The following is a 54758-nucleotide window of genomic DNA, read 5'->3' on the forward strand; positions in this document are numbered from 1 at the left end:
AACGAAGTCGCTGACGGTGCAGTACGACCGAGTGATGTACTTGCTGGAGGACACGCCGGCCAACCGGAAGCTGATCGACCGGCAGATCGAGGTGTGGGAGTACCCGGATGGACGGATCGAACTCCGGGCTGACGACCGTGTGTTGGACTGCAGACAGTACGACCGACTGTCTGAAATCGATCAAGGTGCCGTCGTCGAACACAAGCGCTTGAGTCACGTGCTGCAGATCGCGCAAGCGCTTCAGGCGCAACGCGATAACAGTCGAATCGGCAAGGCCCCATCTCGAACGCATCGTGGCGACTCGACGCGAACCAACCGAAACGAAGCCGAACCGGGTAAGAAGAAGCAACGCAAGATCACGCAGGCCGACGTCGAGCATGTGATCGTCGATCTGGCGCAACGTCGGCAAACCGCAAAGCCAGCAGACAAACCAGGCCGTCGGTCTGCAAAAGCTGAGGAAGCGAAGGTAAGCGCCCTGCCCGTTCAGGCGCCGACCTTCGACTCTGCGTAACGGTTAAAGCGAAGAAAGAAACGCAGCAAAACCAACCTCAAAACCGGACATTTCTATTTAGCTGGCGCCACGACATCTTGAAATGGCTACGACATGTGTGTAGGTCCCAAGTTCAGATGCCGCGTTTCCGCTAAAGGTTGATCGCCTGCACCCTTGGGAGCGCCGGCGATGAACGCGACTGGGACGATCACCATGACGATGCGCGAGCCGGATCGATATTGACGACCCGACAGGTCCACCGACTGGTCGCCCGGCTTCGGGAACATGGCGCGGCATGTTTGGTATCGGGACACCGAGCGAAGCCCGGCAATAAGTGAGCAATACCAACGGGATCGAGTCGAGCGCTTCCCATGGATCCGGCGCTTCTTCGTGAGAAGATGATGACCGACCGCCAGAACGAGTCGCTCCGTGAACAGCTGCTCCGATTCGATATTGCCCCGCGACGCGGGATGAAATGCGATGCCGGGATCAAACCGGCGCGCCCCGACCGAGATGCGCGCACACCGCGACGCGTGCACTCGAACGCACCCTGCGAAGATCCACGCCCGCCCACTCCTGCCGCGACACCCCGCCCGGCAACTACCACTACTGCCAGTACCTCCGCCGTCCGTGCCCCCTTACTCTTGTCGGCATCGCTGGCGCGCCGTCCGAGGCCGCGCCGCTTCGACCGGAGACACGACAGATGCCATTTGACTGGACGCAGGAACAGCATGCGACGCTCGCGCGCTTTCGCGACATCGGCACGGAGATCGCCGCGGCGGAACGCGACGCTCGCGCGCCTGCCGGATTCGATGCAGCCGGCTGGACCCGGCTCGGCCAGGAAGGGCTGTGGGACATGATCGTGCCGGAGACCTACGGCGGCGACGGTCACGGTTGGTGGCACTTTTCCGCGGCGCTGGAGGGGCTTGCATCGACGATCCGCCGCCCGGCGCTGCTGCTGTCGGTGATCGCGCAGGCCGGCATGGTGCGCGCGCTCGAACGCTACGGCACGGCAACCCAGCAGGACCGCTATTTCGGCGCGATCCTGCGCGGCGAACTGAGCGCGACGGCGATCGCCGAACCGGGCACCGGCACCGACGTGCGCAGCATTGCGACGAAGCTGGTCGAGCACGGCGACGGCTACCGGCTGACCGGCAGCAAATTCAACATCGCGCACGCGCCGCTCGCGCGCTTCATCCTCGTCGTCACGCGTGTCGAAACGCTCGGCCGGCGCAATACGGCGCTCGTGATCGTCGACCGCGACCAGCCGGGCATGACCGTCGCGGCGCCCGACCGCAAGCTCGGCCTCGACGACCTGCCCACCGGCGCGCTGCATTTCGACGACTGCCCGATCGCGCGTGGCCAGCTGCTGGGCGAACCGGGCGCCGGGCTCGGCAACCTGATCGACATCATTTCGCTCGGCCGCCTCTACTACGGCCTCGTCGCCGCGCAGGTGACGGCGCCGTACCTGCGCGACGCAATCGCCTATTGCCGCGACCGGCGCAGCTTCGACAGCACGATCGACGCGCACCAGTACGTGCAGCGTCGCCTGGTCGACCTGCAGATCGGCATCGAGCGCGGCACGTGGCTCGCGCGCGGCGCGCTCGCGCAGTTGCTGACGGATCACCCCCAAGCGCTGATGTCCTGCTCGATCGCGAAGCTGGTCGGCGCGCAGGATCTCGTCGACGGCGCGCTTGGCCTCGTGCGGCTGTACGGCAGCCTCGGCTACCAGGCCGGGCCGGTGGCCGCATTCGCGTCGGACGCGCTGGGTTTCATGAGCGTCGGCGGAACCGAGGAAATGCATCGCAAGAACATCTTCAACCAGATGATGCGCGCCGGCTGAACGCCCGCCATCGACATGCGTACGACGCACCCTACAGGAATCCAAGCATGACAACGACCCACCGACGCCCTTCCCGCCTGCGCCGCTCCTGGCTGTTCCTCGCCGGCGCCGATCACGATGCGCTCGTCGACGGCGCCGCGAGCGGCGCGGACGTATTGATCCAGGAACTCGAGACCTTTACGCCGCCGGACCGGCGTCCGGCCGCGCGCGAACTCAGCGAGCGCGTGCTCGCGGGCTGGCGCGATGCCGGCATCCTCGCGTCCGTGCGCGTGAACCCGCTCGACGCGGGCGGCATCGACGACCTGCGCGCGGCGATGCGCGGCCGGCCGGACATCGTGATGATGTCGTACGTCGCGACGCCCGAGCAGGTCGTCGCGCTCGACGAAGCCGTCACGCGCTTCGAGCGCGAATACGATATCGCGCCCGGCTCGACGGAACTGGTGCCGAACATCGAGTCGACGCTCGGGCTCGTGAACACGATGGCGATCGCGCGTTCGAGCCCGCGCGTGTCGGCCGTGCTCGTCGCGACCGAGGACATGGTGGCCGACATGGGGGCCGAGCGCACCCGCGCGGGCCGCGAGCTCGACTATGTGCGCTCGCGCTTTCGCGTCGAATGCGCGGCCGTCGGCATCACCGCGATCGACTGCCCGTACAGCTATGCCGACAACGAAGGCGCGGAGCTCGACATGCGCGTGTCGCGCGGCCTCGGATACCAGGCCAAGGCGATCGTCAACGCGCAGTTCGTGCCGGTCGTCAATCGCGTGCTGACGCCGACGGCCGATGAAGTCGCCCTCGCCCGTCGCGTGATCGACGCGTTCGACACCGCCCGGCGCGCGTCCGGCGGCCGCCGCGTGGCCGCGGCCGTCGTCGACGGTTTCCTCGCGGAAGTCCCCGACTATCTCGCCGCGCACCGGCTGATCGCCCGCGCGACGCAATTCGGCATTGCCTGAGCCCGCCATGGATACGATCGCCACGCGCCTGAAGGCGCTGAAAACCCTCGCGCATGCGGCGCCGCACGTTCCGGCCGAGAACTGGCCCGACACGCCGCAAGCGCAATTCGAACGCTGGCTCGACGAGGCCGTTGCCGCAGGCGCCGTCGAACCGCAGGTGATGACGCTGTCGACGGTCCGCCCGGACGGGCGGCCCGACGCACGCTCCGTCGTACTGCTGAACGTCGACGCACGCGGCTGGCATTTCGCGGCGAGCACGCGCAGCCCCAAGGGGCGCCAGATCGAAAACCGGCCGTTCGCCGCGCTGACGTTCTATTGGCCGGTGATCGCGAGCCAGGTCCGCCTGAGCGGCCCGGTCGAGCGGCTGCCGGCCGCCGAAGGCCGCGCCGATTTCGCGGGCCGCCCGGAGCGGTCGCGCGCGAGCATCCTGGCCGGCCGGCAAAGCGAACGGCTCGACGATCCCGCCGACCTGACGCGCGCGATCGACGCGCAACTCGCGCGGCTGGCCGCCGACCCCGCACTCGTGTCGGAGGACTGGCACCTGTACACGCTCGCACCGGACGAAGCCGAATTCTGGCGTGCCGACAGCGCACGCCGTTTTGCGCGGCAGGCGTACCGTCGTGACGGTCAGTGCTGGGAACGGTGTGCGCTATGGCCTTGAAATCCGCCGCACTCCCGTCGCGACCGGGCGGCACCCTGCATGACGGCATGAATGACCGGATGCACGAAGACACGCGCCTCACGCACGCGGGCCGCGACAGCGCGGCCTGGCACGGCTTCGTCAATCCGCCCGTCTACCATGCGTCGACCGTGCTCAGCCCGACGGTGTCCGATCTGCTGAACCGCACGCAGCCGTATATCTACGGCCGCCGCGGCACGCCGACGACCGACGCGCTCGAGCGCGCGGTGACGAGCCTCGAAGGCGGTGCCGGTGCGGTGCTGTGTCCGTCGGGCTTGTCAGCGTGCACGCTGGCGCTGCTGTCGTGCCTGAAGCCCGGCGATCACCTGTTGATGACCGCATCGGTCTACGGCCCGGTACGCCATGCGTGCGAAGGCGTGCTTGCGCGGCTCGGCGTCGAGACGACCTGGTACGACGGCAGCACGCCCGTCGCCGCCGCATTCCGTGCGAATACGCGCGCGCTGTATGTCGAAGTGCCGGGCTCCTATACGTTCGACATGCACGATATCCCGGCGCTCGTCCGGCTCGCGCACGCACACGGCGCGCTGGTCGTCGCGGACAACAGCTGGGCCACGCCGCTCTTCTTTCAACCGCATGCGTTCGGCATCGACCTGTCGATCCAGGCCGGCACCAAGTACCTGGTCGGGCATTCCGATGCGATGCTCGGCACCGTGTCGGCCACCGAACGCGCGTGGCCCGCGTTGAAGCAGCTGCACGGCGATCTCGGACTGTGCGCGGGCCCCGACGACGTCTATCTCGCACTGCGCGGGTTGCGCACGCTCGGCGTGCGGCTGCGGCAACACCAGCGCAACGCACTGGCGGTCGCGAGCTGGCTCGCGACGCGCCCCGAAGTGCAGCGCGTGCTGTATCCGGCCCTCCCCGGCGACGACGGACATGCGCTGTGGCGCCGCGATTTCCGCGGCGCATCGGGGCTGTTCTCGGTCGTGCTGCAGCCGGCGCCGGCGCACGCGGTCGAAGCGTTTCTCGACCACCTCGCGCTGTTCGGGCTCGGTTATTCGTGGGGCGGCTACGAGAGTCTCGCGCTGCCGTTCGAGCTGGACGCGCACGGCCTTGCCGCGCGCTGGCCGGCCGGCAGCCGCGGCGTGCGCGTGCATGTCGGGCTCGAGGACCCGGACGACCTGATCGCCGATCTCGCGGCCGGTCTCGATCGTTATGCGGCGTGCGCGCGGCAGGCCGCCGCCTGCGAGGATGCCGCGCGATGCTGACCGTCTGGGGCCGCCGCACGTCGTTCAACGTGCAGAAGGTGTTGTGGCTCATCGGCGAGCTGGGCGTGCCGTACCGGCACATCGCGGCAGGCGGTGAACACGGTTCGCTGCAGACGCCCGCGTTCGCGGCGCTGAATCCGACCTGCCGGATTCCGGTGATCGACTGGGATGGCGACGTCGTGTGGGAGTCGCACACGATCCTGCGCTATCTCGCCGCGCGGGTGCCGAACAATCCGTTCTGGTGCCGCGACGCGTTCGCCCGTTCGCGCGCGGAGCGCTGGATGGACTGGTCGCAGACCGCGCTCGAACCCGACGTGATGACCGGGCTGTTCTGGGCGCTCGTGCGAACGCCGCCGGAGCGGCGCGACGATGTGCTCGTGCGCGACAAGGCCGCACGCAGCGCGACGCATTTCCAGCTGCTCGACCGGTTGTTGTCGACCCAGCCCTTCCTGGGCGGTGCGACGCCGGGCCTGGCCGACATTCCGGCCGGCGCGACGCTGTTCCGCTATTTCTCGCTCGACGTCGAGCGGCCGCCGTTGCCGCACGTCGAGGCCTGGTATGCCCGCCTGAGCCGACGCCCCGCCTATCGCGAACAGGTCATGGTGTCGTTCGACGCGTTGCGCGGTCAGCCGGGCTGACTCTGCGCGTGACGACTCACACGGCCTCGCGGTTTCACGAACTCACGACCCTCTCGACACGACATGACGCACTCCGCCCTTCGTCCGATCCTGATCGTCCTGCACCGCGAACAGTCGAGCCCCGGCCGGATCGGCCGGCTGCTTGCCGCCCGCGGCCATCCGCTCGACATTCGACGCCCGCCGCTCGGCGATCCGCTGCCGGCGACGCTGGCCGACCATGCGGGCGCCGTGGTGTTCGGCGGCCCGATGAGCGCCAACGACGGCGATCGCTGGATTCAGGATGAAATCGACTGGATCGGCGTGCCGCTGCGCGAGGCGGCACCCTTTCTCGGTGTCTGCCTGGGGGCGCAGATGATGATCCGCCACCTGGGCGGCCGCGTGATCGCGCATCGCGACGGGCGCGCGGAAATCGGCTATTGGCCGATCGCCGCGACGCCCGCCGGCCGGCGCCTCGGGTCGTGGCCGTCGCACGTCTACCAGTGGCATCGCGAGGGCTTCGAACGCGTCGCCGGGCTCGAGATCCTCGCGACCGGCGAGCACTTCGAGAACCAGGCCGTGCGCTACGGACCGCGCGCATACGGCGTGCAGTTTCATCCGGAAGTGAGCTATCCGATGATGCGGCGCTGGAGTACGGCCGCCGCGCACAAGCTGTCGGCGCCCGGTGCGCAGGATCTCGCGACGCAGGCACGCGAAGGCCGGCGGCACGACCGCGCGACGGCCGCGTGGCTCAGCGCGTTTCTCGACCGCTGGCTCGACGATGCGCCCGCATCAGGTCGGCACGGTCACGTCGGAGATGCTGATCAGCCCCCACTCGACCGCTCGCAGCACGGCTTCGTGCCGACGTGACACGTTGAACTTGCGGCGGATGTTCATGAAGTGGAAATTGATGCACGACTCGGTCACGTTCAGGATGTGGCCGATTTCCCACGACGTCTTGCCGGCCGCGTGCCAGCGCAGGCATTCGACTTCCCGCCGGCTCAGCCGCGGCACGCTGTCGGGCGGTGCATGGCAGCGCGTGCCGGCGATCGCTTCGCACGCGACGTCGCGCAGCAGCGTCAGCGCCGCGAGATGGCGGTCGCAGTGCTCGCGCGTGGCGGCGAGCTCGTCGGTGCTCGCACACAACAGCATGCCGACCTCCCCCTTCGCGCCGCGCACCGGCAGCACGACGCCGCTGCGCATGCCGTACGCGGCCGCCGCTTCGTAACACGGGCGCTGCTCCGGCAGCGCGAACAATGCGTCGTCCCAGACGAGCGGCAGTGCCGAACGGAAGCAATGCCGCAGCATCGGGTCGACGCGGTCGAACTGGCGCTGCCGGTACAGCGCCGTCCAGCCGGGCACGCCGCTGCTCCATTTGCGCGCGAGATCGAACGACGCGCCGGTAAACGGCAACACGATCAGCACGACCTTGTCGAACCCCATTCCGGCGGCCGCGTCGGTCATTCTCTGCCATGACGCGTCCGTGTCGCCGGGTACCAACCATTTCAGACAATCCAGTCCATTCATACAAGCCACCCCGTTCGTTTAGTTGGAATCTGCAGCCAGGCGGACTTGCGCAACCGGTTCGAGACGTTGCGCGCGAACGGGCCGCGCTAGACCGCCTCGGCCAGACGTCGCCGGCCTGCCTGCCTCGCGTCGTCGAGCGACGCCGTCACGTCGAACGGAATGCCGAACGCCTTTTCGATGCCGGATGCGTTCGCGATGGCCGCTTCACGCTCGGCCGGGTCCGGTTCGATCGTGATGAGCGCACGGCAGACCGCGGCGAGCGCGGCTCGGTTCTGCTTGAGCCACATGCCGCGTTCCTTGCGGTCGTCGTGCGCTTCATCCGGGCGGGCCGGCGGAAAGATCATGACAAACGGCTCGCCGTGCCGCATCAGCGCGTGCATGTCGTCGAGCCAGCGCTGTGCGTAGCCGGCGGATGCGATCGCGTCGTTGCGCACGACGACGAACGGAAATTCCGCGACGTCGAACACGGCGAGCATCGCCAGGTCGGGGGGCATGGCACCAGCTTGGTGGGTGGGCATCGGGTCAACCTCCATCGAATTGAACAGCATGGGTCGGAACGGGCCGCGCGGCGCCCGCTTCATCGTTTCGCGGCGGCGCCGGGGCCGAACGGCGGACGGGCGAGCCAGACCACCGCGATCACGGCGAGATACACGCAGCCGAGCGCGAACGAAACGTCGTTGAACGAGATCTGGTACGCCTGCGCATCGACGAGGTTGCCCAGCAGCGTCGCCGCGCGCTGCGGATCGCCGCCGCCGAGCCGCGCGACTTCGGCGCGTACGGCGGGATCGAACGCGCTCACGTGCTCGCTGAGCTGCGCGTGGTGCAGGATCGCGCGCCGGTCCCACAGGAACGACGTGATCGACACCGCGAAGCTCGCGCCGAGCGTGCGCAGGAACGTCGACAGGCCGGAGCCGGCGGCGATCTCGTCCGGCTTCAGGTCGGACAGCAGGATGCTGTTGATCGGCATGATGAACAGTGCGAGGCCGAGGCCCTGCAGCAGCTGGATCAGCGCGATGTGCGTGAAGTCGATGTCGGGCACGAAACCCGCGCGCAGGAACGACGACGTGCCGAGGATCGCGAACGCGCAGCACACGAGCACGCGCATGTTGAAGCGCGGCGCGTACTTGCCCATGAACGGCGTCATCAGCACCGGGATCACACCCATCGGCGCGACGGCGAGCCCGGCCCAGAACGCGGTATAGCCGAGCGTGCGCTGCAGCCACTGCGGCACGATCACGTTGACCGCGAAGAACGCCGAATACGCGAGCACGAGCGTCAGCGTGCCGGCCGCGAAGTTGCGATGCGCGAAGAGCCGCAGGTTCACGATCGGGTTCGGCTCGTTGAGCTCCCAGATCAGGAACAGCGCGATGCCGAACGCGGCGACCACCGACATCACGACGATGAACGTCGAGTTGAACCAGTCGGCTTCGTTGCCCTTGTCGAGCACGATCTGCAGCGCGCCGACGCCGACGATCAGCGCGGCGAGGCCCACATAGTCGACGCGCGCGGCAACGGTCGCCTCGACGCGAGCGCGCATCTGCGCGAACACGCACATCGCGGCGAACACGCCGATCGGCAGGTTGATCAGGAACGCCCAGCGCCACGAGTAATGCTCGGTGACCCAGCCGCCGAACACGGGCCCCGCGATCGGCGCGACGACCGTGACCATCGCGATCATCGACAGCGCGAAACCGCGCCGCTGCGGCGGGTAGATCGACAGCATCAGCGCCTGCGTGGTCGGGATCATCGGCCCGGCCACCAGGCCCTGCAGCGCGCGGAACGCAACGAGCTGCGGCAGGTTTTGCGCGAGGCCGCACAGGAGCGACGCGAACGTGAACGCGAGCGTCGCCCACACGAACAGCCGCACCTGCCCGACGCGCTTGACGAGAAACCCGGTCAGCGGCAGCGCGATCGCATTGCTGACCGAGAACGTCGTGACGACCCACGCGCTCTGCGTCGTGCTCACGCCGAAGTTGCCGGCGATCGTCGGCAGCGACACGTTGGCGACGGTGCCGTCCAGCACCTGCATGAACACCGCGAGCGCGAGGCCGAAGGTCGTGAGCCCGACGCTCGACGGTCGAAAACCGCTGTCGGCGGCCGCCATCGGGCCGCTCATCGCACCGTCTCCGCGCGCGCTGCCGACGGCAGGTTCGCATGGATGACGTCGGCGATCAGGCTGTCGGCGCGAGCCAGCTCGTCGCGGTACACGTCGGTGCGGAAGACCGGCGCGCGCTGCTCGCGACGCGACAGCATCGCGCCGCTGCGGTCGTGCTGGTCGACGCGTGCGTGCATCGACAGGCCGATGCGCAGCGGATGCGCGTCGAGCTGGGCCGGCTCCGTCAGCTCGATGCGCACCGGCAGCCGCTGCACGATCTTGATCCAGTTGCCGGTCGCGTTCTGCGCCGGCAGCAGCGAAAACGCGCTGCCGGTGCCGACGCCCAGGCTTTGCACGCGGCCGGTATAACGCACCGCGTCGCCGTACAGGTCGGCGGTCAGTTCGACCGGCTGCCCGATGCGCATGTGTTCGAGCTGCTTCTCGGTGAAGTTCGCATCGACCCACAGCTCGCGCAGCGGCACCACCGCCAGCAGCGGTACGCCGGGCGACACGCGCTGCCCGACCTGCACCGTGCGCTTCGCGACATAACCGGTGACGGGCGTGACGACGTCGGTGCGTGCATGCGCGAGGTACGCGGCGCGCAGCCGTTCGGCCGCGGCCTGCACGTCGGGGTGCGATGCGACCGCGGTGTCGTCGATCAGCGCCTTGCTCGTCTGGTGCTGCTCGCTCAACGTGGCGAGCGCGCTTTGCGCGGCCGCGTACGCGCTTTGCGCGGAGGTCAGCGTGTCGCGTGCATGCGCGAGTTCCTCGCGTGAAATCGCGCCGGAGCGGCCGAGATCCTCGCGGCGGCTGTAGTCGGCCTTCGCCTTGTCGAGCGCGGTGCGTCGCGAGTCGAGTTCGGCGCGTGCGCCGTCGATGCTGTTCGCCAGCCCGCGTTCGTTGCTGTACAGGCCGCGCACCTTGCGCACCGTCGCCGCGAGATCGGCCTGCGCGGTCGCGAGCGCGATCTGCGCGTCGCTCGGGTCGAGGCGTACGAGCGGCGTGCCGGCGCGGACGAGGTTGCCGTCGTCCGCGTCGATCGACACGACGGTGCCCGCCACCTGCGGCGTCAGCTCGACGACGTTGCCTTGCGCGTATGCGTTGTCGGTGGATTCGTACCAGCGTCCGACGATCACGTACCAGATGCCCCAGCCGAGGATGCCGAGCGCGAACACGGCGACGAGCGCGCGCACCAGATGCTTGCGCCGTGCCGGCGGTGCGGGCGGCGTCGCGGGTGCGGCACCGCCGGGTGCCGGTGGCGTGCGGGCGTCCGGCCCGCCCGGCGCGCGGGGGGCGCCGGTGTGGTCGGCCGCCGGCTGCTGGCGGGCGCTGGCGGAATCGGCGGCGGCCGGCCGCGCGGGAGTCTGCAGGGAGTTGTCGCTGCTCATGGTTCGATATCAAGGACGTTGGGAAGGAGTGGCGGCGAGCGCGACGTCGTCCGGCTCGGCGCGAAAGCCGCCGCCGAGCGCGGCGACGAGCTGCAGCGACTGGTCCGCGCGCTGCGCGCGCAGCGCGGCGACCTCGCGGCTCGCGACCAGCAGTTGCTGGCGCACGACGAGCGCGTCGAGGTAGCTGCCGACGCCGGCCCGATAGCGCGCGTCCGCGAGCCGCCACGCATCGGTGGCGGAGTCGAACGCACGCTGCTGCGCATCGGTCTGCACGGCGAGCGAATCCAGCCGGTGCAGATCGTCGGCCACCTCGCCGATCGCACCGATCAGCGTCTTGTTGTAACCGGCGACCGCGAGGTCGTATTGCGCGTCCCGCCTGCGCAGCACGCCGCGCCGCTCGCCGCCGTCGAAGATCGGCAGGCTCACGGCCGGGCTGGCGTTATAGGTGCGCGACGCGGCCTGGAACAGCGATGCGCCCCCGCGCGTCGCGAGCCCGATCAGCGCGGTGAGACTGACGTTGGGCAGGAAATCCGCACGGGCGGCCGCGACGTTGCGGCTGGCCGCCTCGACCCGCCAGCGCGCGGCGACGAGGTCGGCGCGCCGGCCGAGCAGCGCGGCCGGAAGGTCGGCCGGCACCGCGAGCGCGGCCGTCGGCAGCGGCGCGGGCCGCACGAGCGCGAGGCCGCGGTCGGGGCCGGCGCCGAGCAGGATCGCGAGCGCGATGCGCGCACTGTCGATCGCCTGGGCCGTGCGTGCCTGCTCGCGCGTCGCGGCCGCGACTTCGCTTTCCGCCTGGCGCTGTTGCGCGACGTTGTCGATGCCTTTCGTGACGCGCTGGCGCGTGAGCGTGAGCGCTTCGTCGGCGCGCGCGTATTCGGCCCGCGCGACGTCCTGCTGATCGAACGCATACGCGAGATTCACGTAGGCACGCGCAACGTTGACCGACAGCAGCACGCGTGCGGCCTGCGCATCGATTTGCGCGGCGCGCGCTTCGCCGAGCGCGGCTTCCCACGCGGCACGGCGCCCGCCCCACAGATCGAGATCCCAGCTCAGGCCGAGATTGACCTCGCGCGTGTGGCTGAAGAAGCCGCCGCCCTCGCCCGACGAAAACTGGGTACCGGACAGCCGCTCGGCCTTTGCGCTCGCGCGGCCGTCGAGATGCGGCAGCCGCGCGGCCCGCGCTTCGATCACCAGCGCCTGCGCTTCGCGTGCGCGCGCATCGGCGGTCGCGAGATCGGGGTTGCCGGCGAGCGCCTCGTCGATCAGCGCGCTCAGTTGCGCATCGTTCAGCGCACGCCACCAGTCGGCGGCCGGCCAGTCGGCGGCGGGCACATGCGCGAGGCTGCGCGATGCGGCGAGCGTATCGGCGCCGCGCAGCGTGCCTGCGGGTGCGAGCCCGTCGCGGCTCGCGCACGCGCCGAGCACGACGAGCGCGGCGGCGGCGGCGATTCGCGACATGACGCGCAGTGCGCCGGCATCGCGTGTCCAGGGAGCAAGTGCTGCATGCATCGCATTCCTCTGCTTCGTATCGGTTTGAACACGACACGCATTGTTGGACGCCCCCGGGCAAAGCTGATAATGTCGTTTAGACAAAAAATAATGAATTCCGGCCATGCCCATCCGAGACACTTCTCCACCGCGCACCCTGCAGCGCGCCGATTCCGATCCGAGCGAACGCGAGGACGGCCCGTCACTGATCGCCGTCTGGGGGGAGGACGACGGCAGCAACACGTACCGGCTCGGCACCCGCGAGGTCGACTGGCACAGCCATCTGCGCGGCCAGGTGTTCTGCGTGGAAAGCGGTTTCGCGCACGTGCGCACGCCGCACGGTTCATGGCTGTTGCCGCCGCATCGCGCGGGCTGGATTCCGCCCGGCGAGCAGCACAAGGTCAGCATCAGCGGCGCGTTGAGCGGCTGGAGCGTCGTGATCGCACCGGCCGCAAGCCGGCGGATGCCGGGGCAGCCATGCGTGATCGCGATCACCGAGTTGATGCGCGCGCTCGTGCGGCGCGCGGTGTCGTGGGCGGACCAGGACAGGCTCGACGTCGAGCAGGCACGCATCAGCGTCGTGCTGCTCGACGAGATGCGCCGTGCGCCGCACGAGCCGCTGCACCTGCCGATGCCGCGCGACCGGCGGCTGCTGCGCATCGCCAACGCGATCCTCGGGCAGCCGCACGACAGCCGCACGCTCGAAGCGTGGGCCGAATGGGCCGGGCTGTCCGCCCGCACGCTGAGCCGGCTGTTCGTCGCCGAAACCGGCACGAGCTTCGCGCAATGGCGCCAGCAGGCGCGCCTCACGCATGCGCTCGAACGTCTCGCGAGCGGCGACAGCGTCGCCAACATCGCCGACGCGCTGGGCTATGCGACGCCGAGCAACTTCATCGCGATGTTCCGCCGCGCGTTCGGCGATTCGCCCGCGCATTACTTCGCGAAGCGCAGGCAGCCGTAGCGCGATACGGCCCTGCCCCTATCACCCCTGCCAGTACAGCACCCGCATCGACGTCGCTATAGTCGCCGTGCGACCGGCCGGTCGGTCGCTCAATGTGACTTGTGGAGGGTGTCGATGTCGAATGCCGTTTGGTCGGACCACACGCCGATCGTCTCCGAGCAGCAGCTCGCCGATCATCTGGCCGCCGGCTGCAAGCCGGCCGTGCAGTTCCGGATCGGGACCGAGCACGAGAAGTTCGTCGTCGCGCGTGCGACGCACGCAGCCGCGCCTTACGACGGGCCGTCGGGCATCGCCGCGGTGCTCGCGGGGCTGCAAGGCGACGGCGCGCCGATCGTCGATGCCGGGCGGATCGTCGGCGTGATCCAGCGCGACGGCGCCGCGATCTCGCTCGAGCCGGCCGGCCAGCTCGAACTGTCGGGGGCGCCGCTCGAAACGCTGCACGATACGCATGCCGAGCTGCATGCGCATCTCGCCGCGGTGCGCGGCGCGTGCGAACCGCTCGGCCTGCGCTGCGCGCCGCTGGGGTTTCACCCTCACCTTGCGCGCGCGGCACTGCCGTGGATGCCGAAGCAGCGTTACGGGATCATGCAGCGCTACATGCCGCGCGTCGGGACGCGCGGGCTCGACATGATGCAGCGCACCTGCACCGTGCAGGTCAACCTCGATTTCGCATCGGAAAGCGACATGGCGCGCAAGATGCGCGTGTCGCTGGCGTTGCAGCCCGTTGCGACCGCGCTGTTTGCGAACTCGCCGTTCGCCGAAGGCAGGCCGACCGGCCTGCTGTCGACGCGCGCGCACACGTGGCTCGACACCGACGAGGATCGCTGCGGGGCACCTGCGCTGTTCCTGTCGCGCAGCTTCGGTTTCGAGCGCTACGTGAGCTGGCTGCTCGACAACGTGCCGATGTATTTCGTGCGGCGCGGCGACCGCTACGCGGACGCGACCGGATGGACGTTCCGCGATTTCATGCGACGCCGCATTCCGCATCTCGAGGGCGAGACGCCGACCCTCGGCGACTTCGCCGACCACCTGACGACGGTCTTCACCGAAGTGCGGCTCAAGCGCTACCTCGAGATGCGCGGCGCCGATGCGGGTTCGCCCGCCATGATGGTCGCGCTGTCGGCATTCTGGACCGGCCTGCTGTACGATCCGACCGCGCTGTCGGAGGCCGAGACGCTGGCCGCCGCGATCGACCGCGGCACGCTGCTGACCCTGCGGCGCGACGTACCGCGTTTCGGGCTCGGCGCGTCGGTCGACGGCCGGCCGTTGCGCGCGTTTGCCGCCGATGCACTCGCGATCGCGCATCGCGGCCTGCGCGCGCGGGCGCGCAGGGATGCGGCCGGCCGCGACGAATCCGTGTATCTCGCGCCGCTCGACGAGATCGTCGCGGGTGCGCCGACCCAGGCCGAGCACTGGCTTGCCCGCTATCGCGACGCGTGGGCCGGCGACGCGACGCGGATCTACGACGAAGCCGAAATCTGACCGCGTCGCGCGGGGCCGCTCATGCGCAGCACGCGAGGAGCGGCTCGTGCGCGAACTCGACGTCCGGCGCCGGCGCATGGCCGCGCCGGCGCGCACGAACCGCGTGCGCGAGCGTCTCGAGGAGCTGCGTGGTATCGGCGAACGAGAGGCACGCGTCGGTGATGCTCTGCCCGTAGCGCAGCGGCACGCCGGGCACGAGATCCTGGCGCCCTTCGATCAGGTTCGACTCGACCAGCACGCCGACGATGCGCGTATCGCCGGCCGCGACCTGCGCGGCGACGGCCGTGCCGACGCTCAACTGATTGCGGAACTGGCGGCGGCTGTTGCCGTGGCTGACGTCGATCATCACGCGCGGCGCGCAGCGCGCGGCCGCCATGCGTTCGCATGCGGCATTCACCGCGGCTGCATCGAAATTCGGCTCGCGCCCGCCGCGCAGCACGACGTGCGTATGCGGATTGCCGGGCGAGGCCGCCGCGCATAGCCGGCCGCCCGTGTCGACCGACAGGAAGCGATGCGCGCGCGCGGCCGCGCACATCGCATCGACGGCCACCTGGACATTGCCGTCGGTGCCGTTCTTGAAACCGATCGGGATCGGCAGCGACGACGCCAGCTCGCGATGCACCTGCGATTCCACGGTGCGGGCGCCGATCGCCCCCCATGCGACCAGGTCGGCCAGGTAGCGCGGCGACAGCGGATCGAGAAACTCGGTCGCCGCCGGCATCTCCGCGCCGTTGATGTCGCACAGCAGCGCGCGGGCCGTATGCAGCCCCGTGTCGATCCGTTCGCTGCCGTCCAGCAGCGGGTCGTTGATGAGCCCCTTCCAGCCGACCGTCGTGCGCGGCTTCTCGAAGTACACGCGCATCACGATTTCCAGCTCGTCCGCGAAGCGCGCGCGTTGCAGCGCGAGCCGTGCCGCATAGTCGCGCGCCGCGGCCGGGTCGTGCACCGAGCACGGGCCGGCGATGACCACGAGACGGTCGTCCGCGCCGTTCAACACGTCGACGATCGCGTGGCGAGCCAGATGAACCGTGCGCGACGCGCGCAACGCAGGCTGCAGCGCGCCGGCCAGATCCGCGGGGGACGGCAGGTGCAGCTCGGCGTCACGGTTCGTCGTCCAGGTATTCGCATGCATGGGGACTGCCCTCCTGTCGATAATTCGGGGGATTTTTTACTACAGCGCGACTGTATTGAATGGCGCTTTTGGTGCGCAACTAACATAGTTGCCAGTTTCTAATTCATAACCTTATGAATGACAGAAATAAGCAAGGCGACCGGAAATTGAGGCATTGGGTTTGCCTGATTTCGAGACGCGCTCCGGGCCGGGAATGCGATTTTTTATTCTGGATTCTGGAGCATTTTATGACGCGCGGCTGCCGATTGTTCAGCCTTTCGAAGCGGGTTGCTATTCGTTCTGATAGTGGCGTCGCGATAGGTGTTCAATTAATTTTCAGATTCCTGACAGGCCAATCAGGTTCATATATATAAATCAACCCAGTTATTGCGGAGAATCACCATGTCGAAACGTCATTACGAAACGCCGATTCACGTCAAGTATCGCGATACCGATTCGATGGGGCATGTGAGCAGTCCCGTCTATTACGACTATCTGCAGCATTCCTATCTCTGCTACATGTTCGATCTCCTCGGCCTGCCGCGGAGCGAAAAGCTGCCGCACATCATGGTCAAGACGCAGTGCGAGTACCTCGCACCGGCGCAATTCGGCGACAACCTGACGATCCGGTCGAGCATCGTGCGTTTCGGCAGCAAGAGCTTCGATCTCGAACACCTGATGGAGCGCGACGACCAGACCATCGTCGCGCGCGGCATGTCGACGCACGTGATGTTCGATTACGCGAACAACACGACGCAGGCCGTGCCCGACGAGTTCAAGGCGCGCGTGCTCGAATTCCAGGGTTCGCTGTGATGCGCGCGCGCCATTTCGGGAGCGACACGTGAGCGCCGCGGTGGCGCGCGCCCGGCGCCGGATCGGTGCGATCGTCGAGCGCCGCGACGACCGCGCGATCGTCATCGTCCGGCATGCGGCGCAGGCGTTGCTCGAGCCGGCCGCGCTCGAGCGGCATCGTTCGCTCGTCAGCCGTCACGAGGACGAACTCGAGGTGCTGCTGCAGCCGTGCGGTGGCGCGCACGACGGCGTGCGCCCGCTGCTCGGGCGGCTGCGGGATGCCGGCGTGACCGTCGCGCTCGACGCGGCGACGCTCGCTCACGACGCGTCGCTGCTCGAGTTCGCGAGCTGGGTCACGCAGTGCGCGACGCCCGGCGACACGGCGCAGCCGCGCGACGATGCAGCCGTGCCGGGCGGTGGGCTGTTCTGCGGCCTGGTCGTGCGATGGCGCGACTTGCGCAACGGGTGGCGGCGGCCGGAACGCGACGACGCGCCCGAACGCACGCCGCAAACGATCGCGGCGGATGCGGCCGAGCACATCGCGGCCGGCGATCCGGACGGGCAAGTGCTCGGCGCGCTGCTCGACGCCGACGACGCAGCCACCGACGCGGCGCTGGACACGTTGTCGGACGCGGTACGCGCGCGGCGGATCTGCGCGGCGACGCGGGCCGGCTGGCCGCTTGCGCGACGGTTATGAGCGCCGTCACCACGGCGGTCGACGCGCGTGCCCTGCCCGACCGCGCGTTCCTGGTCGGCATGATGGGTGCGGGCAAATCGACGCTCGGCCGCGCGCTCGCGGCATCGCTCGGCTGGACGTTCGCCGACAGCGATGACGAGATCGCGCGGCGCACCGGCCGCTCGGTCGCCGAGCTGTTCGACAGGGTCGGCGAAGGCGGCTTTCGTCTGCTCGAAACGCAAATCGTCGACGAACTGACGCAGCGCCCGAACGTCGTCGTGGCGACCGGCGGGGGCGCGGTGCTGAATCCGCGCAGCCGCGCGCGCCTGAGCGAGCGCGGCTGCGTGATCTACCTGCATGCGGACCCCGATGCGCTGTGGCGCCGCACGCGCGATGACACGCGGCGGCCGCTGCTGCAGGTGGCCGACCCGCGGCAAACCCTCGCCGCGCTGTACCGGATGCGCGACCCGCTGTATCGCGAATGCGCACACGCGCTCGTCGATACGACGGCGCAGGACGTCGCGTGCGCGACGGCCGACGTGTTGACGGTGCTGCTGGCGCGGATCGATGCGCCGGATTGACGGCGCGTGCGGCGGACGTTCACTTCCCTGCCCCCGAAGCGATGGCGGGACGCATGGGCGTGGCGCGAACTTCGAGTATCCGACGCGTTTTCGAAACGGCGAGTTTGGATTTTCAATCGTGTTGTTGTGATAAGAAAAGTTATCTCGATGATGCGGGAGGGAACGGAAAAGCGCTGGGCAGGCGTCGTTTAAACGTGGGCTGTTTCATGCCGGATTTCCTGGCCGGCGCTTCGATCGGAACGCAATTTCCGCGGCACGGCCGGATGTGCGTCGGCATGCCGCCGATACGCATCGTTTCGTCCGCTTTCGGGAGCGGCTCGGGAATGAATGTCGGCTGCCTGCCTTCACGAATTGGCGCATCGTCTCCGGCGAGCTTCGCGGGTCCTGCTGCGCGTGTGGAGTTCGTCAACGACTGCGCTTCGCGCCAACGGGCGACAACTGCCCTCCGCCGCATTTGTTCCCGAGACGCAAGACTGTTGCGCCATGGTGGGTGTTCGAGATCGTGACCGGCGTGTCTACAGTGAGCCCATCGGATTCATCGATCCGTTCGGCACTGAAGCCGGGAACCCATCACCTATCGAGGCAAATCATGAGCGCATCCAAGGTCATCATCGTCACCGGCGCATCGCAAGGCATCGGCGCGGAAACGGTCAACGCATTCCGGGCTCGCGGCCATCGCGTCGTCGCGACGTCACGTTCGATCGGCCCGTCAAACGATCCGGATCTCGTCACCGTCGCGGGTGACATCGGCGATCCGGCCGTCGCGCGGCGCGTGGTCGACACGGCCATCGAGCACTTCGGCCGCGTCGACACGCTCGTCAACAACGCCGGCGTGTTCATCGCGAAGCCGTTCACGCAGTACACCGTGGACGACTATGCGCAGATCACGAGCGTCAACCTGAGCGGTTTTTTCCACGTCACGCAGCATGCGATCGCCGCGATGCAGAAACATGGCGGCGGCCACGTGGTCAGCATCACGACGAGCCTGGTCGATCATGCGAACAGCAACGTGCCGTCGGTGCTCGCATCGCTGACGAAGGGCGGATTGAATGCGGCGACGAAGTCGCTCGCGATCGAGTATGCGAAGGCCGGCATTCGCGTGAATGCGGTGTCGCCCGGCATCATCAAGTCGCCGATGCATGCGCCCGACACGCATGCGACGCTTGCGTCGCTGCATCCGGTCGGCCGCATGGGCGAGATGAGCGACATCGTCGACGCGATCCTGTACCTGGACTCGGCACCGTTCGTCACGGGCGAGATCCTGCACGTCGACGGCGGCCAGAGCGCCGGGCATTGAGTCGCGGCGTCGAAACCGCGAGCCGGCGCGCCTATCGCGATGCGCCGGCCCGTCTGGCGCGTGTCCCGGCCGGCCGCCTGGCCGGCTCGCGCGCCAGCTGCTCGACGAGAAAATCGACGAACACGCGCACGCGCGACGACAGGAAGCGCGCATGCGGATACAGCAGCATGAAGGGCCGCGACCGGCCGCCGAGGCCGGGCAGCACTTCCACGAGCGTGCCGGCGCGCAGATCCTGCTCGACGATGAAGCGGTAGGTCTGGAACAGGCCCGCACCGCCGCGCGCGAGCGTCACACCGGCGAGGACGTCGCCCGACGTACCGTAGCTGCCGGTCGTCGCGACGTCGACTTCCTCCGATCCATCGTTGAACAGCCAGGGAATCGGCCGCCCGCTGCTCGGCAGCTCGAACTGGATGCATTCGTGCGCATGCAGGTCGTCGATGGCGGCCGGCATGCCCGCGCGCTTCAGGTAGCCGGGCGTCGCGACGACCACGAGTTCGGCGTCCTCCAGCTTGCGCGCGACCAGGTTCGAATCGGCCGGCGCGCGCCCGCGAATCGCGAGATCGTAGCCTTCCTCCGCGAAATCGATGTTGCGGTTGCTCAGGTGGGTTTCGACGCGCACGTCCGGGTACCGCTCGCGAAATGCCGGCAGCAGCGGCAGCACGCGATAGTGTCCGTACGGCGTCGGCATGCTGATCCGCAGCAGGCCGGCGGGCGTGGCCTGCTGGCCGGTTGCCTCGCGCTCCGCGTCGACGAGTTGCGCCAGCGCGTCGCGGCATTGCTCGAAGTAGCGGCGGCCGGGATCGGTCAGGCGGATCTGACGTGTCGTGCGCACGAACAGCCGCACGCCGAGACGCTCCTCGAGCCGCGCCACCGACCGGCTGACCGCGGCCGGCGTGACGCTCGCCGCGTTTGCCGCGAGCGTGAAGCTGCCGAGTTCGGCGGCAAGACAGAACAGCTCGATGCTGCCCAGCAGCAGATCGTCGAATTGTCGTTGCATGGTTCCTGCGGTCTCCGGCGGATGGCGCGCGATGGAGCGACGAGTGTGCATGAATCTCGTGCGGGAAACCAGCGGGCGCGCATGGCGCGATTCGTTACACCGCGTCGTGAATCAATTGCGCGACCGACATTTACCGGCTTCGGCCGCGTGACTACAGTGCAGTGACTCGCAGGCAGTACCGATCGCCCGACCCTTTTCCCGCAAGGAGCATGACATGACCGTCGAACAGAAGCTGGCCGACCTCGGCCTCGCGTTACCCGAACCGCCGAACCCGCTCGGCAGCTATACGGCCGTCAGCGAAGCGGGCAATCTGCTGTTCGTGTCGGGACAACTGCCGCTCGTCGACGGCAAGGTCGCGTATACCGGCCGCGTCGGCGAACAGTTGAGCGTCGACGACGGCAAGCATGCCGCCCGGCTCGCGGCGCTGAACGTGCTCGCGCAGATCCGCCGGCACCTGGGCGGCTTCGAGCGCCTGAGCAAGATCGTGCGCGTCGAGGGGCACGTCAGTTCGGCCGACGGCTTTTTCGGGCAGCCGGCCGTGATCGACGGCGCGTCGGACCTGTTCGCCGCCGTGCTGGGCGACAAGGCGGGACACGCGCGCTCGGCGTTTTCCCAGCGCCAGTTGCCGGCCGACGCGGCCGTGATCCTCGTCGTGATCGCCGCGATCGATCCTGCGTGACGGTTAGGCCGCCCCGCAGGGCCGCAAACGGCCTCCCCCGCGCTACACGGCCGTCAGCGACGCCGGCACGCCGCCTTTCCGAATCAGCGCGTCGGGCGTCAGGCCGCTGCACCGTTCGACGCCCAGCATGGCCATGTTCCGGTCCACTTCGTCGCGCAGCAGCCCGATCGCGTGCATGACGCCGACTTCACCGGCCACGGCCGCCGCGTAATTGAACGGCCGCCCGACGAACACCATGCGCGCGCCCATCGCGACCGCCTTCAGCACGTCCGACCCACGCCGAAAGCCGCTGTCGATCATCACCGGATAGTCCGCGCCCAGCGCCCGAACCACGTCGGGCAGGATCCGCATCGGCGAGACCGCGCCGTCAAGCTGGCGGCCGCCGTGGTTCGACAGGATGATGCCGTCGGCGCCGGCGTCGCGGGCGATGACGGCATCGTCCACGCTGAGGATGCCCTTGATCACCAGTTCGCCCTTCCATTCCTGCCGGATTCGTTCCAGGTGGCCCCAGTCGAGATGGTCGCGGGCCGAGAAATCCCGCTGCACCGTGGGCGACAGGATCGGCGCGCCGCGTGTGGCAAAGGAGTTCTCGAAATGCGGCATGCCGTGCGCGAGCAACGTCCGGGCGAAGGTGCCGGCGAGCCAGCGCGGGCGCACGATGCCGTCCCAGAACAGGCGCGGCCCGGGGCGCAGCGGCGTGGTGAAGCCGGTCCGCACGTTGTTTTCGCGATTGGCGGACACGGGGATGTCGACCGTGATCACGAGCGTCCGGTAGCCGGCACGCGCCACGCGTTCGAGCAGCGCGCCGATGCGGCCTGCGTCGCCGGGCAGGTATGCCTGGAACCAGGTTTCCGGCGCGGCGGCGGCGACCTCCTCCAGTGGAATGAGCGACGAGCCGCTCATGATCGACGCGATGCCCGCGCGCTGTGCGGCACGCGCCAGCACGAGATCGCCGCGATAGGCCGACAGCGCGTGGATCCCCATCGGCGCGATGCCGAAAGGCGACGCGTAGCGTCGTCCGAACAGCTCGACGCCCTGCTCCCGCTGTGAAACGTTGCGCAGCACGCGCGTCGCAAACCCGTACTCGTCGAACACGGCACGATTGTCGTCGCGCGTGCGGTTGTCTTCCGCGGCGCCGCTGACGTAGCCGAAGATCGGGCGCGGCAGCGCGCGGCGTGCCGCGGCTTCGAAATCGTGGAGACACAGCATCTTTCGCAGCACGCGCGGCATGTGCGGCGTGCGCGTATCGGCCAGGGGGCGGCTTGTTCCGGGAACGGATGAGGCGGAAGGAGTCATGTCTGAAGCCTGTTTTCGAATCGATGGCGGAATTTTAGGTACGCGCGGCATGCTTAAAAAGCGATAATCTTCCAATGAATTTGTTCGATAAAAGCGAAAGACAATGGCGACCCCGACTCTCAAGCAACTCGACGCGTTCTACTGGGCGGCGACCTGCGCAAACTTCTCGACCGCTGCGCAACGGCTACACCTGTCGGTGTCGTCGCTGTCCAAGCGCATCAACGAACTGGAACAGGTCGTCGAACGCACGCTGTTCGACCGGAGCGGCCACCGGGCCGTGCTGACCGACGACGGCGAGGCGCTGCTGCCGGCCGTGGTGCGGGTGCTCGAGTCCGTCGCCGCGCTGCAGGAATCGGTTGCCAGGGACGAAGGGTTGAGCGGCCGGCTGCGCTTCGGCGTCGGCGAACTGTCGGCGCTGACGTGGCTGCCGCGCTTCGTGGCGGCGGTCCAGAAGCAGCACCCGAAGCTGGCGCTGGAGCCGTATGTCGACGTGGGCGCGGCACTGGAGGAGAAAGTCGATGCCGGCGAACTGGATTTCGCGGTGATCGCCGGCCGGTCGTCGCGCAGCAGTGTGCTGTCGCAGCCGGTGGCGGAAGCGCGGTTCGCGTGGATGGCGGCCGAGGCGCTGGTCGGCCGCGAGCGCGTCCTGAAGCCGGCGCTGCTCGCCAGCCACGCGCTGGTGCTGCTGCCGTCCGGTTCGGGCGTGACACGCATTCTCGACGACTGGCTGCTCGCGTGCGGCGTCAATCACGCGCGCAGGATCGAGTGCAACAACTGGAGTGCGGTGGCCGGCATGCTGGGCGAAGGCGTCGGCATCGGCTTCCTGCCGGTCGACTGGGCTCGCGCGCGGCCGGGCGGCCATCTCGTGCAGCTGACGAGCGAGCCGCCGCTGGCGCCGCTTCAATATGCGTTCCAGTGGCGCCGCGGCGACGTGCGCGGGCTGATTCCGTCGATGCTGTCGCTGGTGCGGCATTACGCGGACTTCCGCTGAACCCGTGACTTGCCGCCCGGCGTCAGGCCCGGGCGATCGCGACGAAGCGTGCCGTCGTCACGCTTCGTCGATGCGCGAGACCTGCTTGGGATCGGGCATCCACAGGTAGCACAGCAGCGACACGAGCACGCACGCCGACACGTAGTAGAAGAACCACGCTTCGTGTCCGATGCTCTTCATCCACAGCGCGACGTATTCGGCCGTTCCGCCGAACAGCGACACCGTGATTGCGTACGGCAACCCGACGCCCAGTGCGCGCACGCCGACCGGAAACAGTTCGGCCTTGGCCACGGCGCTGACCGACGAATACAGGCTGACGATCAGCAGCGCGGCGACGATCAGCGCCAGCGCGGCGCCGGTTGTCTGAACGCCGCGGAGCGCCTGGAAAATCGGCACGGTGCAGAGCGTGCCGAGTACGCCGAACGCGATCAGCAGCGGGCGACGCCCGACGCGATCGGACAGGCTGCCGAAGATCGGCTGCATCGCGACGAATGCCAGCAGGCTGATCACGGAGACCATCGATGCGTCGGCCTTGCTCATCCCCGCGCTGTTGACGAGGAATTTCTGCATGTACGTCGTATAGGCATAAAACGCGACCGTGCCGCCGAGCGTCAGGCCGGCCACGATCAGGCACTCGCGTTTGTGGTGGAACAGGTCGGCGATCGACGCGTGGCGGCGCTTGCTGCGGCGGTGCTGCTCGAACGATGCCGTTTCCTGCATGTTGCTGCGCAGGAAGATCGCGCTGCAGGCCAGCAGCGATCCGAGCAGGAACGGGATGCGCCATCCCCAGCTTTCGAGTTGCGCGGTGGTCAGGAAAAACTGCTGCAGCACGACCAGCACGCCCATCGCGAGCAACTGGCCGAGCGACAGGGTCGCGAACAGGAAGCTCGAATAGAAGCCGCGCCGGGACTTGTCGGCCATCTCGCTCAGGTAGGTTGCCGAACTCGCGTATTCGCCGCCGAGGCTCAGCCCTTGCAGCAGTCGCGCGAAGACCAGGAGCACCGGCGCGGCAAGGCCGATCGTGTCGTAACCGGGGGTCAGGCCGATGATCAGCGAGCCGACGCACATCGCCAGCACCGAGACGAGCAGCGCGGCCTTGCGTCCGTTGCGATCCGCGTACAGGCCGACGAGCCAGCCGCCGATCGGGCGCATGACGAAACCGACGGCGAAGATGGCCGCCGTGTTCAGCAACTGCACGGTCAGGTTGCCGTTGGGAAAGAACGCCTTCGCGAAATACAGCGAAAACGCGGAATACACGTACCAGTCGTAATACTCGATGAGGTTGCCTACCGATCCGCTGAAGATGGATCGGAGGTTCGCGAGGGTTCCGGTCGGCCGGGAATCCGTGGCCGTTGCAAGAGGGCTGACGCGCGACACGTAATGTCTCCGTTTCGATTGTGCTCGTGATCCGTGCAAGTGCCGGCCGTGGGCGGGCCGCTTGCGATCGGGTGCGGCAAGGTTAGAAGAGACAATGCATTGTAGAAAGCGAAATAATGACAAGGAGCCTGTTCGCTTTCTGGAAAGTCAGGCCGGCAACTCCCCGCTTCCGTGTCTGTTTCGGCGTCGTTCCGCGTTCCCCGGTTATCAGGGATCGATCGCCGGAAAGGCTTGTCCTGGAAGGCGCTCCGCGTTCCGGATACATTGAAATACAAAATATCGCATGCGATTTAATCGAATGCGCTTGACGTGAGTGGGCGACAAGACCAAACTGCGTCGCATGCGATCGAATCGCATCTGAGACAAACCTCAACTGACGGAGCAAATGATGAGCAAGATCGAACAAGTGCTGTACACGGGCAAGACGCATACGACTTCCGGCGGCCGCGACGGTGCGGCACGCAGTTCCGACGGCCGCCTCGACATCCAGTTGTCGTCGCCGGGCAGCGCCGGCACCGGCACCAATCCCGAGCAACTGTTCGCAGCGGGCTGGTCGGCCTGCTTCATCGGCGCGATGCAGCTCGCGGCGCGTGCCGCGAAGGTGACGTTGCCGGCCGATCTCGCCGTCGACGCCGAAGTGGATCTCGGCACCGCCGGCAACGCGTACTTCCTGCAGGCCCGGCTGAACGTGAGCGTGCCGGGGCTCGATCGCGACGTCGCGCAGCGCATCGTCGATGCCGCGCACCAGACCTGCCCGTATTCGAAGGCGACGCGCGGCAACATCGACGTCGACATCCGTATCGCTTGAACGTGCGTCGGGCGGCCTGGCGCCGCCTGACCGAATGCCCGGTTCTTATTCTTTTTTTTCGAGGTGAATGATGAATACCCGACTGATCGCCGCCCTTCTCGTCGCTGTTTCGGCCTCTGCTGCCGCACCGGCGTTCTCCAGCGAAACCACCGTGACGCATGCGCAGGTGCGCGCCGAACTCACCCAGCTGCAACACGCCGGCTACCCGCTGAATCGCGCGACCGACGCAACCTATCCGGACGATCTGCAGGACGCACTCACGCGGATCCAGGCGGCCGATGCGGTCGCCGGCAACGACCAGGCGTCCGGCTACGGCGGCAACGGCGATGCGGCCACGCAATCGGGCCGCCGGCATGCAGTCAGCGTGGCCGACCGCTCGGTGTATTTCGGACATTGAGCGTGCTTGCGCCGTCCGTCGAAACGCGAACCCTGAATTCCTTCCATCCCTGTTCTGTCGAGGTAAATGATGAAAACCCAATTGATCGCCGCCCTTCTCGTCGCCGTGTCTGCCTCCGCCTCCGTACCGGCGTTCGCCGATGAAGCCGTCGTGTCCCGCGCGCAGGTGCGTGCCGAGCTCGTCCAGCTGGAACAGGCCGGTTATCAGCCGGGCCGCGCGAACGATCCGCACTATCCGGTCGACCTGCAGGCCGCGCTGACGCGCATTCACGCGAACGACGCCGTGGTGGCCGATGCGGCGACATCCGGCTACGGCAGCGAAACCGTCGCCGCGACGCAGTCGGGCCGGCGGCCCGCGACACGCGTCGCCGAACGCTCGATCTACTTCGGTCATTGAACGAAACCGCGAACGGCGCCGGCTGCCGGCGCACGATGCGCAACCGCTGAATCCATTTTTTTGTCGAGGTGAATGATGAAGACCCCACTGATCGCCGCCCTTCTTGTTGCCGTGTCGGCCGCCGTTGCCGCGCCGACGTACGCTGGCGAAAGCACCGTGACGCGTGCGCAGGTGCGTGCGGAACTGGCCGCACTGCAAAAGGCCGGCTACCTGCCGAACCGCCCCAACGACCCGAACTATCCGGACAATCTGCAGGCCGCGCTGCGCCGGGTTCACGACAACGATGCGGTCGCGGTCGGGTCGCAAGCGTCCGGTTACGGCGACGATGCCGTCGGGGCGACGCAGTCGGGAAACCGCAGCGCGATTCGCATGGCGGAACGCTCGATCTACTTCGGCCATTGAGCATGCGTCGCCGGAATCGTTACGCCCGTCCGGGCGGCGCGGTACGACGTGCGGGGAACGGGGGCGCGCGAGCACGACGCGCTCCTCGTCGGCCTTCGGCGGCAAGCAGCGATGCAGGTTGATGTACATCCGTTACTTGCGTCGGCCCGGGATTCGATCGCGCGCGGCACCGATGCGGCCGCCGGTTCTCGCGACCCGCGCGCATGCAAGAAGAGACAGCATTCGTGGCAGGCCGAACAACACTCCATTCCCAAGCGCGTTCACGATGATGAACGCACGTCTGCCGATGGCCCGGCGCCGCTCGAATCGAGTGACGGCGTATGGCGCAACCGGATGATATCGACGCCGTGCAGGATCGTTGCTTCCGCAACCGCATCCCGCTGCGGCGGTGCATCAGTCCATTGACGGCCGATTGCATCGACCCGGCGTTCGAAGCGGTACACGACGGCGGGCGGAAAGTTCATCCACGCGATGCCGATCCGGATGGCGCGAATGTGCATCGCCTCCAGGTAGCGCGCCGGGATCGGGCAGCGCGGCACGTAGGTGAACGGGTAGAACACGCCATCCGCGGCCAGGTGGCGCACGAACGCGCAGTGAACGATCGCGACGGCCTGTTCGACCGGCATCGCGACAAGCGGCATCTCGTCGAGGTGACTGCCGGTACCGGAGGGCACGGGCTGGCGGTGATCCTGTCGTTTCCGGTCAGGGCGGAGCCGGCGCGCCGGCAACGCTGGCCCGGGCTTCGGCAACACGTGCCGCGCACCCCGCACCGTACCGGTGACACGATCGATGTTGCGCCGCGCCCTGCCTCTCCGGTCCCGGTCTATGCTGTGCAACCGAAACCTTCAATCGAGGAGCAGCCGATGTCCGATGCAACGACCGGAAACGCGACAGGCGCAACAGGCAGTACGCACCCGCTCGACCATGTGGTGTGGAACGCGCTGACCGGCAGGCAGCGCCGCTTTGCGCTCGGCGATGGCCGTGCATGGCGGTTTCCGGCCGCCATCGCGCCGTTTGCCGCGATCGAGGATACCGGCGCGGCATCGTTCGACGCGTTGCGCGCACTGGTCGCCGCACACGGGCCGGCGGCACTCGTCATGCCCGACGAGATCGAATTGCCGGCGGGCTTGTCGGCGATCCGGCGCGCGACCCTGTTGCAAATGGTCTGGCAAGGGACGCCCGCCCCGGCACCTGAAGCGGGCCACGTCACGCTCACCGAAGCCGACGTGCCGGACATGCTCGCGCTGACCACGGCCGCGCAGCCCGGCCCGTTCGGCCCGCGCACGTTCGAGCTCGGCCGCTACATCGGCATCCGCAGCGAAGGCAGGCTGGCCGCGATGGCCGGCGAGCGGATGCAGGTCGACGGGTATACCGAGATCAGCGCCGTGTGCGTGGATGCCGCGTTCCGGCGGCAAGGGCTGGCGGCACGTCTGATCCGGTCGTTGATCGCGGCCATCGATGCGCGCGCGGAAACGCCTTTCCTGCACGTCCTCACGTCCAACCGGGTCGCGATCGAGCGTTATCTCGCACTGGGTTTTGTCGTGCGCCGCGAGATGCACCTGCTGGTGCTGGGCGACGGGCACGCATGACGACGCGGCCGGCACGATGCACGTGCCGGCCGCTGGTAGCCCGTGGGCTTATTCGTCGGTCGACTGGATCAGGTTGCCGCGCAGCGTGACGATCGCCTTCTGCATTTTCGCGAATTCGTCCGGCTTCAGCCCGGTGGCCTCGACGAGGTTCATGTCGAGCCCCTTCTCGCGCACGCGGCGCCCGCTCTTCGTCAGGCTGACGAGCACCTGGCGTTCGTCCGACGGATCGCGATGCCGCTCCAGGTAGCCCATTGCCTCGAGCTTCTTCAGGATCGGCGTCAGCGTATTGGATTCGAGGAACAGCTTCTCCCCGAGCTGGCCGACCGTCTGGTTGTCCTGCTCCCACAGCGCAATGATCGTGATGTATTGCGTGTACGTGAGGCCCAGCTCTTCGAGGATCGGCTTGTAGGCCTTGCCGAACGCGAGGTTCGTCGAGTAGATCGCGAAGCACAGGAACTCGGACAGCTTCGGCGCGGCGGTGGATGGTGCTTCGGTCGGTTTCATGAACGTCCTCCAGCGACGCGAACGGCCGCAGATGGACGGATTATATATCGCGTGCGATCTTATCGGAAGCATGATAAATCGGTCTCGATGAACCAACGGGCGCCGCGCGCCGTCAATTCGGCGTGCGGCGCTTGCCGGTCTGCACGCGGCTGGCCGACAGCAGCGTGCATTGCACCGGATGCGCGATTTCGGTCGCGACTCCGCCTGCCGCAAACAGCAGGATCATCAGCCAGCGTTTCATGCGTCCTCCACGACCGAAAGGCTCGCGCCGTCGGCGACCGTCGCGTCGAGCGCATACGGGTCGATACCGTCGAGGCAGCCGAGATTGACGCGCCAGCAGGCCGGGTCCTTGCGGGTCTGATGGAACGGATAGACGCCGCAATGGCTGCAGAAATAGTGGCGTGCCGTGTGTGTGTTGAAGCGGTAGCACGTCAGCGCGCCCTCGCCTTCGACGATCTTCAGTTCGCTCGCGGCGAACATCGGGCTCATCAGCGCGCCGCGCCGGCGGCACAGGCTGCAGTTGCAGCGAACCGCCGGCGTCACGGCGGCTCGGACTTCGAATCTGACGGCCCCGCAATGGCAGGACCCTTTGAGCCAGGTTGCAGACATCGTGCGCTCCAGAAGAGGTCATGCCTGCTTTATAGCGGACGCCCGAACCTGCGATGTATCGCGATGTATCCGCGGTTCGCGCAGATACAGGACGTTTCAAATCGGCGGCGGGCAATCGCGTTGTGTTTTCCGATCGCCGGCATGCGCATGCGGCCCGCCGCGTGTGGAGCGCGGATCGCGCGATCAATCCAGCACGTGCTGCATCCGCTCGATCGCCGCCCGCGTCTCGCGTTCGAGTGCGGCGAACAGCTCGGCCGCCGGCAGCTGCCGCACGAGCGGCGCCGCCTGCCCGGCCCACTGCGCGCCGTAGCCGAATTCGCCCTTTGCCTTCGCGGCTGCATGCAGCGCCTTGCCGGCGTCGTAGGCGATCGGGTACGCGGGCGTGGCCGGCGCCTGCGGGTCGTCGCCGAGCGCGGTCAGCCGGTTCGCGATCCCGCGCGCGATCCGGCCGGAGATCGCGGCCGTGAACGTCGTGCGCCGTGCAGCGTCGCTTAGCAGCGCGCGGCGATAACCATCGTCGATCGCTGTCTCCGGGCACGCGACGAACGCGGTGCCGAGCTGCGCGGCCTGCGCGCCGAGCGCGAGCGCGGCGGCGATGCCCTCGCCGTCCATGATGCCGCCGGCGGCGATCACCGGCAGCGCGCATTCGCGCACGATCAGGCGCGTGAGCGCGAACGTGCCGAGGCGGTCGTCATGGGCGGTCGAATCGAACACGCCGCGGTGGCCGCCCGCTTCGATGCCCTGCGCGACGATCGCGTCGATGCCGGCGGCGGCGATCCGGTGCGCCTCGTCGAGATTCGTCGCGGTCGCGAACAGCGTGACGCCCGCGCGCTTCAGCGCGTCGATCACGTCCGCGGACGGCAGCCCGAAATGGAAGCTGACGACGGCCGGCTTCTCTTCGACGAGCAGCGCCTGCATCGCGTCGTCCGCGACGAAACTCGTATAGATCTCCGACAGCGATGCGGGCGGCGTCGCGCCGTATTCGCGGAACGCCGGCGCGAGCCAGTCGAGCCACGCGCGTTCGACGGCCGCGTCGGCGCGTGCCGGCTGGTGGCAGAACACGTTGATGTTGAACGGCCGGTCGGTGAGCGCGCGCGTGTCGCGGATCATCTTGCGGGCGCCTTCGGCGTTCGTCGCGCCCACGCCGAGCGAGCCGAGCCCGCCCGCATTCGACACGGCGGCCGCCAGCGCCGGCGTGCTGACGCCGGCCATCGGCGCCTGGACGATCGGTGTGCGCACGCCGAGCGCGCGCAACAGCGTCCGGTTCTCGGTCGATTGATTCATGTCGCTGGCCTCCTGCAAGATCCGCAATCGAAATGCTTCGACCGGATGCGGGCCGAAGCGCGTGCGTCGGGTTCGGATCGGTGCGCGTGGGTCGTGCCTTGCGCGCAGCCGGTCGCATGAAAGTTCTGTCGAAAAGGCGCGCAGCCGTGCGGTGCGGTGTTTGCCGTCGCAGCGACGGCGTACGACATCGCGCGTTGCGCGGCGCGGCACCTGCTGCTGCGCCCATCCTACGCCCGCCCGTGACCCGTCGGCCAGCGGCTATCGGCTATCGGCCGCGCGCCCAATGCGCGACCCCCGCGCAAGCCGCCAGCAGCGCCCCCGTCACGAAGAACACCGAATGCAGCCCGAGCGCGACGCCGATCTGCCCGCCGATCACCGGGCCGATCACCTGCCCGCTGAACTGGGCGGACTGAAGGTAGCCGAGCATCTGCCCGGTCGCGCGCTCGTCGACCGATTGCCGCACGAGCTTGCCGATCGACGGCAGCAACCCCGCGAGGGTCATGCCCATCAGCGCGCGCAGCGCGGCGAGCTGCCACCAGTGCGTGACGAACGCCTGCGGCACCATCGCGAGCGCGGTCAGCAACAGGCAGCCGATGATCACGTTCCAGCTGCCGATCCGGTCGGCCAGCGCGCCGAGCCGGGCGGCGGTCAGCATGCTGCCGAGCGCCGAGCACGCCATCACGACGCCGGCGATACGCGCGAGATGATCGCCACCGACACCGAGGCCGCCGATATAGACGGTGATGATCGGTTCGATCGACATGTTCGCGAGCAGCACCATCATCGCCGTCACCAGCAGCGCGGCCACCGCCGCACGATTCGTGCCGCGCGACGTGCCGGCCGTCGCGCTCGCGGTGCGCGGTTTCGCGTCGGTGCCCGCGTGGAAATCCTCCTTCACGACGAAGATCGTCAGCAGCGCGGCGACGGCGATCATCGCGCCACCGGCGAAGAACGTGCCGCGAATGCCGAGCCAGCCCGGCAGCAGCCCGCCGACGAGCGGCCCGACCAGGTTGCCCGCGAGCGCGCCGGTCGACAGGATGCCGAGCGCCCAGCCCGCGCGTTCGCGCGGCGCCTGCGTGCCGACCATCACGGTCGAGGCCGACGCGTAACCGCCGACGAGCCCCGCGAGCAGCCGCAGCACGACGAGTTCGACCACGTTGTGCGCGACGCCGATCAGCGACATCACGATCGCCATGCCGATCGCCGCGCGCACGAGCATCGGCTTGCGGCCGAAGCGGTCCGCGAGCCGGCCCCACAGCGGCGCGGTGACGGCCGTGCCGAGAAACGTCGCGCCGAACGCGACGCCCGACCACTGGATCACGGCCGATTGCGCTTCGACGCCGAGTTGCCGCACGTACAGCGGCAGGAACGGCAGCAGCATGCTCAGGCTGACGAGCGTCGTGAACGACCCGAACACGCAGACGGCGAGATTGCGCCGCCAGTAGCGCGCGTTGCGTTCGGCGTAGCCGGCGGCGGGCCGTTCGGCCCGTGCCGCGGCGGGGGCTTGCGAGATCGTGCTCATTGCGCCCTCGTCGTCGCGGTCGTCGGTGCGGCGAACCCTTGCGCGACGAAGTTCGCCGGCAACGGCACCAAGGCGAAACGCGCAACGCCGATGCCTGACCCGGTGCGGCGCGCGCTGAACGCACGGGCGCGGGGCCGGCCAGGAAGCGCTCGATCCATGTTGACCTCCATTCGCTGAACGGGCGCCATGCGCGTCCGTTGGTTGAAGGAAGTCTAGATTGAGCCGATTGCCGAGTGAATCGCCGTCACTCGAAAGCCATTCTTCCGTATCCCGGTTCAATCGCCGTCGGTGATGGCCGCCAGCCGCGCGAAGTGCTCGCGCAGGCGCGGCGCCGCGAAATCGACGAACGCGCGCACCTTCGGTACGGAAAGGCGCCCGTAAGGCGTGACGAGATGGATCGGCAACGGCGCGTGTTCGCTGTCGCGCAGCACGATCCGCAGCGTGCCGTCCCGCACCGGTTCGGCGACGTGATAGGAAAAGAGCCGCGTGACGCCGTGGCCGGCGACGGCCGACGCGACCGCGCCGCGGATCGTGTTGATGATGAAGCGCGGCGTGAACTGGACGACCTGCGGCAGCGCCGCCGGCGCGGACGGCGGGAAGCTCCACGAATCGAGGCCGAAATGCGTCATCGAGATGATCCGGTGCCGGGCGAGATCGGCCGGCGTCTCGATGGCCGGATGCCTGGCCAGGTAATCGGGCGACGCCACGACGACCCGCCGCACCGCGCCGACCGGAATCGCGACCAGCGTCGAATCGCTCAGGTGCGCGATCCGCAGCGCGACGTCCATGCCTTCGTCGATCAGGCTGACGGGACGGTCGAGCAACTGCAGGCGGATCGACACGGCGGGATGGCGTTCGATGAATTCGTCGAGCAGCGCGCGCAGCACGTCCTCGCCCGCGGCGACCGGCGCGGTGACGGTAAGCATGCCGCGCGGCGCCGAGCGTTCGTCGGCGACCAGCATGTCGGCTTCCTCGAGATCGGACAGGATGCGGCGGCACGCGGCGGCGTAGCGTTCGCCGGCTTCGCTGAGCCGGATCGTCCGGGTCGTGCGGTACAGCAGCGCGGTGCCCGTGTGCGCTTCGAGAAACGCGATCGCGCGGCTGACCGCCGCCGGCGACCGGCCGAGCTTGCGGCCCGCGCCCGCGAGGCTGCCTTCGTCCAGCGTGGCGACGAACACCTTCATCGCGTCGATTCGATCCATGGTTTGAGCGGGCCGGGTGCGAACGGCCGTGTGATGGGCGGCAGGCAAGCGAGCGAGCAGTCTACCGCACACCGGTGCGATGCCCGGCTCGGGGGATGCTGCGCTTGCCGCTTTGGCCCTACAATGCGCAGGCGAAAAAACCGCACGAACGGCCGTCAGGGCGCCGCGTTCATCGAACGCAGCGTCCGACATTCAAGCGGTTCCGCTGAATAACGAACCACAACCAACCCGCACTCATGAAAAGAAGAACATTTCTCGCGCTGCCCGCCGTGGCCGCGTCCGGCATGCTTGCCGGCTGCTCCAATTTCGGCCCCGTCACCAAGGCGTGGATGAGCGATTCGAAATACGACGAAACCTTGTCGACGTTCCTGATTACCGCGGACGGCAAACAGCTCGTCGTGCTAGGCAAGAAGTATCACTACATCTTCGAGATGCCGCCGAGCCTTGCGACGGTGCTCAACGCCCCCTATCGCCCCAAGATTCACACGGCGTTCAGCGATTTCGAGGCGCACGGCGACGCGATTACCGGTCAATACACGATGCGGCTGGACTACGCGGATGCGCCGACCGGTTCCGACGTGCGCGAGCGTGCGCTCGCGGACGGTTTCAAGAAGGACGGCGCCTACCTGGAGTCGGAAGGCAGGATCAGCGGCAAGCGCTATCTGCCGAACGATGTCACGTCTTCGTCAGTCCCGCAGGCGTTCAATCGGCCGTACGAGGTCACGGTGACGGACAAGCTGACGGCTGTCGGCCGCGGCGCGAAGCTGGCCTTGTCGCCGATCGCGATGGCGGCCGATGGCGCGTTGGGCCTGCTCGGCCTCGCGCTGTTTCCGATCGCGCTCACCACCTTCATCATCGTGGCGAGTTGAGGTGCGATCGGCGATGAAATCTCCTGTCCGAAACCTGTTCCGCATCGGCTGCGCGGCGGCCTGCCTCGCGTTCGCGCAGCATGCCTTTGCCGAAAGCGACTGGGACGCCGCGCGCCATGTCCGTACCGACTGGGTGTTCGCGTCGATGAAGGAAAGCGACGTGCGGCCCACGCTCGATCGCGCGCTGAAGGACCAGGCGCGCTGGGCCGGTCTGCCCGGCAACGCACCGGATGCCGGTGCGTTCAGCTGCACGAAGCTCGCGCTGCCGCCGCCGTCGGCCGAAGCGCAGGCCGCGTTCGACGCGGCGCCGTCGTCGCGCGGCCGCGACGCCGACAAGGCCTACGCGAAGGCCGCATCGCTCGGTTCGTGGCGTGCGGCCGCGCGCCTCGCGAGCAGTTCGCTCGACGACGAGGATTGGGAAGGCGCGCAGCCGGCGATTGCGTGGCTGCTCGTTCATCACGTGCCGGCCGGCTACAACAAGCTCGCGGATGTCTTGCAGGCGATGTCGGGCTACGACGGCGAAACGCCCGGCGAGGGCATGAGCGGGATGATCGCGTCGCTGCGCTGGCGCGCGGCGCGCGAAGGCGATCCGGTCGCGCAGATGGAAATGGCCGACCTGTTCGAGAAGCTCGGCCAGCCCGATCTCGTCATCGCGTTGCGCGCGTGTGCGACGCAGCAGAATCCCGCGCTGAAATGATGCGAGCCGGTATGCCGCAATGACGGGCGGCATACCGGCTTGTGCGGTGACATTTGCCGTGACGCCGCCGCATCAGACTTCGTACCGCACCGCGTGCGCCTCGGTGGGCAGCGGCGGATCCCAGCGCGGCAGCATCGCCTCGAGCGCGCGGTTCGTCAGCGACGTGTCGCGCTGCGCGTTGCGGCGCAACAGCTCCGCGCGCGGCTTCTCGAGATAGACGAGCGTCACGTCGGCGCCGTACGCGAACAGCAGGTCGAGCGTCTTCTTGCGCATCAGCGGCGACAGGTTCGTCGCGTTCCACACGAACGGCCGCTTCTCCCGCAACAGTGCCTTCGCGGCGTCGACCGCATGGTGCGCGACGGCGCCCTCGTTTTGGCCATGGCGCAGCCCCAATGCATCGCGTGCATCGTCGAACGACACGACGGGCAGGTCCGGATGATGCCGCGCGACCCACGTGTTCTTGCCCGACGCGGGCAGGCCCGACATCACGACGACCCGCGAGCCCGGCGTGCGGAACAGCGGATAGTCGGGATGCACGTCCGCGCCGCGAAAGTAGCTGAGCGCGGTGTGCGCATCGGCGAACGCGCGCGGCTGGCCATAACACCCCTCTTCCCGCGCCAGTTCGCGCAACAATTCGATGTTGTCGAGCACGCGCTGCGTATCGCTGCAGATGCGCCCGCGCATATCGGCTTCGGCGAGCAGGCACAGCAGCGGCAGGCTCACCTGCCACGACAGTTCACGCGCGATGAACTCGGGCGTGCCGCGGCGCGACCCGCTCATCGCGAAGAACGGCACCTGGTGCACGGCGATCATCCGGCAGATCGCCTCGCGCACCGCGAACGGCACGCCGGCATCCCACAGCGCGATACGCGCATCGATCGCTCCCTTGCGCGAGTGGCCGGGATGACCGATCGCGCCGGTGACGGGATCGACGACCGTCGTGCGGTACTTCGCGATGTCGTGCAGCAGCGCGGCCAGGAACACGATTTCCTGGTCGGCGCGCGATGCGGCCTGATAACCGGGCAACGCGAGCAGCGCATCGATCACCATCGTCGTATGCGTCCACACGTCGCCTTCGCCGTGATGCGCCGGTTCCTGCGGTGTCGTCTTCGCCTGTTCGAGCGCGGGAAACGCCGCGATGCATGCGCGGTAGTCCGGCTGCCGTCCGGACGCGGGCACGAGTGCCTGCAGTTGTTCGTACTTCATGATCAAGACTCCTCTCGAAACGGCGCACGGCCGTTCCGCATTCATGGGTGCGCGTGCGTCGCGGCGATCGATCGCCACGTGACCGTCGGCCGCGGCGCATACAGGTCGACATCCGGCGCGAGCAGGTTCGGGATGAACGGCTGCTCCGAGTGATGGCGCGCCGATTCGAGAATCGCCTGCACGAAATCGTGGCGGACCCACTTCAGGCGCGCGGTCGTCGTGTCGTCCGTCTCGACCTTCACGTAGAGCCCTTCCGCGCGCGCCGACTTGTCGCACTGCTGCCATGCGCGTGCGAGGTCGAGCCCCTGCCGCCGCACCGTTTCCTCGAACGCGCGACGCCAGTCCGGCGTCTTCGCGAGCGACGGGCCGAGCAATGCCTTCAGGTCGGCGAGCCGCGCCGGGGCGATGCCTTCGTACAGCACGGGCACCGACAGCACAGGCCCGTCGGCAAGCAGCGCGCGACGCGCGCACGTCGACAGGAAACGGCCCGTCGTGCGGTCGAACACATCGAATTCGAAGAAGTGATGCGGCAGCGCGTCGTAGAACACCGCGTGCTTCTTGCTCATCGTCTCGCCGTACATCACGTAGCGATCGCCGAGGCGGTCGAGCAGCCAGCCTGCATGGGCGGCGGCCCACGTCTTCACGAAACCGAACTGCCGCTCGCGGCCGCCGCCGGCCAGGTAGTGGCCGCGCGACTGCAGCAGCAGTTCGCCCGCCGGGCCGAAGCTGATGCCCGTATTCGCGCCGTCGAGCTTTTCCTCGACGACGATGTGTGCACCCGCGAGGGTGCGATAGGGAACGTGTTCGCGACCTTCGTCGCCGTCCTGCAGGCGCGAGCCTTCGAGATGCGGCGTGCGCGGGTAGCGGGCGAGGTCGAGCGATTGCGCGTATGCGCGAAAATCCAGCGTCATGGTCTTTCTCCGGAAACAGGGGAAAAAGCCGACGACGTGAACGAACGGTCTGGTGTGCGTTGCGGTGTCAGTGCTTGTCCGGGCGCGTTCCTGCAGTCGACGTTCCGGCGCCGCGAGGCGGACGGAAACGGGCAGGACGACACGCGGCCGGGACGGCAGTCGTCGGCGTATCAGGCGAAGGGACGAATGTTTGCGGGCACTTGGATCACCGGTTCGATGAGGGTTCAGGGATGAAGCAGGCGGATGCTACGAAACTGCTTTTGCACTGTCAAGCGCTGTCGGAACCCGCTGATGCGGCCGCCGGCATGCGTTGAATACCTGCTGCGGCGTGCCGCACGCACCGTCGGCACGAGAATTGTCAGGATGTCTATATGTGTGTTTTTCGCCACATCGGGCGACGATTCGGTAGGCGCCGCCGTGCTACCCGCTTGCTGCGCCCGTCGCGTGCATGCTAGAGTCGCCGCCATTCCGATCAACCCCTCACTCGCAAGGAGAAGAACATCATGACGTCACGCCAACGCTCCTCCCGTCGCGGGTCGTAGTCCGGGTTTTTCGCGTCCGTCTGTTTCATCGTTCACGCCACGCAGCAGCACACCGTATCGCCGTCACGGCGATGAGCCGGGTCGTTCCGATCCGGTCGTGCCGCCCTCTTCCCGACTTCCGATGTCGGGCAGCGCATTCGAGCGCTGCCTGTGCCATGGCCCGCCGTTCTACCTTTTCATCGAACGGAAACCTCCATGGGCAATTCCATGCAATACCTGGGCGAGCGCGTCACCTTGTGCGCTTGCGCCACCACCTGGATCGAAGGTGAGGCCATCCGGCAGCTCGAACACGCTGCCACCCTCCCCGGCATGCGGCGTGTCGCCGGCATGCCCGATCTTCACCCCGGACGCGGCTACCCGGTCGGCGCCGCGTTCTTTTCGACGGGCCGGCTGTACCCGGCGCTGATCGGCGGCGATATCGGCTGCGGAATGGCGCTGTGGCAAACCGCGCTCGATGCGCGGCGCGTCAGCGCGTCGAAGCTCGCGAGCCGGCTCGGCTCGATCGACACCACGCCCGACGCAAGCTGGCAGCCGCTCATCGCGGCCGCCGGGTTCGCGGATCACGCGTTCGCGGCATCGCTCGGCACGATCGGCAGCGGCAATCATTTCGCGGAAGCGCAGCGGATCGACGCGGTGTACGACGCCGATGCCGTCCAGGCGCTCGGCCTCGATCACGACCGCCTGCTGCTGCTCGTGCACAGCGGGTCGCGCGGTTTCGGCCAGTCGATCCTCGAACAGCACATGCGCGAGCACGGCTACAACGGGCTCGACGACACGGATGCCGCATGCACGGCCTACCTTGCGCGCCACGACGCGGCGTTGCGCTACGCGATCGCGAATCGCGACCTGATCGCGCGGCGCATGCTGGCGCGCTGGCGCAGCGACGGCCGGTGCGTGCTCGACGTGAACCACAACCTGGTGAGCCGCGCGCGCGTCGACGGCGAGCCCGGCTGGCTGCATCGCAAAGGTGCGACGCCGGCCGATACGGGGCCGGTCGTCATTCCCGGGTCGCGCGGCGACTACAGCTATCTCGTCGCCCCCGTGCGGTCCGACGATGCGGCCAGCCTCGCGTCGCTTGCGCACGGCGCGGGCCGCAAGTGGGCGCGCGGCGATTGCAAGGGGCGTCTCGAACGGCGCTTCACCCCGTCGCAGCTCACGCGTACGCCGCTCGGCAGCCACGTCGTCTGCGAAGACCGCGAACTGTTGTACGAGGAAGCGCCGCAGGCCTACAAGCCGATCGACAGCGTCGTCGACGCGCTCGAGGCGGCCGGCTTGCTGCGCAAGCTCGCGCGGCTCGCGCCGGTGCTGACCTACAAGACGTCCGGGGAGGCCGGCCGATGCTGATGCAGATTTCTTCGGCACACGGGCCGCTGGAGTGCCAGCTCGCCGCGGCCAATGCGTTGCGGTGCCTGCAGGCGGAAGCCGATGCGCAGCGCGTCGTCGTCACGGTGCTCGATGTGCAACCGGGCGAACGGCCCGGCACGTTGCGCTCGGCGCTGCTCGATCTCGACGGTGCCGGCGCGCAGGCGCTGGCGAACCGCTGGACGGGCACGCTGCAATGGATTTGCGCGAGCCCGTACCGGTTGCGCCATCCGCGCAAGAACTGGTTCATCGGTGTCACGCGCTGCGCCGACGCGCAGCCGCTGCCGGATGGCGACGTGCGGTTCGAAGCGATGCGCGCACGCGGGCCGGGCGGCCAGCACGTGAACAAGACGAGCTCGGCGATTCGTGCGACCCATGTCGCGACCGGCCTGTCGGTGCGCGTGGAAAGCGAGCGCAGCCAGCACGCGAACAAGCGCCTCGCGCTGCAATTGCTGCAGGTTCGACTGCAGCAGGAAGCCGACCGTCACGCGTCCGACGCGCGCCGGCAGCGGCGGATGCAGCACTTTGCGCTCGAGCGCGGCAACCCCGTGCGCGTGTTTCACGGGGCGGCGTTCGTGCCGGCCGACTGAGCATGACGGCCCGACTGCCGGCGGTTGTTTCGCCGGCAGTCGCGCAACGGGCCTCATGGTTTTCCCGGCCAGCCGGTTGCGTGAGCGCGCCGGCGGTTCCGGTGCACGACCGCACGCCACGCAGGCTGCACGGGCCTCACGCGCGGATGCCGGCTGTCGCGTGTTCCTCACCCTTTCTGCGCGGGAAAGGACGCTTGAAACATCCGCAATTATCACGTGCCGCGGATTTGCCCACCATGTGCCGGACGATCGGTACAGCCCGCCTGTCCGGCCCTTTCAACGGCCTTGCGGTGCCTGCCGCCACGTCGTGCGACCGGATGCATCGCGCCGGTCGCGAACGGCCGGGCTTCGCGCCACGGCGTACCGATAATCAGGAGACACGATGAACAGCCATTCCCTCGATCTCGGCGGCAACGCGGGCGAACCCGCGCCCGCACGACCTGCGGCCGCCGCCGGCACGGGCGCTGCCGGGTCGGCCCTCCCCGCCCGCCGCGTCACGCTCGGCGATTTCATGGACGACCTGCCGGTTGGCGCATTGCACCGGTTCGTCGTCTGGGTGATCGGTATCGGGCTGTTTTTCGACATGTACGAGATCTTCCTCGTCAGCACGATCGGTTCCGCGTTGCAGAACGAATACGGACTGAGCCGGCAGAGCACCGATTTCAAGCTGCTGCTGGCCTCGGCGTTCATCGGCATGTTCGTCGGCGCGATGTGCCTCGGCAGCCTCGCCGACCGCATCGGCCGGCGCAAGGCTTTCCTGCTGACGCTCACGTGGTACAGCGCGTTCTCGCTGGTCGGCGCGTTTTCCGTGAACGCCGACATGCTCGTCGCGTGCCGGTTCCTGACCGGCATCGGCGTCGGCGCGATCTATCCGGTTGCCGACAGCTTCCTGTCCGAGATCCTGCCGAAGGAAAAGCGCGGGCGCCTCGCCGCGTGGGCCTATACGACTTCCTATGTCGCGGTGCCGCTCGTCGGTTTCCTCGCGCTGTGGCTGAATCCGCTGCACGTGGGCGGCGTGGCCGGCTGGCGCATCATCCTCGCGATCGGCAGCCTCGGCGCGGTGTACGTGCTGTTCGTCCAGCACCGGCTGCCGGAAAGCCCGCGCTGGCTGCTCGCGCAGGGCCGCACCGCCGATGCATACGCGGCATTGCGGCGCTTCGCGGAGGGCACCGGCGTGCGCGTGCCCGAGCAATTCGCGGAACCGGTCGAGCCGCAACGGCCGCTCGGGCTCGGCGAGCGTTTCGCGCTGCTGCGGCGCGAACCGTACGGCGCGCGCTACCTGATGCTCGCGATCTTTCATCTGTTCCAGGGCTTCGGTTATTACGGCTTCGGCACGCTGGCCGGCACGGTCGTGAAGAGCCGCGGCTTCGACGTGACGGACAGTACGCTGTTCATCGCGCTGTCGTTCATCGGCTATCCGGTCGGCTCGCTGCTGTCGATTCCGCTGCTCAACTGGATCGAGCGCCGCACGCTCGTGATTGCGTCGATCCTGTCGATCGCGGCGTTCGGGCTGTGCTTCGCGTACTCGGGCCAAACCGTGCTGATCGTCGGCTTCGGGTTCCTGACGACCTGCGCGTCGAACGTGTTCAGCAACGCGTATCACGTGTACCAGGCGGAGATCTTTCCGGCGCGCGTGCGCTCGACGGCGATCGGCAGTACCTATGCGCTGTCGCGCATCGTCAGCGGTGCGCTGCCGTTCGTGTTGCTGCCGGTGCTCGGCGGTTACGGCGCGGGCGCGATGTTCGGCGTGATCTCGGTTGCGCTCGGCATGGTCGCCGTCACGCTGCGCGTGCTCGGGCCGCTGACGACGCGGCGCAGCCAGGACGAAATCAATCCGGTTTGAGCGTGTGTCGATGCGGGGCGCGGGAACGCGCTCACGCATCGTTCCTGATGCTTCGCGGATGGTCGGGCTAACGGTCGCCCGGCGGCCCACGGCAGACGGTCGCATCTTCCGCGCACGGTCACGGTTACGGCTGCGGTCACGCAACGCCCGCGTGCGCCGACCGCTGGCGGGCAAAATCCGAAGCGGGATGCCCGGCGATCGACGGTTCCGCCCTTCACTGCGCGCCGTCGCGGCAAGGGCCCTGCGACGCCATGTCCGCTCGAGAAACGACGACCGTGAATTCGATCCCGGATTCAAAATCCAGCGTCATGGTCGAGAAGCGCGGATCGTCATCGAGATAGTGCTTGTACGGTCGAACGGCGTCCTCGGCCGTGTACATGTTGTCGGCCAGGACGATCGACCCCGGGCGCAGCAGGCGCTCGATCTGCCTGAACAACTTCAGGTAGACGTCGGCCCAGACGTCGATGAATACCATGTCGAAGTGCCCGTCCAGTTCGGCAACGGTCTCGAATACGTCGCCCTCCCGGATGTCGACATGGGCGTCCAGGCCCGCCGTGCCGACGTGATCGCGCAAACGGGCGCACTTGAGCGGGTCGCGCTCGGTCGCGACGACCACGCCACGGCCCAACGTGCGCAGTGCCTCGGCGAAATACAGCGTGGACACGCCGCACGAGCTGCCGAGTTCGAGGATGCGGGCCGGCCGTTGCGAGAGCACCATGTTGCGCAAGAACCCGCCCGTTTCCGGCGACACGGCCAACGATAGCCGGCTGCCTTCCGGGGAGTCGAAGTCGTCGGTGAACAGCCCGAACGTTTCGAGAAACCGACCCCGCAGACGGGGGGCGATCGCTTCGTATTCCTCTGCTAACGACAGAAACTCCTCGTTCGATCCCAGGAACTGCGCGCGGGCGCGGGCGATGATTTCGGTCCGGCTCTCTTCGTGGAGCCGTCGCAGAAGAACGGCGGTAGGTGAAGCCATGTGCGTTCCTTGACGAGATTGATCACGTCGACGATGTATCCGGCGGCGCCTCTCCCGCCAGGGTTTCGGCGCGGTCGCTCGATATCGGCGACATGCGGAGGTTGTCATGCGATTCGGGCGAGCGTGATGGCGCGCTCGGGGCACGCGGTCACACACAGTCCGCATGACCGGCACGCATGCGCGTTCGGCGTGTAGGCGACTTCCATGCCGTGCACGCGCAGCTTCAGGCGATGCATCAGGCCGAGGCCGACGTAATCGGCCGGGTCGATGCGTCTGACCTCGAACACGTTTTCAGGGCAAACCGCGACACAATCCCCTTTGCCTTCGCAACGCTTCAGATCGACGACCGGCACGATCACGCCCGGTTGCTGTTTGCAGTCGCCCGTGGATTTTTCGCGCACGTTCACGCTCCCGAGGGCCGGTCATCGCCGGAGCGCCACGCGTTGCGGAAATGCTCGCGTTCCTCGGGCGTCATCGATTCCCACTTGCGCCAGTGGCGCCGGCCGCGCCAGCCGTGGTGTCCGCGGAATCCGCCGAACAGGATGCGGCTCAACACGAGCAGGCCCAGCGCCCGGGCGAAATCGATCGTACGGGCCCCGACGAACAGCGCCGGCATCACCCAGTTCCACAACATCATGACGACCCATCCGAGCACGCCTATGGCAATCAAGGCGAGCACCGCCTTGCCCGCGCATCTGATTCGAAAATTCATTTGTCGACTCCTCTAGGGTCTGTTTACATATGGAACGCACATGCGTTGCCACGAGAACGGCCGCTCGCGAGGCGCGTGACGCCGCGAATACTGACGTATTCGCAAGGAGCGCAACGCGGCGAGCGGCCGTTCTCGTGGCAACCCCTAATTAAAAAATTCATTCCACGGGAATGCCCGAAATCGCCCGTATGGCGGCGTCGCTCGTCGCTTGTCCCCCAAGGGGACTTCCTGCGGGGCGTTTGGCTCGGCCAAACGGCGCTCCTCACTTCTTGCCCTACGCCCCGGAGGAAGTCCCCTTGGGGGACGAGCGATTTCGGGCATTCGCATGTGCGTTCCATATGTAAACAGACCCTAGATATTGTCCAGTTCGTCATGAATGAGCTGCAGTCGTGCACGCAGATGCAAGACCGCATAGCGTTTGCGCGCGAGCAGCGTATTGAGCGCAACGCCGCTTTGCGTGGCCATCTCCTTGAAGGAACGGCCCTCCAGTTCGTGCGCGATAAATACCTCGCGCTGATTCGCCGGCAGCTCGTCGAGCGCATCCTGCAAGGCTTCGAGCAGGAGCGTGCGCGCGTAGACTGCTTCGGGGCCGGCGTCGTGTGCCGGCAGCACGAGATCCAGCCGGTACTCGCTGTCCGCGTCGTCGTCGGCCTCGGACAGATCGGTCAGCGGCTGCTCCTTCTTCTTGCGAAAGCGGTCGACGATACGGTTGCGCGCCGCGCGGAACAGCCACGCGCTCACCTGTTCGATCGGCGCCGGAAGCCGGTAAGCCTGGACGAATTCGTGAAACACGTCCTGAAGGATGTCCTCGGCATCGTCCGGGTCGCGAATCCGACGCCGGATGAAGCTCACCAGCCTCGTTCGTTCACGCATCACTATCGCGGTGATGTCGCGGTCTGGGTCGGTCATGTGCGTGAAGTGGGTGGCGATTCCATGCACCTGAAGACGTTTCAGGCGCGGGAATATTGTGTCGAGTGCGAAAAATGACTGCTCAACGGGGCGGCTTCAAGGGAGAGATCGGTTACACCGCCCATCCAGCGGGCAGCAATTGGGCCGGCCCGACGGTCATCGCCGACACGAGCGGGAACGGTGTAACGATAGTGCAAGGAACGAACCCGCGACGACAAGGCGAAGTGTGCGGGCGGCAGGCACGGGCGTTGCCGGGGCCAGACAGGAAAGTATGTGCCGTGCTCGCGACTGTCGGCTGCATCCGGGCCGTACTACTCGCCGGCTGTTCGCGGTCGTCGGCCGGTCGGTCCGGCGCGGCTGCTATGAATAGGCTTCCCACAACGGCATCGGCTCCCCGCCGCGGCGAGCCGAACGCTCCCCGACGATCGCCCTTCTCCGAAGCCGCACCGCGACAATTCCCGCCAGCTCGCAGGCCGGCCTCAACGCGCCGACATGAAATCGAACAGCTTCGCGATATCGGTCGTCAGCACCGTTCCGGCCTTCACGCCGACCCAAAGCGTGCGCGTCGCCCACGCATCGTCGAGCTTCACGACCCCGAGCCGCGCCGCGCGCTCGCCGGTCACCGCGTCGCGCGGCAGGATGCCGATCCCGAGCCCCGCCTCGATCATCCGGCTCACGCCGTCGAAATTCGATACCTGGATCCGCAGCTTCAGCGAACGCTCGACCGCGAACGCGGCGTCGGTCATGCGCGCGAGCAGCGAACTGCCGTCGCTGAGCCCGACGTAGTCCTCGTCGAGCGTGTCCGCGAAGCGGATGCTGTCGCGCGCGGCGAACCGGTGCGTGCGCGGCACGAGCAGCACGAGTTCGTCGCGGCGGTACAGCCTTCGTTCGATACCGGGGGCCGGCACGTTGTCGGCGAACACGCCGAGATCGGCCTTGCCGGACGCGAGCGCATCGACGATCTCGTGGCTCAAACGCTCCTCGAGGCTGACCTTGATACCCGGATTGTCAGTGAGGAACGCCGCGAGATCGGCGGGCAGGAACTGGACGATCGCGGACGTGTTGGTCCACACATGGATGTGGCCACGCACGCCGGCGACGTAGTCGCTCATCTCGTGCGCCATCCGGTTGACCTGCTCGATCACCTTCGCCGCATGGTCGAGCAGCGCGCGGCCCGCGGGCGTCAGCTCGACACCGCGCGCATGCCGGACGAACAGCGCGCTGCCCGTCACGCTTTCGAGCTCGGCGATGCGCTTGCTGACCGCGGACAGCGTGAGCTGGCCGTGCTCGGCCGCTTTCGTCAGGCTGCCGTGCTCGGCGACGAGCGCGAACACGCGCAGCGATTGCAGATCGAAATGAAGCGGATTCACCATGTCGTGGGTCCTGGGGAGGCCAGGCCGGCGCTTGCCGTCAGCGCGGCGGCCTGACGCCGATCATACGCCCGGCCGACCCCGCGCGATACGGTGCGGTACGGCGCAAAACAGCGCCTAGCGCGGCGCGATCGACTGCAACGCGGCGAGCATCGCACCGTCCGGCTTCGCGAGATCGTCGAGCACGTCGAAGTGCCGCATGCCGGGGAGCCCGACGTGGACGATCCGTTCGCCTGCCGCTTCGCATGCCGTCGCATAATCGCGTGCCTGCCGGACGAGTTCGGGCAGCTCGGCATCGCCGACCGCAACGACCGTCGGTGCGCCGGGCCCGACATGGCGCAACGGGCTGTACGCGTCGACTTCGCGCGCGCTGAGCTGCAGCTTGTCGTTCAGGACGCACAGCGAGATCGGTTCGAGATCGACGAGCGGGCTGATCGCGAGCGCCGACACGACGCCCGGATGCGCGCGGTACACGGCCGTCAGGTGGCCGCCCGCCGAATGGCCGCTCAGGTGGATCGGCCGCCCGGCGGTACCGATTGCGTCGGGGTCGTTCGCCAGGTAGTCGAGCAGCGCGCCGATCTCGCCGACGATGTCGGTCATCGTCGCGAGCGGCGCCAGCGTGTATTCGGCGAGTATCACGTCGAACCCGCGCGCGAGCGGCCCGCTCGCCGCGTACGCGAAATCCTCTTTCGCGCAGTGCTGCCAGTAGCCGCCATGAATGAACACGAACAGCGGCGCATCGGGCCGACCGCACGACAGCCAGTCGAATCGCTGCGCGGGCTGCGCACCGTAACGCAGGTCGCGCCGGCCGCGCGTCGTGTCGTAGAGCGCCGCGCTGCGCGCCTGCATCGACGCCAGCAACGCCGGGAAATCGGGTACCACCTTCGTGTTCAGATAGGCGGCGTCGAGGGCCGCGCGGTCCATGCCGCGATAGAGGATCGTCATCGGAATCGTATGGGTCGGGTTGCGGAAGCGCGGACGCAGGCGTCGCGTCCGGTGCGAAGGCGGCTTCTCAGTCGCCGAAGCACGCATTATCCGCAGCGCGGCGCGGGCCGGCTATCCGGAATCGGCGAGCGCGGAATCCGGCTGTCCGTTTTCGGCGGCAGATCGATGCGGCAGCAGGCCGCACCGGTACGATCCGGGCCGCATGCGCGAGGGCACGAGGTGCCCGCCGGCGTGCCGGCGGTCGGATCGAGTCAGATCAGCTCGGAGATCTCGATCAGGTTCAGGTCGGGATCGCGCACGTAGACCGAGCGGATCTTCCGCGTCGCGCCCGTGCGTTCGACGGGCCCTTCGACGATCGGCCATTCGACGCGCTTCAGGTGCGCGATCACGTCGTCGAGCGGCACCGACGCGATGAAGCACAGGTCGAGCGCGCCGGGCACCGGCACATGCGCTTTCGGTTCGAACTCCGCGCCGCGCACGTGCAGGTTGATCTTCTGGTTGCCGAAGCGGAACGCGATCCGGCCGGCCCCGAAGGTTTCGAGCTGCATCTGCAGCACCTCGGTGTAGAAATGCGTCGTCCGGTCGGGGTCGACGCAGGTCAGCACGAGATGGTCGAGGTGGTCAATCAGTGCCATGAGGTTCGCTCCGGTTGGTCGTTCACGAGAAAGCGCGTTGCGCGGGCATGTCGCCGGCGTCCGCGCGCGGCGGCGGATGAAGGTCCGAGCGGCGCCCGGCCTTCAGGATCTGGCTCGGCACGTCGTGGCCGATCAGCGCGGGCAGCCGTGCCGACGCGACCAGCACGGCCGCGAGATCGACGCCCGTATCGTAGCCGTCGAGTTCGAGCATGTGCACGAGTTCCTCGGTGCACGCGTTGCCGGTCGCGCCCGGCGCGTACGGGCAGCCGCCGAGGCCGCCGAGCGACGCATCGAAGCGGTCGATCCCGGCGTCGAGTGCCGCGAGCGTGTTCGCGAGCGCCATCCCGCGTGTGTTGTGGAAGTGCAGCGTGAGCTGCAGCGCGCCGAAGCGCTCGCGTGCACGTGCCGACAGTTCGCGCACTTGCGACGGAAACGCCATGCCCGTCGTATCGCACAGCGTGAAGCCGTGCACGCCGAGATCCGCGAAGCGCTGCATCCACGCGAGCACGCCCTCGGCCGCGACGTCCCCTTCCATCGGGCAGCCCATCGCGGTCGACAGCGAGACGTTGATGGCGACACCCGTGCCGCGTACCGCGTCGATCACGTCGCGCAGCTGCGCGAACGATTGCTCGCGCGTCATCCGCAGGTTCGCGCGGTTGTGGCTTTCGCTTGTCGACATCACGAGGTTCACTTCGTCGATGCCGCACGACAGCGCGCGCTCGGCACCACGCACGTTCGGTACGAGCACCGTGTAGACGACACCCGGTGCGCGCGCGATGCCGTGCATCACCGCCTCGGCGTCGCGCAGCGCGGGGATCGCCCTCGGCGACGTGAACGACGTGACCTCGATCTTCGCGTAGCCGCAGGCGCTCAGCGCGTCGACGAGCGCGATCTTGTCGTCGGTGTCGACGAATGCCGCTTCGTTCTGGAAACCGTCGCGCGTCGCGACTTCGTGGATGTAGAGCCGTGTGCGTTGCCCGCTCATGTCGTCGTCTCCTGGTTCGGGTTCAGATCACGCCGCGCGTGCGCCAGTCGCCGCGCGTCGCCGCATCGATGCCGAGCGCTTCGAGTACCGCGTCGGTATCCGCGCCCAGCGCGGGCGCCGGGCGCTCGATGCGCCCGGGCGTCGCACCGAGCTTCGGCACGATGCCGGGCACGAGCACGGGCGTGCCGTCGGGCAGCGCGGCATCGACGAGCATGTCGCGCGCGCGGTAATGCGGATCGGCGGCGATGTCGGCCACGTCGTAGATGCGCCCGGACGGGATGCGTGCGTCGTTCAATGCGGCCAGCACGGCGTCGAGATCGTGCCGCGCGCTCCACGCGCCGATCGCCGCGTCGATGCGTTCGACCTGCGCGACGCGCCCGTCGTTGTGCGCGAGCGCGGGATCGTTGCCGAGATCGGGCCGGCCGATCAGCTCCATCAGGCGCCGGAAGATGCTGTCGCCGTTCCCGGCGATCAGTGCGTACCGGCCGTCGCGGCAGCGATACGCGTTGGTCGGCGCGATGCCGGGCAGGCTGCTGCCGGCCGCCTCGCGCACGGCACCGAACGCCGAGTATTCGGGCAGCAGGCTTTCCATCATGTTGAATACCGACTCGTACAGCGCGACATCGACGACCTGCCCCTTGCCGCCCTGCTGCTCGCGATGCCGCAGCGCGAGCAGCACGCCGATCACGCCGTGCAGCGCCGACAGCGAATCGCCGAGCGAGATGCCGACGCGCACCGGCGTGCGGCCCGGCTCGCCGGTCAGGTGCCGCAGGCCGCCCATCGCCTCGGCGATCACGCCGAAGCCGGGACGGTCGCGGTACGGGCCCGTCTGGCCGAAGCCCGACACGCGCAGCATCACGAGCCCCGGGTTGATCGCGGACAGCGCGTCCCAGCCGAGCCCCCAGCCTTCGAGCGTGCCGGGCCGGAAGTTCTCGATCAGCACGTCGGTTTCCGCGACGAGGCGGCGCACGACGTCCTGCCCTTCGGGCGTGCGCAGGTCGAGCGTCAGCGAGCGCTTGTTGCGCGACTGCGCGGCCCACCAGACCGACGTGCCGTCGTGCAGCAGCCGCCATTTGCGCAGCGGGTCGCCGAGTGCAGGCGGCTCGACCTTGAGCACGTCCGCACCGAATTCGGCGAGCATCCTGCCCGCGAACGGGCCGGCGATCAGTTGTCCGAGTTCCAGCACGCGGATGCCGTCGAGGGGGCGTGTCATGGCTGTCTCCGATGAAAGCGTGTTGTCGATGACGGCGATCATGACGGCGTTCCCGCCCGGCGAAAATCGATCGATGCTCAACCAGCCTTTCCGAAACGGAAAGGCGTGCGCCGCGGCCGTTCACATATGCGGTGCGCCAGCCTTTCCATCCGGGAAAGCGCACTCGCGCAACGGTCAAACGACGGCCCGCGCGCCGCCGGCAGAATCGAACCCGTTCCGCGCCCGCCCCGGGCGCCTGCCAGCGAGGCCCGCCATGTTTTCCGTTTCCTCTCCCGCGAAGATCGTGTTCCTCGACCGCGCGACGCTGTCGCCGCAAACCGTGCTGAAGCCGTTCCCGTTTCCGCACGCGTTGCGCACGTTCGAGCGGACGGCCGTGCACGAGGTCGCTTCGCGCATCGGCGACGCGGACATCGTCGTGACCAACAAGGTGCGGCTCGACGCGGCGGTGCTTGCCGGCGCGCGGCGCCTGCGGATGATCGCGATCGCCGCGACGGGCACCGACATCGTCGATCTCGACGCGTGTGCCGCGCACGGCATCGTCGTGAGCAACATTCGCGGGTATGCGGTCCGCACGGTGCCCGAGCACACGTTCGCGCTGATCTTCGCGCTGCGCCGCAGCCTCGTCGCGTACCGCGACGCGGTGCGCGCGGGGCGCTGGCTCGACAGCGGGCAGTTCTGCTTCTTCGATCATCCGATTCGCGACCTGGCCGGCTCGACGCTCGGGATCGTCGGCGACGGCGTGCTCGGGCGCGCGGTGGCCGGCATCGCGCGCGCGCTCGACATGCGGGTACGGTTCGCCGCGCACGGCGATGCGTCGGGGGACGACTACGCGCCGCTCGACACGCTGCTTCGGGACAGCGACGTGATCACGCTGCACTGTCCGCTCACGCCCGCGACGCGACACCTGATCGACGCGGCCGCGTTCGCGCGGATGGCGCGCCGGCCGCTGCTGATCAATACCGCGCGCGGCGGGCTCGTGGATGAAAACGCGCTCGTCGACGCATTGCAGTCGGGGCAGATCGCGGGCGCGGGGTTCGACGTGGTCACGCAGGAGCCGCTGCCGGCCGCGCATCCGTTCCACGCGATCCTGTCGCATCCGGCCTTCATCCTGACGCCGCACGTCGCGTGGGCGAGCGACGAGGCGATGCAGGCGCTCGCCGATCAGCTCGTCGACAATGTCGCCGCGTTCGTCGACGGCGCTCCGACGCATGTGGTGTGACGCGCAGCCGCGGGATCGTTTCGACGGCTCTACGAGAAAAGCCCCGCTCGATTGCTCGAAGCGGGGCTTTGGATTGGGAGTTGCTTACGCCCTGTTTTGCGGCGTGCGTCTGAATGCCTGACGAGCGCTACGTCAAGGAACTCGGGCCGCCGATGCTGCAGGGCCGGTCTGGCGCTGGTCGGGCCCCGCACTGGAACTTGCCGGCTTTGGCTGCGGCGCACCACCCGGCGCGCTGATCCCGCCCCGAATGCGCGCGTTTCAGTAAGCGGACATCTCGACGCAAGGATCGACCTTGGACGGCGAGCAGATGACCGAATACTTGGCGCTCTCGCGCATCAGCGCTTCGCCTTCGTGCAGCGCGATCTTGATCTCGGGATGACGCTCGTACGCGAGGAATGCCGAGCACACGACCGCGGACATCACGACGAGGGAAAACACAAATTTTTCAAGGGTTTGGAAACGTTCAGGCATGGTTCGACCTATCACTTAGGCCGTGATTATATCTCGAAATAAGGGTTTTCCCTATAAGTCGACCCGCATACCGAGGATGCATTCGGTCGCGCGCGGACGCGATGCTCGCGCCCTTTTTCCCTGCCAGTCCGCGCCTGAGTGTCGGTCGAACAGGATGGGGCGACCGGTTGCGGGGTTCGCGCCGTACCGGCGCCGCCCCGCCGCTGCGCCAGCCCCGGTGCATCCGGCGATGCGTTCGCGGGCAATCGGTCGATGGCGTGAAGTCGGCGGAAGGAGCGGCGCGGCGTTCGGGTGCGACAGGCCGCGTATTACCGGAGGGAAACGCCCCGCCCGTCGCCCTCGCAGGTCACCGCGTCACTGCGGCGCCGACGCGCCGCTTGCCGCATTGCCGGGCCATGCCTTGCCGATCTGGTCGACCAGCGATTTCGCGGTACCCGTCACGATCGCCGCGTCGACGCCGGACGTCTGCCACGAGCCGTCGGCGGCCTTCACGAAGGTCAGGTTCGCGCGCGACGGCTTGTAGTCGGTATTGCGCCACGTGACCACGACGTCGCACGAGTAGGTGCGATCGCCGACCTTCTTGCAGTCGCCGTCGGGCTTCGCCGACACGACATCGGCCGAGACGGGCAGCGGCTGGCCGAACAGCGCGTTCAGCCCGCCGTGGTTTTCCGCCTCGAGCGCGCGGCGCACGGCGGCATCGACGTCGCCCGATCCGGGGCCGTCGTGGAGCAGGTTGCAGGCGGCCAGGAGGGTCGATGCACCGGCGAGTGTCAGCAGCGTCTGGAACTTCATGGATATCCGTTATCGGGGGAACGCCGCGTAGTCTGCAACGTCCGCGTATCGTGCGCGGTATCCATTTGTAACCAATTGCACGGGCGCGATCGCCCCTCCGCTTCTCCCTCGCCTACTGCCGCTCCTGCTTCACGCGGCTCACGAGCTGCGTCGGGCTCACGAACTGCAGCGCGATGACCACCCATACGAGCGTGATGGCCATGTAGATCATCGCCATCGCGTCGATCGACTGCGGCGCGCGCACGCCGGTCGAGAACACCGCGTAATACAGCGCGACGACGAGCGTCTGCGTGCTCGGCCCCGCGGTGAAGAAGGTCAGCTCGAACATCCCGATCGTGCGCACCAGCACGAGCAGCCCCGCCGCGAGCATGCCGGGCACGAGCAGCGGCAGCAGCACATGGCGGAAATAGCGCCACGTGTTCGCGCCGAAGATGCGCGCGGCGGCTTCGAGATTCGGATCGATCTGCTCGATGAACGGCGTCATCACGAGGATCACGAACGGCAGCGCCGGCACGAGGTTCGCGAGGATCACGCCGGGCAGCGTGCCCGCGAGCCCGACCTTGTACATCACGGTGGCCATCGGGATCCCGTACGTGACGGGCGGCACCATCAGCGGCAGCAGGAACACCAGCAGCGCGAAGCGCTTGCCGCGAAACTGCACGCGCGCGAGCGCATAGGCGGCCGGCACGCCGAGCGCGATCGACAGCAGCACGACCGCGCCGACGACCTCGACGGTCACCCACAGCACGCTCGCGAGCTGGAAGTCCGCCCACGCCTTCGCGTACCAGTGCAGCGTGAAGCCCTGCGGCAGCGGCGTGCCGAACCAGCGTGTCGCGACCGAGTTCACCGCGACGGTCGCGATCAGCAGCATCACGTTCAGCAGGAAGAACGCCATCAGCCCCCAGACGAGCGCGTGCCACGCACGGCCGGCGAGATGGCCTGCCATCTTCCGCGGTTTCCTCGCGTCGGCGGGCCGCACGTCGGGCGGGTCGGGCGCATCGTGCTTCGGCGGCCACGCGCGGGCGGCATGATTGTCGGTCGCCATCAGCCCTTGCCCCCCGTCACCGCGCCGGTATAGAAGAAGCGGCGCGCGCCGAGCATCGACGCGACCACCAGCAGCTGCACGAAACCCATCACGATCGCGATCGCCGACGCGAGCGAATAGTCGTAGCTCTCGAACGCCGCTTCCGCCGCCGCGATCGAGATCACGCGCGTGGGCCCGGCCGGCGCGCCGAGCAGCACGGCCGACGGGAACACCGAGAACGCCTGCACGAACGACAGGCACGCGGCCATCGTGAGCCCCGGCACGAGCAGCGGCAGGTAGATCCGCCGGAACTGCTGCCACGGGTTCGCGCCGAGCGTCGCCGCCGCGCGTGCGAGTGTCGGGTCGATGCCGCTGATGTACGAGAGCATCAGCAGGAATGCGAACGGAAAGCCCGACACGATCAGCGACAGCAGCACGCCCCAGTAGTTGTGCGTGAGACGCACTTCGTCGGTGTACAGGTGCAGCCCCTGCAACGCCTGCGGGAACCAGCCGTTCGGCCCGAAATACGTGAGCATCCCGTCGGCGACGAGCACCGTGCCGAGCGTGACGGGAATCACGAGCAGCGTCGTGACGAGCTTCTGGTAAGGCGAATTGCGACGCAGCGCGAACGCGACGGGTACGGCGACGCCGACGTTGAGCAGCGTCGCGGGCACCGCCAGCTTCAGCGTGACGAGCACCGTGGGCCACATCGCGGTGTCGGTGAAGAACTGCACGTAGTTCGCGAGCGCGCCGCCGCCGTTCATCGGCTGGAACGACAGCACGAGACCGTATGCGAACGGATAGATGAACAGCGCGACGATGAACGCGAGTGCGGGTGTGACGAGCCAGGCTTTCGCGTCGCGCGGTGTGCCGCCTGCCGGGAGCGTGCTCACGCGGCCTCCCGGTGGCGCGTTGCAGCGCACGCGATGCGGCGGCCGTTCATCGCGCGTCTCCCGCATAGACGAGCGTGCGCGACGGCGCAACACATAACCGCAAATGCTCGCCCTCCGCGAATTCGCCGGCCACGCGCGCCCAGATCGGGCCGAACGGCGTGGCCGCACGGATCAGCGAATCGCGGCCGCCGTATTCGACCGTTTCGACGGTCGCGTCGAATGCGTTGCCTGCGCCGTCTGCCGCGCGCTCGATGTCGTCGGGGCGCAGCGCGACCGCGACGTCCTTCGCGTCGAAGCCGGCCATCGGCACGCCCGTGAGCCGCACGCCTGCGGCGCTGACGTTGACGTGGCCGCCGGCCATCCCGTCGAGCGTGAACGGCAGCACGTTGCGATAACCCATGAAACGCGCGACGTGCAGGTTGTGCGGGCGCGTGTAGACGTCCTTCGGCGTCGCGACCTGCTGTACGACCCCCTCCTTCATCACGACGATGCGGTCGGCCATCGACAGCGCCTCGTCCTGGTCGTGCGTCACGTAGATCGTCGCGCGTTCGAGCTGCGTGTGGATGCGGCGGATCTCGGCGCGCATCTCGATGCGCAGCTTCGTGTCGAGGTTCGACAGCGGTTCGTCCATCAGCACGAGCGGCGGCTCGATGACGATCGCGCGTGCGATCGCGACGCGCTGCTGCTGCCCGCCCGACAACTGCCCGGGCAGCTTGCCCTCGTGGCCGACGAGCTGCACGAGTTCGAGCGCCTGCTGCGCGCGCCGCCGCGTTTCCTGCTTCGGCACGCCGCGCATCTTGAGGCCGAAACCGACGTTGTCGAGCACCGACAGGTGCGGAAACAGCGCGTAGTTCTGGAACACCATCCCGAAGCCGCGGCGCTCGGGCGGCAGCACGTCGATGCGCGTGTCGTCGAGCCAGATGCCGCCGCTCGTGAGCGGCTGCAGCCCGGCGATGCAGTTCAGCGCGGTCGACTTGCCGCAGCCCGACGGGCCGAGCAGCGCGATGAACTCGCCGCGCCGGATCTCGAGGTCGAGTCCGTTCAGCGCGGCGACCTGCGCACCTTCCGCATTGGTGAAGCTGCGGCTGACGCCATCGAGCCGCAGCCGTTCGAAACTCTGCTTCATTGCGCGAACTCCATCGACGCGGGCGCCGCGGCGCCCGCCGGCCCATGCGTCACTTCGACTTCTGCGAACCGATCTCGCGATCCCACTTCTGGAACGCGGCGACCATTGCCTGCGCGCTGAGCGGCTGCACGTGCGGGCGATCCGCCAGCAGCTTCGCGTATTCGGGGCGGCCGAACTTGCGAACCACTTCCTGGCTGTGCGCGGGCGCCATCTCG

Annotated in this window: 58 protein-coding genes and 2 pseudogenes (1 of these 60 running past the window's edge); 27 read left to right on the plus strand and 33 right to left on the minus strand. The window is 68.1% G+C overall.

The genetic code is table 11. The features are described 5' to 3' along the window. The 7 genes and pseudogenes from ABIC51_RS08520 to ABIC51_RS08550 form a co-directional block, all read left to right on the plus strand. Positions 1 to 511, plus strand: a pseudogene (locus ABIC51_RS08520) (ISNCY family transposase); the annotation flags it as partial. Between the two features lie 682 nt (positions 512 to 1193). Beyond that, on the plus strand, positions 1194 to 2333 hold the full coding sequence (locus tag ABIC51_RS08525) for an acyl-CoA dehydrogenase family protein (protein WP_060317771.1): 1140 nt from the start codon (positions 1194 to 1196) through the stop codon (positions 2331 to 2333). A 47-nt stretch (positions 2334 to 2380) separates the two neighbouring features. Next, positions 2381 to 3283: an HpcH/HpaI aldolase/citrate lyase family protein gene (locus ABIC51_RS08530; RefSeq protein ID WP_059488474.1), complete on the plus strand. Its 903-nt coding sequence runs from the start codon at positions 2381 to 2383 to the stop codon at positions 3281 to 3283. 7 nt (positions 3284 to 3290) lie between these two features. Then, complete coding sequence (locus ABIC51_RS08535) at positions 3291 to 3944, plus strand: pyridoxine/pyridoxamine 5'-phosphate oxidase (protein ID WP_063807470.1); 654 nt, start codon at positions 3291 to 3293, stop codon at positions 3942 to 3944. Positions 3945 to 3991: 47 nt separating this feature from the next. Further along, positions 3992 to 5188 carry a cystathionine beta-lyase gene (metC, locus tag ABIC51_RS08540; RefSeq protein ID WP_226129742.1) on the plus strand — a complete coding sequence of 399 codons (1197 nt, stop codon included), beginning with the start codon at positions 3992 to 3994 and terminating at the stop codon, positions 5186 to 5188. After that, positions 5182 to 5826, plus strand: a complete 645-nt coding sequence (locus tag ABIC51_RS08545) for a glutathione S-transferase family protein (protein ID WP_063817792.1) — start codon at positions 5182 to 5184, stop codon at positions 5824 to 5826. The genes metC and ABIC51_RS08545 overlap by 7 nt, the downstream gene beginning before the upstream one ends. Before the next feature lie 63 nt (positions 5827 to 5889). Next, entirely contained in the window at positions 5890 to 6672 is a 783-nt protein-coding gene (locus ABIC51_RS08550) for a glutamine amidotransferase (RefSeq protein WP_081073586.1), read from the plus strand. Here the strand turns inward: ABIC51_RS08550 and ABIC51_RS08555 are convergent. The 5 genes from ABIC51_RS08555 to ABIC51_RS08575 form a co-directional block, all read right to left on the minus strand. Beyond that, complete coding sequence (locus ABIC51_RS08555) at positions 6595 to 7329, minus strand: autoinducer binding domain-containing protein (RefSeq protein ID WP_080982137.1); 735 nt, start codon at positions 7327 to 7329, stop codon at positions 6595 to 6597. The two genes, ABIC51_RS08550 and ABIC51_RS08555, sit on opposite strands and share 78 nt — an antisense overlap. 86 nt (positions 7330 to 7415) lie before the next feature. Then, complete coding sequence (locus tag ABIC51_RS08560; RefSeq protein ID WP_354006409.1) at positions 7416 to 7847, minus strand: hypothetical protein; 432 nt, start codon at positions 7845 to 7847, stop codon at positions 7416 to 7418. A 59-nt stretch (positions 7848 to 7906) separates the two neighbouring features. Further along, positions 7907 to 9445, minus strand: a complete 1539-nt coding sequence (locus ABIC51_RS08565; protein WP_124671923.1) for a DHA2 family efflux MFS transporter permease subunit — start codon at positions 9443 to 9445, stop codon at positions 7907 to 7909. Next, positions 9442 to 10812 (minus strand): HlyD family secretion protein, encoded by a 1371-nt coding sequence (locus ABIC51_RS08570; protein ID WP_226129738.1) that lies wholly within the window; start codon positions 10810 to 10812, stop codon positions 9442 to 9444. The genes ABIC51_RS08565 and ABIC51_RS08570 overlap by 4 nt, the downstream gene beginning before the upstream one ends. A gap of 9 nt (positions 10813 to 10821) precedes the next feature. Further along, a complete protein-coding gene (locus tag ABIC51_RS08575; protein WP_226129736.1) occupies positions 10822 to 12270 on the minus strand; it encodes an efflux transporter outer membrane subunit in 1449 nt (482 codons plus the stop codon). 154 nt (positions 12271 to 12424) lie between these two features. Between ABIC51_RS08575 and ABIC51_RS08580 the strand changes: the two genes are divergently transcribed. Both ABIC51_RS08580 and ABIC51_RS08585 read left to right on the plus strand, forming a co-directional pair. Beyond that, positions 12425 to 13261: an AraC family transcriptional regulator gene (locus ABIC51_RS08580; RefSeq protein WP_060317777.1), complete on the plus strand. Its 837-nt coding sequence runs from the start codon at positions 12425 to 12427 to the stop codon at positions 13259 to 13261. A gap of 114 nt (positions 13262 to 13375) precedes the next feature. Then, positions 13376 to 14743, plus strand: coding sequence for a glutamate--cysteine ligase (locus ABIC51_RS08585; RefSeq protein ID WP_175899731.1), 1368 nt, complete (start codon positions 13376 to 13378; stop codon positions 14741 to 14743). A 19-nt stretch (positions 14744 to 14762) separates the two neighbouring features. Here the strand turns inward: ABIC51_RS08585 and ABIC51_RS08590 are convergent, their stop codons facing one another. Beyond that, positions 14763 to 15875 (minus strand): 3-deoxy-7-phosphoheptulonate synthase, encoded by a 1113-nt coding sequence (locus ABIC51_RS08590; RefSeq protein ID WP_063623142.1) that lies wholly within the window; start codon positions 15873 to 15875, stop codon positions 14763 to 14765. Between the two features lie 381 nt (positions 15876 to 16256). On the opposite strand from ABIC51_RS08590, the gene ABIC51_RS08595 reads away from it, so the two are divergent. From ABIC51_RS08595 to ABIC51_RS08610, 4 genes are all read left to right on the plus strand, one after another. Beyond that, entirely contained in the window at positions 16257 to 16667 is a 411-nt protein-coding gene (locus tag ABIC51_RS08595) for an acyl-CoA thioesterase (RefSeq protein ID WP_021159585.1), read from the plus strand. Between the two features lie 28 nt (positions 16668 to 16695). After that, positions 16696 to 17343 carry a hypothetical protein gene (locus ABIC51_RS08600; RefSeq protein ID WP_060196356.1) on the plus strand — a complete coding sequence of 216 codons (648 nt, stop codon included), beginning with the start codon at positions 16696 to 16698 and terminating at the stop codon, positions 17341 to 17343. Beyond that, the gene (locus ABIC51_RS08605) at positions 17340 to 17903 is read left to right on the plus strand and encodes a shikimate kinase (RefSeq protein WP_175899733.1); all 564 of its coding nucleotides are present in this window, start codon (positions 17340 to 17342) and stop codon (positions 17901 to 17903) included. Before ABIC51_RS08600 ends, ABIC51_RS08605 begins: the two co-directional genes overlap by 4 nt. A 589-nt stretch (positions 17904 to 18492) precedes the next feature. After that, positions 18493 to 19200 (plus strand): SDR family NAD(P)-dependent oxidoreductase, encoded by a 708-nt coding sequence (locus ABIC51_RS08610; RefSeq protein WP_175899735.1) that lies wholly within the window; start codon positions 18493 to 18495, stop codon positions 19198 to 19200. A 31-nt stretch (positions 19201 to 19231) separates the two neighbouring features. Here the strand turns inward: ABIC51_RS08610 and ABIC51_RS08615 are convergent, their stop codons facing one another. After that, complete coding sequence (locus ABIC51_RS08615; RefSeq protein ID WP_059700323.1) at positions 19232 to 20197, minus strand: LysR family transcriptional regulator; 966 nt, start codon at positions 20195 to 20197, stop codon at positions 19232 to 19234. A 214-nt stretch (positions 20198 to 20411) separates the two neighbouring features. Here ABIC51_RS08615 and ABIC51_RS08620 point away from each other — a divergent pair, with 214 nt between their 5' ends. Continuing rightward, positions 20412 to 20876, plus strand: coding sequence for a RidA family protein (locus ABIC51_RS08620; protein WP_027787361.1), 465 nt, complete (start codon positions 20412 to 20414; stop codon positions 20874 to 20876). Between the two features lie 42 nt (positions 20877 to 20918). Here the strand turns inward: ABIC51_RS08620 and ABIC51_RS08625 are convergent, their stop codons facing one another. Further along, the gene (locus ABIC51_RS08625) at positions 20919 to 22295 is read right to left on the minus strand and encodes an alpha-hydroxy acid oxidase (RefSeq protein ID WP_404842233.1); all 1377 of its coding nucleotides are present in this window, start codon (positions 22293 to 22295) and stop codon (positions 20919 to 20921) included. On the opposite strand from ABIC51_RS08625, the gene ABIC51_RS08630 reads away from it, so the two are divergent. After that, positions 22276 to 23163: a LysR family transcriptional regulator gene (locus ABIC51_RS08630; protein ID WP_175899737.1), complete on the plus strand. Its 888-nt coding sequence runs from the start codon at positions 22276 to 22278 to the stop codon at positions 23161 to 23163. The two genes, ABIC51_RS08625 and ABIC51_RS08630, sit on opposite strands and share 20 nt — an antisense overlap. Before the next feature lie 57 nt (positions 23164 to 23220). Here the strand turns inward: ABIC51_RS08630 and ABIC51_RS08635 are convergent, their stop codons facing one another. Further along, positions 23221 to 24540 (minus strand): MFS transporter, encoded by a 1320-nt coding sequence (locus ABIC51_RS08635; RefSeq protein ID WP_027787365.1) that lies wholly within the window; start codon positions 24538 to 24540, stop codon positions 23221 to 23223. A 388-nt stretch (positions 24541 to 24928) separates the two neighbouring features. Here ABIC51_RS08635 and ABIC51_RS08640 point away from each other — a divergent pair, with 388 nt between their 5' ends. The 4 genes from ABIC51_RS08640 (at position 24929) to ABIC51_RS08655 (ending at position 26543) form a co-directional block, all read left to right on the plus strand. Continuing rightward, entirely contained in the window at positions 24929 to 25348 is a 420-nt protein-coding gene (locus ABIC51_RS08640; RefSeq protein WP_027787366.1) for an organic hydroperoxide resistance protein, read from the plus strand. 70 nt (positions 25349 to 25418) lie between these two features. After that, positions 25419 to 25745: a DUF4148 domain-containing protein gene (locus tag ABIC51_RS08645; protein ID WP_175899739.1), complete on the plus strand. Its 327-nt coding sequence runs from the start codon at positions 25419 to 25421 to the stop codon at positions 25743 to 25745. Between the two features lie 69 nt (positions 25746 to 25814). Further along, positions 25815 to 26141 (plus strand): DUF4148 domain-containing protein, encoded by a 327-nt coding sequence (locus tag ABIC51_RS08650; protein ID WP_027787368.1) that lies wholly within the window; start codon positions 25815 to 25817, stop codon positions 26139 to 26141. A gap of 72 nt (positions 26142 to 26213) precedes the next feature. Beyond that, entirely contained in the window at positions 26214 to 26543 is a 330-nt protein-coding gene (locus ABIC51_RS08655; protein ID WP_027787369.1) for a DUF4148 domain-containing protein, read from the plus strand. Between the two features lie 260 nt (positions 26544 to 26803). Here the strand turns inward: ABIC51_RS08655 and ABIC51_RS08660 are convergent. After that, positions 26804 to 27184: pseudogene (locus tag ABIC51_RS08660) on the minus strand (class I SAM-dependent methyltransferase); the annotation flags it as partial. A 222-nt stretch (positions 27185 to 27406) separates the two neighbouring features. On the opposite strand from ABIC51_RS08660, the gene ABIC51_RS08665 reads away from it, so the two are divergent. Beyond that, on the plus strand, positions 27407 to 28132 hold the full coding sequence (locus ABIC51_RS08665; protein ID WP_060317801.1) for a GNAT family N-acetyltransferase: 726 nt from the start codon (positions 27407 to 27409) through the stop codon (positions 28130 to 28132). 48 nt (positions 28133 to 28180) lie between these two features. Here ABIC51_RS08665 and ABIC51_RS08670 read toward each other — a convergent pair whose 3' ends face one another. From ABIC51_RS08670 to ABIC51_RS08695, 6 genes are all read right to left on the minus strand, one after another. Beyond that, the gene (locus tag ABIC51_RS08670) at positions 28181 to 28636 is read right to left on the minus strand and encodes a MarR family winged helix-turn-helix transcriptional regulator (RefSeq protein ID WP_027787371.1); all 456 of its coding nucleotides are present in this window, start codon (positions 28634 to 28636) and stop codon (positions 28181 to 28183) included. Between the two features lie 112 nt (positions 28637 to 28748). Further along, a complete protein-coding gene (locus tag ABIC51_RS08675) occupies positions 28749 to 28877 on the minus strand; it encodes a hypothetical protein (protein ID WP_260428747.1) in 129 nt (42 codons plus the stop codon). Beyond that, entirely contained in the window at positions 28874 to 29245 is a 372-nt protein-coding gene (locus tag ABIC51_RS08680) for a GFA family protein (RefSeq protein WP_048022703.1), read from the minus strand. The genes ABIC51_RS08675 and ABIC51_RS08680 overlap by 4 nt, the downstream gene beginning before the upstream one ends. 183 nt (positions 29246 to 29428) lie before the next feature. After that, positions 29429 to 30529, minus strand: a complete 1101-nt coding sequence (locus tag ABIC51_RS08685; RefSeq protein WP_146252736.1) for an NAD(P)H-dependent flavin oxidoreductase — start codon at positions 30527 to 30529, stop codon at positions 29429 to 29431. Between the two features lie 265 nt (positions 30530 to 30794). Next, positions 30795 to 32051, minus strand: a complete 1257-nt coding sequence (locus ABIC51_RS08690; RefSeq protein ID WP_146252735.1) for an MFS transporter — start codon at positions 32049 to 32051, stop codon at positions 30795 to 30797. A gap of 275 nt (positions 32052 to 32326) precedes the next feature. Then, the gene (locus ABIC51_RS08695) at positions 32327 to 33253 is read right to left on the minus strand and encodes a LysR family transcriptional regulator (RefSeq protein WP_146252931.1); all 927 of its coding nucleotides are present in this window, start codon (positions 33251 to 33253) and stop codon (positions 32327 to 32329) included. Positions 33254 to 33489: 236 nt separating this feature from the next. Here ABIC51_RS08695 and ABIC51_RS08700 point away from each other — a divergent pair, with 236 nt between their 5' ends. Then, positions 33490 to 34122, plus strand: coding sequence for a hypothetical protein (locus ABIC51_RS08700; protein WP_027787377.1), 633 nt, complete (start codon positions 33490 to 33492; stop codon positions 34120 to 34122). Positions 34123 to 34135: 13 nt separating this feature from the next. Then, complete coding sequence (locus ABIC51_RS08705; RefSeq protein WP_175899740.1) at positions 34136 to 34819, plus strand: hypothetical protein; 684 nt, start codon at positions 34136 to 34138, stop codon at positions 34817 to 34819. Between the two features lie 72 nt (positions 34820 to 34891). Here ABIC51_RS08705 and ABIC51_RS08710 read toward each other — a convergent pair whose 3' ends face one another. Together ABIC51_RS08710 and ABIC51_RS08715 are read right to left on the minus strand one after the other, a co-directional pair. Further along, on the minus strand, positions 34892 to 36025 hold the full coding sequence (locus ABIC51_RS08710) for an AAA family ATPase (protein WP_175899742.1): 1134 nt from the start codon (positions 36023 to 36025) through the stop codon (positions 34892 to 34894). A gap of 41 nt (positions 36026 to 36066) precedes the next feature. Continuing rightward, positions 36067 to 36936 (minus strand): RNA ligase family protein, encoded by an 870-nt coding sequence (locus ABIC51_RS08715; protein ID WP_175899744.1) that lies wholly within the window; start codon positions 36934 to 36936, stop codon positions 36067 to 36069. A gap of 737 nt (positions 36937 to 37673) precedes the next feature. Between ABIC51_RS08715 and ABIC51_RS08720 the strand changes: the two genes are divergently transcribed. The 3 genes from ABIC51_RS08720 to ABIC51_RS08730 all read left to right on the plus strand — a co-directional run bounded on the left by ABIC51_RS08720 (position 37674) and on the right by ABIC51_RS08730 (position 41273). After that, positions 37674 to 38822: an RNA ligase RtcB family protein gene (locus ABIC51_RS08720; RefSeq protein WP_175899746.1), complete on the plus strand. Its 1149-nt coding sequence runs from the start codon at positions 37674 to 37676 to the stop codon at positions 38820 to 38822. Then, positions 38816 to 39430, plus strand: coding sequence for a peptide chain release factor H (gene prfH / locus ABIC51_RS08725; protein ID WP_175899748.1), 615 nt, complete (start codon positions 38816 to 38818; stop codon positions 39428 to 39430). Before ABIC51_RS08720 ends, prfH begins: the two co-directional genes overlap by 7 nt. A gap of 382 nt (positions 39431 to 39812) precedes the next feature. Further along, positions 39813 to 41273, plus strand: a complete 1461-nt coding sequence (locus ABIC51_RS08730) for an MFS transporter (RefSeq protein WP_175899750.1) — start codon at positions 39813 to 39815, stop codon at positions 41271 to 41273. A gap of 214 nt (positions 41274 to 41487) precedes the next feature. Here ABIC51_RS08730 and ABIC51_RS08735 read toward each other — a convergent pair whose 3' ends face one another. The 4 genes from ABIC51_RS08735 to ABIC51_RS08750 form a co-directional block, all read right to left on the minus strand. Continuing rightward, entirely contained in the window at positions 41488 to 42249 is a 762-nt protein-coding gene (locus ABIC51_RS08735) for an O-methyltransferase (protein WP_175899752.1), read from the minus strand. A gap of 104 nt (positions 42250 to 42353) precedes the next feature. Beyond that, positions 42354 to 42650 carry a 4Fe-4S dicluster domain-containing protein gene (locus ABIC51_RS08740; RefSeq protein ID WP_175852648.1) on the minus strand — a complete coding sequence of 99 codons (297 nt, stop codon included), beginning with the start codon at positions 42648 to 42650 and terminating at the stop codon, positions 42354 to 42356. Positions 42651 to 42652: 2 nt separating this feature from the next. Further along, the gene (locus ABIC51_RS08745) at positions 42653 to 42961 is read right to left on the minus strand and encodes a hypothetical protein (protein ID WP_027787384.1); all 309 of its coding nucleotides are present in this window, start codon (positions 42959 to 42961) and stop codon (positions 42653 to 42655) included. A gap of 351 nt (positions 42962 to 43312) precedes the next feature. Beyond that, the gene (locus ABIC51_RS08750; protein WP_226127201.1) at positions 43313 to 43834 is read right to left on the minus strand and encodes an RNA polymerase sigma factor; all 522 of its coding nucleotides are present in this window, start codon (positions 43832 to 43834) and stop codon (positions 43313 to 43315) included. On the opposite strand from ABIC51_RS08750, the gene ABIC51_RS08755 reads away from it, so the two are divergent. After that, positions 43745 to 43948: a hypothetical protein gene (locus ABIC51_RS08755; protein WP_226129744.1), complete on the plus strand. Its 204-nt coding sequence runs from the start codon at positions 43745 to 43747 to the stop codon at positions 43946 to 43948. The two genes, ABIC51_RS08750 and ABIC51_RS08755, sit on opposite strands and share 90 nt — an antisense overlap. A 401-nt stretch (positions 43949 to 44349) precedes the next feature. On the opposite strand, the gene ABIC51_RS08760 is transcribed toward ABIC51_RS08755, so the two are convergent. The 5 genes from ABIC51_RS08760 to ABIC51_RS08780 form a co-directional block, all read right to left on the minus strand. Further along, a complete protein-coding gene (locus ABIC51_RS08760; RefSeq protein ID WP_021159618.1) occupies positions 44350 to 45243 on the minus strand; it encodes a LysR family transcriptional regulator in 894 nt (297 codons plus the stop codon). Between the two features lie 114 nt (positions 45244 to 45357). Then, positions 45358 to 46185 carry an alpha/beta hydrolase gene (locus tag ABIC51_RS08765; protein ID WP_175899754.1) on the minus strand — a complete coding sequence of 276 codons (828 nt, stop codon included), beginning with the start codon at positions 46183 to 46185 and terminating at the stop codon, positions 45358 to 45360. A gap of 251 nt (positions 46186 to 46436) precedes the next feature. Further along, a complete protein-coding gene (locus ABIC51_RS08770) occupies positions 46437 to 46820 on the minus strand; it encodes a VOC family protein (RefSeq protein WP_027787387.1) in 384 nt (127 codons plus the stop codon). 22 nt (positions 46821 to 46842) lie between these two features. Next, positions 46843 to 47805, minus strand: a complete 963-nt coding sequence (locus tag ABIC51_RS08775) for a hydroxymethylglutaryl-CoA lyase (protein ID WP_027787388.1) — start codon at positions 47803 to 47805, stop codon at positions 46843 to 46845. 22 nt (positions 47806 to 47827) lie between these two features. Beyond that, positions 47828 to 49018, minus strand: a complete 1191-nt coding sequence (locus tag ABIC51_RS08780; protein ID WP_119337039.1) for a CaiB/BaiF CoA transferase family protein — start codon at positions 49016 to 49018, stop codon at positions 47828 to 47830. A gap of 253 nt (positions 49019 to 49271) precedes the next feature. Between ABIC51_RS08780 and ABIC51_RS08785 the strand changes: the two genes are divergently transcribed. Next, positions 49272 to 50237 (plus strand): D-2-hydroxyacid dehydrogenase, encoded by a 966-nt coding sequence (locus ABIC51_RS08785; RefSeq protein ID WP_354006410.1) that lies wholly within the window; start codon positions 49272 to 49274, stop codon positions 50235 to 50237. Positions 50238 to 50495: 258 nt separating this feature from the next. Here ABIC51_RS08785 and ABIC51_RS08790 read toward each other — a convergent pair whose 3' ends face one another. The 6 genes from ABIC51_RS08790 to ABIC51_RS08815 form a co-directional block, all read right to left on the minus strand. Beyond that, positions 50496 to 50708 (minus strand): hypothetical protein, encoded by a 213-nt coding sequence (locus ABIC51_RS08790; protein ID WP_006497261.1) that lies wholly within the window; start codon positions 50706 to 50708, stop codon positions 50496 to 50498. Between the two features lie 354 nt (positions 50709 to 51062). After that, positions 51063 to 51500, minus strand: a complete 438-nt coding sequence (locus ABIC51_RS08795) for a hypothetical protein (RefSeq protein WP_021159623.1) — start codon at positions 51498 to 51500, stop codon at positions 51063 to 51065. Positions 51501 to 51612: 112 nt separating this feature from the next. Then, positions 51613 to 52545, minus strand: coding sequence for an ABC transporter permease (locus ABIC51_RS08800; protein ID WP_027787391.1), 933 nt, complete (start codon positions 52543 to 52545; stop codon positions 51613 to 51615). Then, positions 52545 to 53417, minus strand: coding sequence for an ABC transporter permease (locus tag ABIC51_RS08805; RefSeq protein WP_175852654.1), 873 nt, complete (start codon positions 53415 to 53417; stop codon positions 52545 to 52547). Before ABIC51_RS08805 ends, ABIC51_RS08800 begins: the two co-directional genes overlap by 1 nt. Before the next feature lie 46 nt (positions 53418 to 53463). Beyond that, positions 53464 to 54543, minus strand: a complete 1080-nt coding sequence (locus ABIC51_RS08810; RefSeq protein ID WP_027787393.1) for an ABC transporter ATP-binding protein — start codon at positions 54541 to 54543, stop codon at positions 53464 to 53466. Between the two features lie 49 nt (positions 54544 to 54592). Beyond that, positions 54593 to 54758: the end of an extracellular solute-binding protein gene (locus ABIC51_RS08815; RefSeq protein WP_175899755.1), read on the minus strand. 1001 nt of this gene lie beyond the right edge of the window; only the last 166 of its 1167 coding nucleotides appear in the window; the start codon falls outside the window, past its right edge; it ends in the stop codon at positions 54593 to 54595.

The sequence above is a fragment of the Burkholderia sp. 572 genome, from assembly GCF_040545135.1.
Taxonomy (GTDB): domain Bacteria; phylum Pseudomonadota; class Gammaproteobacteria; order Burkholderiales; family Burkholderiaceae; genus Burkholderia; species Burkholderia cepacia.

Bases quoted from the DNA above. Each gene is read 5' to 3' on its own strand.
- ABIC51_RS08525 (WP_060317771.1), top strand. From the start codon at position 1,194: ATGCCATTTGACTGGACGCAGGAACAGCATGCGACGCTCGCGCGCTTT.
- ABIC51_RS08530 (WP_059488474.1), top strand. From the start codon at position 2,381: ATGACAACGACCCACCGACGCCCTTCCCGCCTGCGCCGCTCCTGGCTG.
- ABIC51_RS08535 (WP_063807470.1), top strand. From the start codon at position 3,291: ATGGATACGATCGCCACGCGCCTGAAGGCGCTGAAAACCCTCGCGCAT.
- metC (WP_226129742.1), top strand. From the start codon at position 3,992: ATGAATGACCGGATGCACGAAGACACGCGCCTCACGCACGCGGGCCGC.
- ABIC51_RS08545 (WP_063817792.1), top strand. From the start codon at position 5,182: ATGCTGACCGTCTGGGGCCGCCGCACGTCGTTCAACGTGCAGAAGGTG.
- ABIC51_RS08550 (WP_081073586.1), top strand. From the start codon at position 5,890: ATGACGCACTCCGCCCTTCGTCCGATCCTGATCGTCCTGCACCGCGAA.
- ABIC51_RS08555 (WP_080982137.1), bottom strand. From the start codon at position 7,329: ATGAATGGACTGGATTGTCTGAAATGGTTGGTACCCGGCGACACGGAC.
- ABIC51_RS08560 (WP_354006409.1), bottom strand. From the start codon at position 7,847: ATGCCCACCCACCAAGCTGGTGCCATGCCCCCCGACCTGGCGATGCTC.
- ABIC51_RS08565 (WP_124671923.1), bottom strand. From the start codon at position 9,445: ATGAGCGGCCCGATGGCGGCCGCCGACAGCGGTTTTCGACCGTCGAGC.
- ABIC51_RS08570 (WP_226129738.1), bottom strand. From the start codon at position 10,812: ATGAGCAGCGACAACTCCCTGCAGACTCCCGCGCGGCCGGCCGCCGCC.
- ABIC51_RS08575 (WP_226129736.1), bottom strand. From the start codon at position 12,270: ATGTCGCGAATCGCCGCCGCCGCCGCGCTCGTCGTGCTCGGCGCGTGC.
- ABIC51_RS08580 (WP_060317777.1), top strand. From the start codon at position 12,425: ATGCCCATCCGAGACACTTCTCCACCGCGCACCCTGCAGCGCGCCGAT.
- ABIC51_RS08585 (WP_175899731.1), top strand. From the start codon at position 13,376: ATGTCGAATGCCGTTTGGTCGGACCACACGCCGATCGTCTCCGAGCAG.
- ABIC51_RS08590 (WP_063623142.1), bottom strand. From the start codon at position 15,875: ATGCATGCGAATACCTGGACGACGAACCGTGACGCCGAGCTGCACCTG.
- ABIC51_RS08595 (WP_021159585.1), top strand. From the start codon at position 16,257: ATGTCGAAACGTCATTACGAAACGCCGATTCACGTCAAGTATCGCGAT.
- ABIC51_RS08605 (WP_175899733.1), top strand. From the start codon at position 17,340: ATGAGCGCCGTCACCACGGCGGTCGACGCGCGTGCCCTGCCCGACCGC.
- ABIC51_RS08610 (WP_175899735.1), top strand. From the start codon at position 18,493: ATGAGCGCATCCAAGGTCATCATCGTCACCGGCGCATCGCAAGGCATC.
- ABIC51_RS08615 (WP_059700323.1), bottom strand. From the start codon at position 20,197: ATGCAACGACAATTCGACGATCTGCTGCTGGGCAGCATCGAGCTGTTC.
- ABIC51_RS08620 (WP_027787361.1), top strand. From the start codon at position 20,412: ATGACCGTCGAACAGAAGCTGGCCGACCTCGGCCTCGCGTTACCCGAA.
- ABIC51_RS08630 (WP_175899737.1), top strand. From the start codon at position 22,276: ATGGCGACCCCGACTCTCAAGCAACTCGACGCGTTCTACTGGGCGGCG.
- ABIC51_RS08640 (WP_027787366.1), top strand. From the start codon at position 24,929: ATGAGCAAGATCGAACAAGTGCTGTACACGGGCAAGACGCATACGACT.
- ABIC51_RS08645 (WP_175899739.1), top strand. From the start codon at position 25,419: ATGAATACCCGACTGATCGCCGCCCTTCTCGTCGCTGTTTCGGCCTCT.
- ABIC51_RS08650 (WP_027787368.1), top strand. From the start codon at position 25,815: ATGAAAACCCAATTGATCGCCGCCCTTCTCGTCGCCGTGTCTGCCTCC.
- ABIC51_RS08655 (WP_027787369.1), top strand. From the start codon at position 26,214: ATGATGAAGACCCCACTGATCGCCGCCCTTCTTGTTGCCGTGTCGGCC.
- ABIC51_RS08665 (WP_060317801.1), top strand. From the start codon at position 27,407: ATGTCCGATGCAACGACCGGAAACGCGACAGGCGCAACAGGCAGTACG.
- ABIC51_RS08670 (WP_027787371.1), bottom strand. From the start codon at position 28,636: ATGAAACCGACCGAAGCACCATCCACCGCCGCGCCGAAGCTGTCCGAG.
- ABIC51_RS08675 (WP_260428747.1), bottom strand. From the start codon at position 28,877: ATGAAACGCTGGCTGATGATCCTGCTGTTTGCGGCAGGCGGAGTCGCG.
- ABIC51_RS08680 (WP_048022703.1), bottom strand. From the start codon at position 29,245: ATGTCTGCAACCTGGCTCAAAGGGTCCTGCCATTGCGGGGCCGTCAGA.
- ABIC51_RS08685 (WP_146252736.1), bottom strand. From the start codon at position 30,529: ATGAATCAATCGACCGAGAACCGGACGCTGTTGCGCGCGCTCGGCGTG.
- ABIC51_RS08690 (WP_146252735.1), bottom strand. From the start codon at position 32,051: ATGAGCACGATCTCGCAAGCCCCCGCCGCGGCACGGGCCGAACGGCCC.
- ABIC51_RS08695 (WP_146252931.1), bottom strand. From the start codon at position 33,253: ATGGATCGAATCGACGCGATGAAGGTGTTCGTCGCCACGCTGGACGAA.
- ABIC51_RS08700 (WP_027787377.1), top strand. From the start codon at position 33,490: ATGAAAAGAAGAACATTTCTCGCGCTGCCCGCCGTGGCCGCGTCCGGC.
- ABIC51_RS08705 (WP_175899740.1), top strand. From the start codon at position 34,136: ATGAAATCTCCTGTCCGAAACCTGTTCCGCATCGGCTGCGCGGCGGCC.
- ABIC51_RS08710 (WP_175899742.1), bottom strand. From the start codon at position 36,025: ATGAAGTACGAACAACTGCAGGCACTCGTGCCCGCGTCCGGACGGCAG.
- ABIC51_RS08715 (WP_175899744.1), bottom strand. From the start codon at position 36,936: ATGACGCTGGATTTTCGCGCATACGCGCAATCGCTCGACCTCGCCCGC.
- ABIC51_RS08720 (WP_175899746.1), top strand. From the start codon at position 37,674: ATGGGCAATTCCATGCAATACCTGGGCGAGCGCGTCACCTTGTGCGCT.
- prfH (WP_175899748.1), top strand. From the start codon at position 38,816: ATGCTGATGCAGATTTCTTCGGCACACGGGCCGCTGGAGTGCCAGCTC.
- ABIC51_RS08730 (WP_175899750.1), top strand. From the start codon at position 39,813: ATGAACAGCCATTCCCTCGATCTCGGCGGCAACGCGGGCGAACCCGCG.
- ABIC51_RS08735 (WP_175899752.1), bottom strand. From the start codon at position 42,249: ATGGCTTCACCTACCGCCGTTCTTCTGCGACGGCTCCACGAAGAGAGC.
- ABIC51_RS08745 (WP_027787384.1), bottom strand. From the start codon at position 42,961: ATGAATTTTCGAATCAGATGCGCGGGCAAGGCGGTGCTCGCCTTGATT.
- ABIC51_RS08750 (WP_226127201.1), bottom strand. From the start codon at position 43,834: ATGCGTGAACGAACGAGGCTGGTGAGCTTCATCCGGCGTCGGATTCGC.
- ABIC51_RS08760 (WP_021159618.1), bottom strand. From the start codon at position 45,243: ATGGTGAATCCGCTTCATTTCGATCTGCAATCGCTGCGCGTGTTCGCG.
- ABIC51_RS08765 (WP_175899754.1), bottom strand. From the start codon at position 46,185: ATGACGATCCTCTATCGCGGCATGGACCGCGCGGCCCTCGACGCCGCC.
- ABIC51_RS08770 (WP_027787387.1), bottom strand. From the start codon at position 46,820: ATGGCACTGATTGACCACCTCGACCATCTCGTGCTGACCTGCGTCGAC.
- ABIC51_RS08775 (WP_027787388.1), bottom strand. From the start codon at position 47,805: ATGAGCGGGCAACGCACACGGCTCTACATCCACGAAGTCGCGACGCGC.
- ABIC51_RS08780 (WP_119337039.1), bottom strand. From the start codon at position 49,018: ATGACACGCCCCCTCGACGGCATCCGCGTGCTGGAACTCGGACAACTG.
- ABIC51_RS08785 (WP_354006410.1), top strand. From the start codon at position 49,272: ATGTTTTCCGTTTCCTCTCCCGCGAAGATCGTGTTCCTCGACCGCGCG.
- ABIC51_RS08790 (WP_006497261.1), bottom strand. From the start codon at position 50,708: ATGCCTGAACGTTTCCAAACCCTTGAAAAATTTGTGTTTTCCCTCGTC.
- ABIC51_RS08795 (WP_021159623.1), bottom strand. From the start codon at position 51,500: ATGAAGTTCCAGACGCTGCTGACACTCGCCGGTGCATCGACCCTCCTG.
- ABIC51_RS08800 (WP_027787391.1), bottom strand. From the start codon at position 52,545: ATGGCGACCGACAATCATGCCGCCCGCGCGTGGCCGCCGAAGCACGAT.
- ABIC51_RS08810 (WP_027787393.1), bottom strand. From the start codon at position 54,543: ATGAAGCAGAGTTTCGAACGGCTGCGGCTCGATGGCGTCAGCCGCAGC.